49 protein-coding genes and 1 tRNA gene (2 of these 50 running past the window's edge) are annotated in these 57,671 nt (G+C 57.8%); 31 read left to right on the forward strand and 19 right to left on the reverse strand.

The window, feature by feature from the left end:
* Window positions 1-481 carry the 3' portion of a pyridoxine 5'-phosphate synthase gene (pdxJ, locus tag OGL93_RS02330; protein WP_263260754.1) on the forward strand. Its footprint begins 272 nt before the window's first position, so the window shows 481 of its 753 coding nt (coding positions 273-753); its start codon lies off the left edge, out of view; it ends in the stop codon at window positions 479-481.
* Between the two features lie 28 nt (window positions 482-509).
* Here pdxJ and nadE read toward each other — a convergent pair whose 3' ends face one another.
* The 6 genes from nadE to OGL93_RS02360 all read right to left on the reverse strand — a co-directional run bounded on the left by nadE (window position 510) and on the right by OGL93_RS02360 (window position 8,862).
* Entirely contained in the window at window positions 510-1,349 is an 840-nt protein-coding gene (gene nadE / locus OGL93_RS02335) for an ammonia-dependent NAD(+) synthetase (protein ID WP_263260755.1), read from the reverse strand.
* A 121-nt stretch (window positions 1,350-1,470) separates the two neighbouring features.
* Window positions 1,471-2,427 carry a tRNA 5-methoxyuridine(34)/uridine 5-oxyacetic acid(34) synthase CmoB gene (gene cmoB / locus OGL93_RS02340; RefSeq protein WP_263260756.1) on the reverse strand — a complete coding sequence of 319 codons (957 nt, stop codon included), beginning with the start codon at window positions 2,425-2,427 and terminating at the stop codon, window positions 1,471-1,473.
* Window positions 2,424-3,167, reverse strand: coding sequence for a carboxy-S-adenosyl-L-methionine synthase CmoA (cmoA, locus tag OGL93_RS02345; RefSeq protein WP_263260757.1), 744 nt, complete (start codon window positions 3,165-3,167; stop codon window positions 2,424-2,426). The genes cmoB and cmoA overlap by 4 nt, the downstream gene beginning before the upstream one ends.
* Before the next feature lie 124 nt (window positions 3,168-3,291).
* On the reverse strand, window positions 3,292-3,693 hold the full coding sequence (locus OGL93_RS02350) for a protease inhibitor I42 family protein (RefSeq protein WP_263260758.1): 402 nt from the start codon (window positions 3,691-3,693) through the stop codon (window positions 3,292-3,294).
* A gap of 70 nt (window positions 3,694-3,763) precedes the next feature.
* Complete coding sequence (gene lon / locus OGL93_RS02355; protein ID WP_263260759.1) at window positions 3,764-6,205, reverse strand: endopeptidase La; 2,442 nt, start codon at window positions 6,203-6,205, stop codon at window positions 3,764-3,766.
* A gap of 260 nt (window positions 6,206-6,465) precedes the next feature.
* Window positions 6,466-8,862: a glucose/quinate/shikimate family membrane-bound PQQ-dependent dehydrogenase gene (locus OGL93_RS02360; protein WP_263260760.1), complete on the reverse strand. Its 2,397-nt coding sequence runs from the start codon at window positions 8,860-8,862 to the stop codon at window positions 6,466-6,468.
* A 503-nt stretch (window positions 8,863-9,365) separates the two neighbouring features.
* Here OGL93_RS02360 and OGL93_RS02365 point away from each other — a divergent pair.
* Complete coding sequence (locus OGL93_RS02365; RefSeq protein ID WP_346659628.1) at window positions 9,366-10,013, forward strand: Pr6Pr family membrane protein; 648 nt, start codon at window positions 9,366-9,368, stop codon at window positions 10,011-10,013.
* Here OGL93_RS02365 and OGL93_RS02370 read toward each other — a convergent pair.
* The 6 genes from OGL93_RS02370 to OGL93_RS02395 form a co-directional block, all read right to left on the reverse strand.
* Window positions 9,961-10,743, reverse strand: coding sequence for a siderophore-interacting protein (locus OGL93_RS02370; RefSeq protein ID WP_263260762.1), 783 nt, complete (start codon window positions 10,741-10,743; stop codon window positions 9,961-9,963). The two genes, OGL93_RS02365 and OGL93_RS02370, sit on opposite strands and share 53 nt — an antisense overlap.
* Window positions 10,744-10,746: 3 nt before the next feature.
* Window positions 10,747-11,283: a PadR family transcriptional regulator gene (locus tag OGL93_RS02375; protein WP_263260763.1), complete on the reverse strand. Its 537-nt coding sequence runs from the start codon at window positions 11,281-11,283 to the stop codon at window positions 10,747-10,749.
* Window positions 11,284-11,338: 55 nt separating this feature from the next.
* Window positions 11,339-14,458 carry a transglycosylase domain-containing protein gene (locus OGL93_RS02380; RefSeq protein ID WP_263260764.1) on the reverse strand — a complete coding sequence of 1,040 codons (3,120 nt, stop codon included), beginning with the start codon at window positions 14,456-14,458 and terminating at the stop codon, window positions 11,339-11,341.
* A gap of 110 nt (window positions 14,459-14,568) precedes the next feature.
* Window positions 14,569-14,790, reverse strand: a complete 222-nt coding sequence (locus tag OGL93_RS02385) for a metallothionein (RefSeq protein ID WP_263260765.1) — start codon at window positions 14,788-14,790, stop codon at window positions 14,569-14,571.
* Window positions 14,791-14,886: 96 nt separating this feature from the next.
* The gene (locus OGL93_RS02390) at window positions 14,887-16,308 is read right to left on the reverse strand and encodes a mechanosensitive ion channel family protein (protein WP_263260766.1); all 1,422 of its coding nucleotides are present in this window, start codon (window positions 16,306-16,308) and stop codon (window positions 14,887-14,889) included.
* Window positions 16,309-16,420: 112 nt separating this feature from the next.
* Entirely contained in the window at window positions 16,421-17,329 is a 909-nt protein-coding gene (locus tag OGL93_RS02395) for a LysR family transcriptional regulator (RefSeq protein ID WP_263260767.1), read from the reverse strand.
* 95 nt (window positions 17,330-17,424) lie between these two features.
* Between OGL93_RS02395 and OGL93_RS02400 the strand changes: the two genes are divergently transcribed.
* Window positions 17,425-18,603: an aspartate aminotransferase family protein gene (locus OGL93_RS02400; protein ID WP_263260768.1), complete on the forward strand. Its 1,179-nt coding sequence runs from the start codon at window positions 17,425-17,427 to the stop codon at window positions 18,601-18,603.
* 11 nt (window positions 18,604-18,614) lie between these two features.
* Here the strand turns inward: OGL93_RS02400 and OGL93_RS02405 are convergent, their stop codons facing one another.
* A complete protein-coding gene (locus tag OGL93_RS02405) occupies window positions 18,615-19,145 on the reverse strand; it encodes a DUF4174 domain-containing protein (RefSeq protein ID WP_263260769.1) in 531 nt (176 codons plus the stop codon).
* Window positions 19,146-19,232: 87 nt separating this feature from the next.
* Entirely contained in the window at window positions 19,233-20,666 is a 1,434-nt protein-coding gene (locus OGL93_RS02410; protein WP_263260770.1) for a M48 family metalloprotease, read from the reverse strand.
* 182 nt (window positions 20,667-20,848) lie between these two features.
* On the opposite strand from OGL93_RS02410, the gene OGL93_RS02415 reads away from it, so the two are divergent.
* Both OGL93_RS02415 and OGL93_RS02420 read left to right on the forward strand, forming a co-directional pair.
* Window positions 20,849-21,088, forward strand: a complete 240-nt coding sequence (locus OGL93_RS02415) for a sulfurtransferase TusA family protein (RefSeq protein WP_263260771.1) — start codon at window positions 20,849-20,851, stop codon at window positions 21,086-21,088.
* Between the two features lie 20 nt (window positions 21,089-21,108).
* The gene (locus tag OGL93_RS02420) at window positions 21,109-22,179 is read left to right on the forward strand and encodes an AI-2E family transporter (RefSeq protein ID WP_263260772.1); all 1,071 of its coding nucleotides are present in this window, start codon (window positions 21,109-21,111) and stop codon (window positions 22,177-22,179) included.
* Window positions 22,180-22,190: 11 nt separating this feature from the next.
* On the opposite strand, the gene OGL93_RS02425 is transcribed toward OGL93_RS02420, so the two are convergent.
* Together OGL93_RS02425 and OGL93_RS02430 are read right to left on the reverse strand one after the other, a co-directional pair.
* Entirely contained in the window at window positions 22,191-22,655 is a 465-nt protein-coding gene (locus OGL93_RS02425) for a peroxiredoxin (protein WP_263260773.1), read from the reverse strand.
* Between the two features lie 10 nt (window positions 22,656-22,665).
* Window positions 22,666-23,226 (reverse strand): glycine cleavage system protein R, encoded by a 561-nt coding sequence (locus OGL93_RS02430; protein WP_263260774.1) that lies wholly within the window; start codon window positions 23,224-23,226, stop codon window positions 22,666-22,668.
* A gap of 247 nt (window positions 23,227-23,473) precedes the next feature.
* On the opposite strand from OGL93_RS02430, the gene dapA reads away from it, so the two are divergent.
* From dapA to OGL93_RS02520, 18 genes are all read left to right on the forward strand, one after another.
* Entirely contained in the window at window positions 23,474-24,352 is an 879-nt protein-coding gene (gene dapA, locus OGL93_RS02435; RefSeq protein WP_263260775.1) for a 4-hydroxy-tetrahydrodipicolinate synthase, read from the forward strand.
* A gap of 17 nt (window positions 24,353-24,369) precedes the next feature.
* On the forward strand, window positions 24,370-25,485 hold the full coding sequence (gene bamC / locus OGL93_RS02440; RefSeq protein ID WP_263260776.1) for an outer membrane protein assembly factor BamC: 1,116 nt from the start codon (window positions 24,370-24,372) through the stop codon (window positions 25,483-25,485).
* A gap of 1 nt (window position 25,486) precedes the next feature.
* The gene (locus OGL93_RS02445; RefSeq protein WP_263260777.1) at window positions 25,487-26,245 is read left to right on the forward strand and encodes an MBL fold metallo-hydrolase; all 759 of its coding nucleotides are present in this window, start codon (window positions 25,487-25,489) and stop codon (window positions 26,243-26,245) included.
* A gap of 57 nt (window positions 26,246-26,302) precedes the next feature.
* Window positions 26,303-27,013: a phosphoribosylaminoimidazolesuccinocarboxamide synthase gene (gene purC / locus OGL93_RS02450; protein ID WP_263260778.1), complete on the forward strand. Its 711-nt coding sequence runs from the start codon at window positions 26,303-26,305 to the stop codon at window positions 27,011-27,013.
* A 93-nt stretch (window positions 27,014-27,106) separates the two neighbouring features.
* Window positions 27,107-27,196 (forward strand) — tRNA-Ser (locus OGL93_RS02455).
* Window positions 27,197-27,998: 802 nt separating this feature from the next.
* Window positions 27,999-29,123, forward strand: a complete 1,125-nt coding sequence (wecB, locus tag OGL93_RS02460; protein WP_263260779.1) for a UDP-N-acetylglucosamine 2-epimerase (non-hydrolyzing) — start codon at window positions 27,999-28,001, stop codon at window positions 29,121-29,123.
* Between the two features lie 14 nt (window positions 29,124-29,137).
* Entirely contained in the window at window positions 29,138-30,406 is a 1,269-nt protein-coding gene (wecC, locus tag OGL93_RS02465; RefSeq protein WP_263260780.1) for a UDP-N-acetyl-D-mannosamine dehydrogenase, read from the forward strand.
* A gap of 64 nt (window positions 30,407-30,470) precedes the next feature.
* Window positions 30,471-32,132, forward strand: a complete 1,662-nt coding sequence (locus OGL93_RS02470) for a heparinase II/III family protein (protein ID WP_263260781.1) — start codon at window positions 30,471-30,473, stop codon at window positions 32,130-32,132.
* A 7-nt stretch (window positions 32,133-32,139) separates the two neighbouring features.
* On the forward strand, window positions 32,140-33,330 hold the full coding sequence (locus OGL93_RS02475) for a glycosyltransferase family 4 protein (protein WP_263260782.1): 1,191 nt from the start codon (window positions 32,140-32,142) through the stop codon (window positions 33,328-33,330).
* Between the two features lie 236 nt (window positions 33,331-33,566).
* On the forward strand, window positions 33,567-35,699 hold the full coding sequence (locus OGL93_RS02480; RefSeq protein WP_263260783.1) for a bi-domain-containing oxidoreductase: 2,133 nt from the start codon (window positions 33,567-33,569) through the stop codon (window positions 35,697-35,699).
* Window positions 35,700-35,741: 42 nt separating this feature from the next.
* Window positions 35,742-37,757, forward strand: coding sequence for an asparagine synthase (glutamine-hydrolyzing) (gene asnB, locus OGL93_RS02485; RefSeq protein WP_263260784.1), 2,016 nt, complete (start codon window positions 35,742-35,744; stop codon window positions 37,755-37,757).
* A 42-nt stretch (window positions 37,758-37,799) separates the two neighbouring features.
* Window positions 37,800-39,881 (forward strand): alginate lyase family protein, encoded by a 2,082-nt coding sequence (locus OGL93_RS02490; RefSeq protein WP_263260785.1) that lies wholly within the window; start codon window positions 37,800-37,802, stop codon window positions 39,879-39,881.
* Window positions 39,868-41,127, forward strand: a complete 1,260-nt coding sequence (locus OGL93_RS02495) for an oligosaccharide flippase family protein (RefSeq protein WP_263260786.1) — start codon at window positions 39,868-39,870, stop codon at window positions 41,125-41,127. Before OGL93_RS02490 ends, OGL93_RS02495 begins: the two co-directional genes overlap by 14 nt.
* Before the next feature lie 25 nt (window positions 41,128-41,152).
* Window positions 41,153-42,847, forward strand: a complete 1,695-nt coding sequence (locus OGL93_RS02500) for a glycosyltransferase (protein ID WP_263260787.1) — start codon at window positions 41,153-41,155, stop codon at window positions 42,845-42,847.
* Between the two features lie 4 nt (window positions 42,848-42,851).
* Entirely contained in the window at window positions 42,852-44,441 is a 1,590-nt protein-coding gene (locus OGL93_RS02505; protein WP_263260788.1) for a hypothetical protein, read from the forward strand.
* Entirely contained in the window at window positions 44,442-46,613 is a 2,172-nt protein-coding gene (locus OGL93_RS02510) for a bi-domain-containing oxidoreductase (protein ID WP_263260789.1), read from the forward strand.
* Between the two features lie 342 nt (window positions 46,614-46,955).
* A complete protein-coding gene (locus tag OGL93_RS02515) occupies window positions 46,956-49,127 on the forward strand; it encodes an outer membrane assembly lipoprotein YfiO (protein WP_263260790.1) in 2,172 nt (723 codons plus the stop codon).
* On the forward strand, window positions 49,127-49,867 hold the full coding sequence (locus OGL93_RS02520) for a DUF3142 domain-containing protein (RefSeq protein WP_263260791.1): 741 nt from the start codon (window positions 49,127-49,129) through the stop codon (window positions 49,865-49,867). Before OGL93_RS02515 ends, OGL93_RS02520 begins: the two co-directional genes overlap by 1 nt.
* A 7-nt stretch (window positions 49,868-49,874) precedes the next feature.
* Here OGL93_RS02520 and OGL93_RS02525 read toward each other — a convergent pair whose 3' ends face one another.
* Window positions 49,875-50,558: a response regulator transcription factor gene (locus OGL93_RS02525; RefSeq protein ID WP_263260792.1), complete on the reverse strand. Its 684-nt coding sequence runs from the start codon at window positions 50,556-50,558 to the stop codon at window positions 49,875-49,877.
* 168 nt (window positions 50,559-50,726) lie between these two features.
* On the opposite strand from OGL93_RS02525, the gene OGL93_RS02530 reads away from it, so the two are divergent.
* From OGL93_RS02530 to OGL93_RS02545, 4 genes are all read left to right on the forward strand, one after another.
* Window positions 50,727-51,464, forward strand: a complete 738-nt coding sequence (locus tag OGL93_RS02530; protein ID WP_263260793.1) for a phosphatase PAP2 family protein — start codon at window positions 50,727-50,729, stop codon at window positions 51,462-51,464.
* A 120-nt stretch (window positions 51,465-51,584) separates the two neighbouring features.
* Window positions 51,585-53,201 carry a phosphoethanolamine--lipid A transferase gene (locus OGL93_RS02535; protein WP_263260794.1) on the forward strand — a complete coding sequence of 539 codons (1,617 nt, stop codon included), beginning with the start codon at window positions 51,585-51,587 and terminating at the stop codon, window positions 53,199-53,201.
* A 214-nt stretch (window positions 53,202-53,415) separates the two neighbouring features.
* The gene (locus OGL93_RS02540; protein ID WP_263260795.1) at window positions 53,416-53,631 is read left to right on the forward strand and encodes a hypothetical protein; all 216 of its coding nucleotides are present in this window, start codon (window positions 53,416-53,418) and stop codon (window positions 53,629-53,631) included.
* Window positions 53,632-53,657: 26 nt separating this feature from the next.
* On the forward strand, window positions 53,658-54,143 hold the full coding sequence (locus OGL93_RS02545; RefSeq protein ID WP_263260796.1) for a GNAT family N-acetyltransferase: 486 nt from the start codon (window positions 53,658-53,660) through the stop codon (window positions 54,141-54,143).
* 61 nt (window positions 54,144-54,204) lie between these two features.
* Here OGL93_RS02545 and OGL93_RS02550 read toward each other — a convergent pair whose 3' ends face one another.
* Both OGL93_RS02550 and OGL93_RS02555 read right to left on the reverse strand, forming a co-directional pair.
* Window positions 54,205-54,576: an FxLYD domain-containing protein gene (locus tag OGL93_RS02550; RefSeq protein WP_263260797.1), complete on the reverse strand. Its 372-nt coding sequence runs from the start codon at window positions 54,574-54,576 to the stop codon at window positions 54,205-54,207.
* A gap of 232 nt (window positions 54,577-54,808) precedes the next feature.
* On the reverse strand, window positions 54,809-55,066 hold the full coding sequence (locus OGL93_RS02555) for a DUF465 domain-containing protein (protein ID WP_263260798.1): 258 nt from the start codon (window positions 55,064-55,066) through the stop codon (window positions 54,809-54,811).
* A 143-nt stretch (window positions 55,067-55,209) separates the two neighbouring features.
* On the opposite strand from OGL93_RS02555, the gene OGL93_RS02560 reads away from it, so the two are divergent.
* The 4 genes from OGL93_RS02560 to OGL93_RS02575 all read left to right on the forward strand — a co-directional run.
* Entirely contained in the window at window positions 55,210-55,575 is a 366-nt protein-coding gene (locus tag OGL93_RS02560; protein WP_263260799.1) for a 5-carboxymethyl-2-hydroxymuconate Delta-isomerase, read from the forward strand.
* Window positions 55,576-55,657: 82 nt separating this feature from the next.
* On the forward strand, window positions 55,658-56,794 hold the full coding sequence (rnd, locus tag OGL93_RS02565; protein WP_263260800.1) for a ribonuclease D: 1,137 nt from the start codon (window positions 55,658-55,660) through the stop codon (window positions 56,792-56,794).
* On the forward strand, window positions 56,791-57,084 hold the full coding sequence (locus OGL93_RS02570) for a YcgL domain-containing protein (protein ID WP_263260801.1): 294 nt from the start codon (window positions 56,791-56,793) through the stop codon (window positions 57,082-57,084). The genes rnd and OGL93_RS02570 overlap by 4 nt, the downstream gene beginning before the upstream one ends.
* A gap of 92 nt (window positions 57,085-57,176) precedes the next feature.
* Window positions 57,177-57,671 carry the 5' portion of a D-2-hydroxyacid dehydrogenase gene (locus OGL93_RS02575; protein WP_263260802.1) on the forward strand. The gene runs 438 nt beyond the window's last position, so only the first 495 of its 933 coding nucleotides appear in the window; it begins with the start codon at window positions 57,177-57,179; the stop codon falls past the right edge of the window.

Below are 57,671 nucleotides of genomic sequence, written 5' to 3' on the forward strand. Positions count from 1 at the left end.
GGCGCACGTTTGCCTGGTACCGGAAACCCGACAGGAACTGACCACTGAGGGCGGGCTGGATGTCGCTGGCCAGGAAGCGCGCATCCGTGCCGCGGTAGAGCGGCTGAGTGCCGTGGGTAGCGAGGTGTCGCTGTTCATCGACGCCGACCCGGCCCAGATCGAAGCCTCGGCGCGAGTCGGCGCGCCGGCTATCGAACTGCATACGGGGCGCTATGCCGACGCTCACACCCCGGAAGAGGCCGCCGCCGAACTGCAACGTATTGCCGATGGCGTCGCTCAGGGCCGTCACCTTGGGTTGATCGTCAATGCGGGCCACGGCTTGCACTACCACAACGTCGAGCCGATCGCCGCGATCTGCGGCATCAACGAGCTGAACATTGGCCATGCACTGGTAGCGCATGCACTGTTCGTTGGCTTTCCGGCCGCGGTGGCGGAGATGAAAGCCCTGATCATCGCCGCCGCGGACCGCGCCCGCGGTTGACGCTCAGGGCTCCCGGAGCCTGGCCGGCTTATTCGGGGGCGTAAGGCTGCCGGCGTTTGTGGGCGGTCTTGTCGTAAGTGCGAACGATGGTGTCGTAGGCTTCCTGGCTGACCGGCTGACCGTGCAGGAAGGCGTCGATTTCCTTGTAGGTGACCCCGTGGGCGTCCTCGTCCGGCTTGCCAGGGGTCAACTCTTCGAGGTCCGCGGTAGGCACTTTCAGGAACAGCTGCTGTTCGGCACCTAAGTACTGGGCAATGGCGCGTACCTGGCCTTTGACCAAGCCTTCGAGGGGGGTAAGGTCACACGCGCCGTCGCCGAACTTGGTGAAGAACCCCATCACCGCTTCGGCGGCGTGGTCGGTGCCTATCACCAGCCCGTCGTTGGCATTGGCAATGGCGTATTGGGCGACCATGCGCATCCGCGCCTTGGTATTTCCCCGCACGAAATCCCGGCGCGCTTGGGTCAGGTGCTTAGTGATGGTCAAGTCATCCATCTGGTTATCAAGCCCCTGGACCGCGCCCGCGATATTGACGGTCACTTCCTCGTCGGCCCTCACGAACTTCATTGCCAAGGCCGCATCGGCTTCGTCGTGTTGGGTCCCATAGGGCAGGCGCACGGCGATAAAGCGATAGCCGGCGTCGGCGGTTTCGCTACGCAGTTCTTCGATAGCCAGCTGCGCCAGGCGGCCAGCGGTGCTCGAGTCCACACCACCGCTGATGCCCAGCACCAGTACCTTGAGCCCGGCGTTGCGCAGCGTCTGCTTGATAAAGGCTTTGCGCCGGTCTACCTCGGCCTTTAAAGCGCTTTCATCGGCAAAGGCGGGGACGACATTCAGGGCGGCGGCGATTTCGGCCTGGCGGTTGCTCATAGGTTGGACCTCCTCTAGGGCCAGCATCGCTGGCGATCAAACAGTACGACACTGCCCAAGCTTACCTTGATCCGCCGGCCTTCGTCGCACAGCGCCCGCCCCCAATCACACCGGCTTTGCGCTACTTGCGCGCCGTGATCACCGCACGCATGGGCGCCGGCAGGCCTTCCACCGTTTTGCTGTGGTCCTCGGGGTCGAGGAAGTGCTCCAACGACTGGTAGCGCATCCACTCGGTGCTGCGCTGCTCATCGGGCGTGGTGTAGCTGACGTCCACGCACTTCACGTCGGTAAAGCCCGCGCGCCGTACCCACAGTTCCAAGGCGGCCACCGAGGGCAGGAACCACACGTTACGCATTTGCGCGTAGCGGTCGTCGGGCACTAGCACCTGCTGCTCGTCGCCTCGTATTACCAAGGTCTCCAGCACCAATTCACCGCCTTTGACGAGACAGTCCTTGAGGGCGAACAGATGGTCGATGGGCGAGCGGCGGTGGTACAGCACGCCCATGGAAAACACCGTGTCGAAACCTTGCAGGTTCGCGGGCAGGTCTTCCAGGGCCAAGGGCAGGTGCCAGGCTGGAAGGTCTGGCAGGTACTGCCGCAGCGCCTGGAACTGGCAGAAGAACAGCCAGTTCGGGTCGATGCCAATCACGCTCTCGGCTCCAGCACCGAGCATCCGCCATTGGTAATAACCGTTGCCGCAGCCCACATCCAGCACCCGCTTGCCGCGCAGGTGGAGATGTGGAGCGACCCGGGCCCATTTCCAGTCTGAACGCCATTCGGTGTTCACGTGCACGCCGAAGAGGTCGAAGGGCCCCTTGCGCCAGGGGCTGAGGCCCATCAACGCTTCATGCAGGCGTTGCCGGCTGCTGTCATCACAGGCACCGCCGAGGGTTACGCTTTCGCTCAGGTCGACGATGCTGGCAGTCAACTCCGGCAACGCCTTGAGGGCCGCTTGCCAGCGCTCGAGATCACCGTGCCCCTTCTCCAGGCGGCTGTTCAGGTCGGCTTGCAGGCCGTTCGCCCACTGCGCCAAGGGTGAGCCGGCGAGGCGGCGAACCAGAGGGGTCAAGTCGATCATGGCAAGGCGATCATCGAGGCGAAGTTCAGGCACTGAAACCACGGCACCACTTTGCTGAAGCCCGCCGCCAACAGGCGGTCACGATGATCCTCGAAGCTATCGGGCTTCATCACGTGCTCGATGGCGCTGCGCTTCTGGGCGATTTCCAGTTCGCTGTAGCCGTTGGCCCGCTTGAAATCCACATGCAGCTCGGTGAGCAGGGTGTGGGCCTGGCCATCCTCGAAGCGCAGCTTCTCGGAAAGCAACAGCGCGCCGCCGGGTACCAGCGCCTGCCGGATACGCGAAAGCAGCGCCAGGCGTTGTTCAGGCGCGATGAATTGCAGGGTGAAGTTCAAGGCCACCACGGAGGCGGGTTGGAAGTCAAAGGCGAGGATATCTGCCTCCAGCACCTGCACCGGCAACAGCTCCTGGAACATCGAATCCTGCCCTTGAAGGTATTCGCGGCAGCGCTGGACCATCGCCGGCGAATTGTCTACAGCCACCACCTGGCAACCCTCACGGCGCACATGGCGGCGCAAGGCTTGGGTTACCGCGCCCAGGGAAGCGCCGAGGTCGTAGAGATAAGTGTTGGGCTGGGCAAAGCGTGCGGCCAGCACGCCGAGGTTCTCGACAATCGCCGGATAGCCGGGGACCGAGCGCTTGATCATGTCCGGGAACACCCGCACCACGTCCTCGTTGAATACAAAATCGGGCACTTGGGCCAGGGGCTGGGCAAACAGACGGTCAGGAAGGTCGGGCACGGAAGTGATCTGCGGGCGTGGCGGGAAAGGGCGGGATTTTACGAGGGGCAAGCGGCCGGCAGCAAGCGGGGCGCATGGTCAGCCACCCGCTTCGCCTTCTGCCTTGGAGTTTACAGCTGGCAATTCACCTGACTGTGATTTTGCAATCGAAGGTTTGCACCGGCTTGACCTCCGGCGCCCAAGGCTGTTGCAGGACCATCAACAGGCGGCCTTCGCCAGGGCCCTGCGCGCGATAACGCCATACCGATTGGCCCGCTGCGCCGACGATGCCGGCGTCTTCGGCATTGGTGTACACCTCAGGGCCCAGGCTGCGCAGCACGCTTTGCGCAGGGTTCTGGATCAACCAGCGGTAACCGGTGGTGGGATTGCTGGGCAAGGTGAGGATTAGCAACTGGCTGTTAGCCATGACGATGGGGCATTGCTGCTGCTTGCTGAGGTTGAACGCAATGGACGCATCCGGCGTGTGGCTGGCGCAAGCGGCCAGCAAAGCGAAGCAGGCGAGGGCGAGGGGGCGAACCAGGGGCATCGGCGGGCATCCAGGCTAAGGCGATGCCCGCCAGCTTAGCGCAGGCGGGCGGCCCAGTCAGCCGGGATGGCTAGAACAGTACCTTGGCGACGTCGGCAAAGCGTTTTGCGAAGTGCACGGTCAGGCCTTCCTTGAGGTAGTCCGGTAGCTCCTGGAAGTTACCGCGGTTGGCCTCGGGCAGGATCAGCTCGGTGAGCTTCTGCCGCCGGGCGGCGATCACTTTCTCGCGCACACCGCCGATGGGCAGTACATGGCCCGTGAGGGTCAGTTCGCCGGTCATGGCAACGCCTTTCTTCGGCGGCTGATTGCGCGCCAGCGACAACAGCGCACTGGCCATGGTGACGCCCGCACTCGGGCCGTCCTTCGGCGTGGCCCCTTCCGGTACGTGCAGGTGCACGAAGGCCTCGTTGAAGAAGGTAGGCTCGCCGCCAAACTGCTTGAGGTTGGAGCTCACGTAGCTGTAGGCGATTTCCGCGGACTCTTTCATCACGTCGCCCAATTGCCCCGTGAGTTTGAAACCCCGGGTCAGGCTATGGATGCGCGTGGCTTCGATCGGCAGCGTCGCGCCGCCCATGCTCGTCCAGGCAAGGCCGGTGATCACGCCTATGCCGCTGAGCAACTGCTCGCTGCGGAATACCGGCATGCCCAGGTAGGCTTCCAACTCCTTGGGCCCGACCTTGATGATGGCCGCCGGGTCGTCCAGCAGCTTGACCACGGACTTGCGCACCACCTTGCCCAGTTGTTTCTCAAGCTGGCGCACCCCGGACTCGCGGGCGTAGCCCTCGATAACCATGCGGAGGGCGCTGTCGCTGATGCTCAGGCTGGCCTTGGACACGCCGGCTTTTTCCAGTTGCTTAGGCCACAGGTGCTTCCGGGCAATGGCTACCTTTTCCTCGGTGATGTAGCCAGAGAGACGAATGACCTCCATGCGGTCCAGCAGCGGCCCGGGTATCGAATCCAAGGTGTTGGCGGTGCAAACGAACAGCACCTTGGACAGGTCCAGGCGCAGGTCCAGGTAGTGGTCGAGGAAATCGACGTTTTGCTCCGGATCGAGGGTTTCGAGCAGCGCCGAGGCGGGGTCGCCTTGGTAGCTCTGGCCCATCTTGTCGATCTCGTCGAGCATGATCACCGGGTTCATCACCTCTACATCCTTGAGCGCCTGCACCAGCTTGCCGGGCTGGGCGCCGATGTACGTGCGGCGATGGCCCTTGATCTCCGCTTCGTCACGCATGCCGCCCACGCTGAAGCGGTAGAACGGCCGGCCGAGGGACTCGGCGATCGACTTGCCGATGCTGGTTTTACCCACGCCGGGCGGGCCCACCAGCAGCACGATCGACCCGCTGATTTCGCCTTTGTAGGCACCGACGGCGAGGAACTCCAGGATGCGGTTCTTGATGTCACCCAGGCCGGCATGGTGGGCATCGAGTACCTTGCGGGCGTGCTTGAGCTCGAGCCGGTCCTTGCCGTAAACGCCCCACGGCAGGGAGGTGGCCCAGTCCAGGTAATTGCGGGTGACGGCATATTCCGGCGAGCCGGTTTCGAGGATCGCCAGTTTGCCCATCTCTTCGTCAATACGCTTGCGCGCGGGAGCTGGAAGGGTCTTGCCTTCCAGGCGCTGCTCGAACTGCTCCAGGTCGGCGCTGCGGTCGTCTTTGGTCAGGCCCAGTTCCTGTTGGATGACCTTGAGTTGTTCCTTGAGGAAAAACTGCCGTTGATGCTCGCCGATCTGGCGGTTGACCTCGGCTGAGATTTCTTTCTGCAGCCGGGCGACCTCCACTTCCTTGCGCAGCATCGGCAGCACGCGCTCCATGCGTCGCAGCATGGGCACGCAGTCCAGCACCTGTTGCAACTCGGCGCCGGTCGCAGAGGTCAGCGCCGCGGCGAAGTCCGTCAACGGCGACGGGTCGTTGGGGCTAAAGCGGTTGAGGTAGTTCTTCAGTTCTTCGCTGTACAGCGGGTTAAGCGGCAGCAGCTCTTTGATGGCGTTGATCAGCGCCATGCCGTAGGCCTTGATTTCGTCCGTCGGTTCGGACGGTTGCAGCGGGTATTCGACTTCCACCAGGTACGGCGGGCGATGGTGCTTGAGCCAGGTACGGATGCGCACCCGCGACAGGCCCTGGGCAACGAACTGCAATTTGCCGTCCTCGCGGCTGGCGTGGTGAATCTTCACCAGAGTGCCGTACAGCGGCAGGGTGGAGGTGTCCAGATGGCGTGGATCTTCAGCAGGCGTTTCCATGTAGAACAACGCCAGCGAGTGATGCGGGGTCTTCGCCACCAGGTCGAGTGTCTCGGCCCAGGGCTCTTCATTGACGATCACCGGCAACACTTGGGCCGGGAAGAACGGCCGGTTGTGGATGGGAATCACGTACACCTTGTCTGGCAGGTGCTGCCCAGGCAGAACCAACTCGGTGCTGGAGGTGGTGGAGTGCTCCACCTGTTCCTGCTGGCTTGGCTCGGCGGAAGGCTCGTTAGAAGCGTTTGGGTGGTCCGAGATGGAATCCTGGTCGCTCATGAGGCACCTGCAAAAATGGCTATGAACGGTTAGATGGGGGGGAGGGCGATGGGTTTCAATGGATAAGGTGCGAAGGATTGCGCGTGACTGGCCTGCGGGCAGCCAGTTGTGTCGATCCGTTGCTCGTTGGCCGGTGGTCGCAGTGCTTGCGCGCATGGATAACTGACGCAGGCCGGGCCCCACGCTTGCGAAGATGCAGGTTTCCCCCCTTCACAAAAACGGCGCCCCATGGGGCGCCGTCATTTTGCAGCTAAACGAGCTTACTTAGGCAGAGCAAACGCCATCACGTAATCCCCTTGCTTGGTCCCCAGCGAGCCATGGCCGCCAGCGACGACCAGTACGTACTGGCGGCCATCCTTGCCGGTGTAGGTCATCGGCGTGGTCTGTGCGCCAGCGGGTAGGCGGGCTTCCCACAGCTGCTTGCCGTTGTTCACGTCATAGGCACGCAGGTATTGGTCCAGCGTGCCGCTGAGGAAGCCGAGGCCGCCGCCGGTCACGAAGGTGCCGCCCAGGCTTGGCACGCCCATGGTCAGGGGCAGCGGAACCGGCGAGCTGTCCCGTACGGTGCCGTTCTTGTGCTTCCAGATCACCTTGTGAGTGGTCAGGTCCACCGCAGCCACGTAACCCCAGGCCGGAGCCTGACAAGGCAAGCCCATGGGCGACAGCAGCGCTTCGAGGATCACGCCATAAGGCGCGCCTTTGTTGGGCTGCACGCCTTCGGTTTCGCTCTTGCGCGCCGGGCCGCCGGCCACGCCAGCGCTGGGGACCAGGCGAGATTTGAACGCCATGTAGTCTGGGTTGACGAACGCAATCTGGCGAACCGGATCCACCGAGATGCCGCCCCAGTCGAACACGCCAAAGTTGCCCGGGTACACGATCGAACCTTGCAGTGAAGGCGGGGTGTAGATGCCGTCATAGCGCAGGGAGCGGAAGTCTGTACGGCAGAGCATCTGGTCGAAGGGCGTAACGCCCCACATGTCCTTCTCTTGCAGAGCCGGCGGCATGAAGTTCAGCTCAGACATTGGCTGCGTTGGCGAGGTGTGATCGCCTTCCACCGCGCCTTGCGGAACTGGAGTTTCGTTCACAGGTACGATCGGCTGGCCATTGCTGCGGTCCAGCACGTAGATGCTGCCCTGCTTGGTCGAGGCCATCACGGCGGGCTTCATGCCGTCGGCGGTCTTGATGTCGATCAGGCTTGGTTGGCCGCCTACGTCCATGTCCCACAGGTCGTGATGGGTGAACTGGAAGGTCCAGCGCACTTGGCCGGTGGCGATGTCCAGCGCGGTAACGCCGGCGCTGAATTTCTCGCTCTCGGGCGTACGGTTGCCGCCCCACTGGTCGGGCATCTGGTTGCCCATGGGCAGGTAGAGCATGCCGAGTTTTTCGTCCACCGACATCAGCGACCACATGTTCGGCGAGTTACGGGTGTAGTGCTCGCCCGGGCCGATCGGGGTGGTCTTGTCGGGGTTGCCGCTGTCCCAGTTCCATACCAGATGGCCGTCATGCACGTCGAACGCGCGAACCACGCCCGAAGGCTCGTCGGTAGACACGTTGTCGGTGACATGGCCGCCGATCACCACGAGATCTTTGGTGACGGCGGGTGGCGAGGTGGAGTAGTAGCCACCGGGGTTGAACGCGCCGATGTTGGCTGTCAGGTCGATGGCGCCCTTGTTGCCGAAATCTTCACAGACCTTGCCGGTGTCGGCGTTCAGTGCGATCAGGCGGGTGTCCGCAGTGGGCACGAAGATGCGCTTGGGGCATGCGGTCGCGGTGGCGGGGCTAGCCTGGGCAACGTCCGCGGCATAGGCCGCGTCGTCGTGGTAAGCCACGCCACGGCAGGTCATGTGCGCCCAGCCGGTGAAGTTCTTGGCACCCTGGGTGCTGATCTTCGGGTCGAAGCGCCAGATTTCCTTGCCGCTGTCGGGGTCGAGGGCAATCACCTGGCTGTGCGGGGTGCACACATACACCATGCCATTGACTTTCAGCGGCGTGTTTTCGGCAGTGGTTTCGCCCGGGTCGTTAGGGCCCGGGATGTCGCCGGTGCGGTAGGTCCAGGCTGGCTCCAGCTTAGACACGTTCTGCACGTTGATCTGGTTCAGTGGCGAATAGCGATCGCCGAAGGCGCTGCGGCCATAGGAGCCCCAGTCGCCATCCGCCATGGCGGGCGCGGCGCTGGCGGTGCCCGCGGTCTCCCGGCCTAGCTCACCCTTGATCTCACCAGGGTTGGTGAACTGGCTGGCCAGTGCTGCCAGGCCGGCGAGCACGACGGCGAAGGCCAGGCCATTGGTGCCCAGCGGATAGCGCAAGCCGCGAGTCAGCGGCAGGCGGAACCACGGCAGCAACAATACGATGCCCAAGGCGAACCACAATGCCAGGCGCGGCACCAGTTGCCACCAGTCCAGGCCCACTTCCCACAGCGCCCACAGCGTGCTGGCGAACAGCACCAAGGCGTAGAGGCTAAGCGCGGCGCGCTTGTGCGCGATCAGCAATACACCGGTCAGGGCGATGCCGATACCGGCGATGAGGTAATACAAGGACCCATGGATGGCGGCCAGCTTGATGCCGCCAGCCACCAAGGCTAGCCCCATCAGCAGGAACAGCAGGCCGAGCAGGGTGGGCAGGATGCGCCGTCTGCTGTTGGCACCGTCAGTGCTCATACTTAGAAATCTCCAGTGTGTTGAAAATGTATCGAGAAATTTCCTACAGGCTTGTAGGCGGAGTTTTCGTCGATTAGTTCGCTAAATTTCGTTAAAACGACGCCAGCACCCTCGGCCCGCCGGGGGCGTGACGCCTCCCTTGAATACGCGGGCCAGGTGACGAGGTATTGAACGTTCGGGCTACGCCAGCCATTACCGGCAACGAACGTCCGTGGCGGGCTGGCGTCGAACGCTGCTCCGCACCGGCATGGGCGACGAGCGCGCAGGCCTGGCTCACCCGGGCCGGCGCTATGCAGAGCAGGGGAGCGCAGTGACCGCAGGCAGTTTTCGTAGGCATTCGAGGCAGGCTTTCTAATGGTTTCTACTGACGGGCTGAACGGGTTCAGCAAAGGGCGCGGGGAGGATATAGAGATCCGCGACTGCGGCAAAGCGCCGCTGCAAAGACACAGTTTTGTGCATACCGTAACAATGGCCGGCACGCCGTGATGGGCAGGCAGGGTGCAGTGCGCGCGTTAGCTGTGGTCGCCTGGGCCGCCTTAGCCTTGCAGCTTTATCTGATGCTGCAAGTTCGCTGGGCGCTGGGCGCCAGCCTGGTGGGAGGGGTAATTGACTTTTTCAGTTACTTCACAGTATTGAGTAATACATTGGCGGCCAGTGTGCTGACGGCTCAGGCGTGGCCCCACGACACCTGGCTCGGGCACCGGTTGCGCTCGCCCTCGGTGGCGGGCTGCGCCTGGGTGAGCATTGTGCTGGTGGGCATCGCCTATAACCTGCTGTTGCGCCAGTACTGGGATCCGCACGGCGCCCAATGGCTGGCCAATGAAGTGCTGCACAATCTCATGCCGCTGGCGTTCTCGGCGTTTTGGTGGGGGTGCGTGCCCAAGGGGCGGTTGCGCCCGGCCAACATTGGCTTGTGGGCGCTGTATCCCTTGGGCTGGTACGCCTTTACGCTGTTGCGCGGCTGGACCGTCGGCGTGTGGCCGTACCCGTTTATTGACGCAAGCGAGCTGGGCTTTGCCCGCGCCCTGCTCAACGCTTTGGGCCTGTTCGCAGCGTTTTGCCTGGGCGCGCTCGCCTTGGTGGCACTCGACCGCCGCCTCAGCCTTCGCCGGGAACATCCTCGTCCCGCCGCCAATAACCCGCGGCCTTGATGTAGTCCTCACTTAACCCGAAGTGGTCGAGCAACACCCGCCGCAGCCGCCGCGACAATGCTGCTTCGGTGGCGACCCACGCATAGAGCTGGCCCTGGGGCAGTGTAAGCCCCGCGACTACCTCCTCCAAGGCTTGCTCATGCCGCTGCACCCAGATCACCTGAACACCGGGGCGTTCCGGCAGTGGCTGGCGTTCGGCGGCATCCTCGATCTCGATCACCGCCAGCACCTGGCGGTTGGCGGGCAGTTCTTCGAGCCGTCGACCAATGGCGGGCAGGGCGGTTTCGTCGCCGATCAGCACGTAACTGTCGAAGACGTCATCGACGACCAGCGAGCCGCGCGGGCCGGCGATGTATAGGCTTTGGCCGGGCTCGGCGCGCTCCGCCCAAGTGGACGCCGGGCCATCGCCATGGATGACGAAGTCGATGTCCAGCTCCCCGGCTTCCAGGTCGATACGCCGCGGCGTGTAGTCGCGCATGGCCGGTTTCGGCCCTTCGCTGTCGCGGCCCAGCACCATCGTTTCCAGTGCGGCTTGTTCCTCGGCATTACGTGGGAACAACAGCTTGATGTGGTCGTCGCTGCCCAGGCTCAGAAAACCTGCGAGCTCTGGGCCGCCCACGGTGATGCGGCGCATGCGGGGGGTAAGCTCGGTTACGCGCAGCACCTGGAGCTTGCGGCGCTTGATCTCATGCATCACACGGCGAATGGCGGCGTCGGGTCCTTTGATCATGGTTCAGTCCTGTTGGGTGGGGCCATCGGCGATGGCGCGGGCAGTGGTGTTAAGCAGGTCGCACACGCGGACGATCTCCGCTTCGCTCCAGCGACCGTGATGAAGTTGCAGCGCATGGCGCAGGTTGTTGACCGCCTCGTGGATAGCCGGGGGCCGGTCGTGGCCTCGTAACGCCCGCTTGCTGACGTCGATACGGGTGCGGATGCCATCCAGTGCGACGGCTTGTTCGGCCAGCAGCGCGCGCCCGGCTTCAGTGGCGCTGTAAAGCTTTTTACTACCTTCGCTGGCGCTGATGATCAGATCGCTCTCTTCAAGGAACGTAAGGGTCGGGTAGATCACACCGGGGCTCGGGCTGTAGGCGTCGTCGAACATCGACTCGATGCGGCGGATCAAGTCATAGCCATGGCAGGGCTGTTCGGCGATCAGCCACAGCAGCAAAAGCTTGAGGTCGCCCGGGGCGAATACGCGCCCACCACGGCCACCGCGTTCACGCCCGCGGCCTCGTTCCAAACCATCGTGGGGGGGAAGGTGATGTCTCATGTTTGTGTGCTCTCTTGGGTGTGAGAGCGAGATTAAGATATATCTTAAGAATCGTCTATAGATGTATCTGGCCGTTGGTCGCCACAACCTCGGTGGGCTTGACCGCGCACGCCTCGCGGTTTTTGGCCTGCTGCAAATAGGCGTTAAGGAAGGGGGCCATGCCCTTGAGCACCTGCACAGGCAGCGCCGAGGTGAAGGTGAAGTTGGCGGACGCGCGGCCAGGCACGAACGCGGTAAGCGTGCCGAAGTGGTGATCGCCCAGGTAGAACACGAAGGTTGCGGTACGGTTGAGCGAGCGCGATCCCAGCAGCCGACCGCCGCTGCCGAAACTCTCTATACGATTGTCCCCCGTACCGGTTTTACCCCCCATGGCCAACGGCGTGCCATCGGCCTGGGTGAAACTACCTGCCACTCTTCGCGCGGTGCCGGCATCCACCACCTGCGCCAGTGCTTCGCGCATGGCGCTGGCGACCTCGCTGGACAGCAGCCGCTCGCCGCCATCGGTACGGGTGATCACTGCGGTTTCGTAAGGGGTGCCCTGCGCGAACAGCAGGTTGTCGATGCGTACGGTCGGCAGGCGCACGCCGTCGTTGAGGATCACTCCCATAAGCTCCGCCAACGCTGCCGGCCGGTCCCCGGAGCTGCCAAGCGCAGTCGCCAGGGAAGGCACCAGGTGATCGAACGGATACCCTAGCCGCTGCCAGCGGCGGTGCACGTCGAGGAAGGCTTCTATCTCGATCATCGTGCGAATGCGGCTGTCACGGGCGCTCTTGTGCTTGCTCTTGAACAGCCAGCCGTACACTTCCTGGCGCTCGAAGCGGCTGGCGTCGACGACCGCGGACCACTCGGCGTCCGGGTGCTGCAGCAGATAGCCCAGCAGCCACAAGTCCAGCGGATGTACCCGGGCAATATAGCCCTGGTCGGGCAGGTCATAGGCGCCCGGGCCGTAGCTTTGGTACATCTCTTCCAGGCGCTTGTCGGTGAGCGGCGTTTTGCTCCAGCGCTGGCGCACGAAACGGGCGAATTCCGCCGGCTCCGCGCTGGGGTACAGGTAGCGGTGCACCGCCGCCAGCCGCACGGGCGTGGCGCGCAGGCTGTCGAGGAAGGTGTCGAGGCGGTCTTGGGTGTTCTTGCCTTCGTATTTGCGCCAGAACCTGCGCAGATACTCGGTCCCTTCGCGGTCGGCGAAGCGGGCAAGGTACGCCTGGCGCTGCGGGTTGCTGTCGTCCTTGAGCAGCTCGGCGCTGTTGTTCGGAGCCTGGTAGGTGCTGTAGCGCACCAGGTCGCGCATCAACCGCACGAAGGGCAGGTTGATCGACTCCCGTAGCGCCTCCTTGAGCGTCGGGCTGCGGCTGTCGTCCTCGTGGCGAAAGTTATGAAAGGTGTGTACGCCGCCGCCGGTGAAGAAGCGCTCGCCCGGGTTGGCCGAATATTTGCGCTCCAGTGCGGCGTCCAGCATCGCCTTGAGGTCGTGATCCGGGGTTTGCAGCAGGTAGTCCAGCGCCCAGCGGGTAAGGTGGTCTTGCGGCTCTACCGGCACCTTGCGCAGGTTGACGGGGCTCTGCCCAGCGTAGCGGTCGTGCAGTTCGTTGATGATCTCCAGGTAGCTGGTCAGCACCCGCAGCTTAGCGGTGGAGCCCAGTTCGAGCTTGCTGCCTTCGTTGATGTCGAAGGGCTGGTCCGTGTTGTCGGTTTGCACACGCACGTGGGCCCCGTCCAGGGTGTTCTCGAACAACGTAAAGCTGTATTTCACCTCCCGGGTGCTGGCCGGCGTAAGCAGGCGCTCGCCAATCACCCCGATGCTTTGAGCGAATGCTGGGTCTGCCAGTTGCTTGAGGTAAGCGGTGGCTTGCTCTTGCAAGCGGGCATGCAGGCTGGTGGTGGCCGCCAGGTCAAGGCGGTCCAGGTCATACAAGGGCACATTGAGCAGCCCGGCCAGGCGGCTGCGGGCCACGCTGACACCTTTGTCGTTGGCGTAGGGTTCCCAGGTGGGCTCGCGGGCCCAGTCTCGCCAGCGTAACCGGCTGGCGAGGGCAGCGCTGGCCTGTGCCTGGGTTACTACGCCCTGGCTGGCCAGTACGCGCACGTGGGCATCGGTGAGGCGGTCGAGTTCGTCGTGGCCGCGGCTGAGAAAATGCGACGGCCGCCGTTGCGCGATCATCAACGACAGCACTTGCCGCAGCGCCAGGCCCTGGTCGGCAAGGGCCCTGGCGGACTGATCGGTGCTGCGCAGGGCCGCATTGACCTGATTGAAGTCCGCGCCGTACCACACCCGCAGCCCCTCGGCGAGCCCATGCACCTCGCCATGCCCAGGCACGGCCGACAGCGGAACGCTGTTGAGGTAATCACGCACGATCCGCTGGCGCGCCGGTAGGGTTTGCGGGCCGTCCTGATAGGCCCGCACGCTGGCGGATAACATCTGCCGCAGCTTTTCGCCCCCAGAGGTGGTAAGGCCGTCTGGGGAGTGGCGGTATTTCTCCAACTGGGTCGCCAAGGTGCTGCCGCCCGCCGATTGCCCGGGCAGCCCTAACGTGCGGGCGATCTGGCTCCAGGCCGCCTTGGCGAAGCGCGGCCAATCCACCGCCGGGTTTTGCGTGGGTTGGTCGGCGTCCAGCAAGTGGCGGTTTTCGATGAACAACAAGCTGTTGACCACCAGCGGCGGGATCTCGTCGAAGCGTTGGTAAAGCTGCTGCGGATAGCGGAAGTGGTACAGCTCGGCAGTGGTGCAGTCGTCGATCAACAAGCCTGCCTGTGGCTTTTCCGCATAGGGGATGAACAGCCCGTAGCCAGCATAGCGCGTGAGCGCCGGGGAAAACCGCACCTGCCGCTGCACCGCGTAGTTGCGCTGCAGCAGGCGGCTGACGAAGGTACCGATGTCGCTGTAGCCCAGGCGTTTATCGAACGGGCCGGCGGAGGGGTAGACGATGGCGTCACTCGGCCCTTCGGCAGCCTCGAAGGTCAGGGTTTTGGCCCAGCGAGACAACCCCTGGGCCTGCAAGCGTGCTTCCTGCATTTCGGTGCGGGCCGCGAGCCCCACGGCGATAGTGATGGCGGCGACCAGCACGGCGGCCAGCTTCCAGCGATAGGGTTGGGTAGCGGTAGGGGGCTGAGCGGGGGCCGGGCTGTCGACGGTCGCCTGGGTCTTGCTGGGGTCGTTGTGCCACAGAGCGCCCATAGTGCTTAGCCTCGTGACGATAATTCTGCCTCACTGCTTTGTAGCGTAGACGCCAGAGGGCTTGCCCGCGCAGCGGCACGCTGTGTTTCGCGGGTGCGCTTGATGGATGGTCAGAGGGATGCGTCGTGGCTGCACTGGGGTGGTGGTAATGCCCCGGCCTTGCGCTCGTCTTCCTCGAGCACGGCGTGTTCACAGTGGCAATCCGAGCGTGGGCAGGGTTGTTTGTCGGGATGGCGCTCGGCGCAGGCGTAGCTACAAAACGCCTGGCCGTCCCGGTTGAACGATGGTTTGGCCAAAGCCTTGCATTGGGGGCAGGCGCAGGTTTGCGGCATGGCGTGTCTCCTGGATCCGCAGGGGCAGGCGTTGCTTGCATTGGCCTGCATTGTCTTGGAAGCACAAACGCTGGCGGGAGTTCACGAGCGCTACGTTCAGTGACGTTGCAGCCAACCCAGGAACCCGCCCTTGCGCACCGGCGCCGGCCGTTGCAGCAGCAAGGACTGGCTGCTTTGCCGGCGCACCGCTTGCAGTTTCTGCAGCGCCTTGCCGACCTCCACCCGCGTAGCGACACACTCACGAGTGAGGGCCTTTTCAAGGCTGTAGAGGGTGCAGGAGGTGAGGGCCGTAAAGCGCGCCTGGGAGGGAGTATCGTCCAGAACGCTCTGCTCACCCATGACTTCGCCCGGGCCCATGCGCCCGGCTTCAAGCAAGCGTTCGCCGTCGGCGATGGCCGCGCTGACCACCCCGGTGCCGATGATGTAAAGGTTAGGCGCGACCTCGCCGATCTCCAGAATGACCTGGCCGGCGGCGACTTCCCGTGGCTGCAGCGCCTCGGCGAGGCGATCCTTTTCGGCCGCGGCCAGGGCCCGGAACACCTTCACTTCATCCAGCAGCGCCCGTTTGCGGGCACCGGCGGGCGGGCCCTCCAGGCCTGTTGCTCCGGCAGCTTCCAGATGCCGGTGAGCGAGGTCGAACAGCTGGTTACGCACGTCACCTTTGCTGGCCAGGCTGGCGATAAAACCACTGGCGGTGTATTCGGTGGTGTCTTCCCCGGCTTCCTTGACCAATGCTTTTGGGGCTGGTTCGGGGAGCAAGGCATGGGTGCCGCGCAACGCCCGCTCCAGCGCTTCCAGCACGCGGCCTGGGCGAACCCGGTTAGGTACGCTGATGGTAATGGACACCCCATGCCGGCCCGCCGGGCGGCTGAAGTTGACGATACGGGCCTTGGCCGCCACTGAATTGGGCACCACGGCAGTGGCGCCGGCGAGGGTGAGCAAGTGAGTGGCACGCCAGTCGATGTCCACCACTCGGCCCTCAGTGCCGTCGATCGACACCCAGTCATCTACCTGGTAGGGCTTGGTGGTGTTGAGCACGATCCCGGAAAACACATCGCTGAGCGTGCTTTGCAAGGCCAGGCCGACAATGATGGCCACGGCGCCGGAGGTCGCGAGCAGGCCCTTCACCGGCAGTTGCAGCACATAGCCCGCGGCCGCCACCACCGCGATCAAGAACACTACCGCCCCCAGCACATCCCGTAGCAGGCGGCCGCTGTGGCCGATGCGGCGGGTGAGGATCACCCCGAGCACTTCGCTCAAGGTGCGCGCGCCATATAGCCACCAGATGATCGCGAGGCCGGTGGCGGCCAGGTTCCAGATATTTTGCTCCGGCCATGCCGGTGCCTGCAGGGGGCTGATCCCTGCGCTCATGATGACTGCGCTGAAGCCCAGGAACAGCGCCAGGCGCACGCCAACCCGGGCTGCTTGATGGGCGAAGGGCGCCCATTGCCACAGCAGCAGGTCGGCGATCAGCAAGGCCAGGCTCAACAGCAAGGGCTGGGCGGAGAGGTCTAGCATGGCGGGGTTTTCCATGGAGGTCGGCGTTGGGAAGCTTATCACGCCGCCTGGCTGGCTTCCGGCTAGCCTGCCGGGGGCACAGCGCATGCAACGCATGGTGCCTAAACAGATCCTAGCGGCGCGCCCAATTGGCCAGGGCGAACTCCACAAAACTGCGAATTTTCGGCAGCCGATAACGATCGCCAGCGTACAGCAGGTTCATCGGCCGCCGGGGCAAGTTGTAGCCTTGCAGCAGTGCGACCAGCTTGCCGTTGCCAAGGTCCTCCTCCACTAGGGCGTCGGGCATCATCACTACCCCCATGCCTGCCCTTGCCGCCTGGTGCAGCCCCGAGGAGCTGTTTATCGTCAGCGAGCCGCTGACTGGCACTATCACCTCACCTTCCGGCCCCTGGAGCCGCCATTCTTTCTCGACCGAGCGCCAGTCGTCCCCGGCGGGGTAGGCGAACGCCAGGCAATCGTGCCGCTGCAGGTCCAGCGGGGACAGCGGCACGCCGCGCCGACACAGGTAGCCGGGCGCCGCGCAGATAGTCATGGTGTAGTCCTCTAGCGGCCGGGCGATCACGCCATTGGCCGGATCTGGGTTGCCCAGGCGAATGGCAAGGTCGAAGCCGTGATCGAGGATATCCAGGCGCTGGTTGTTGAGCACCACATCCAGCATCACCTTTGGGTAGAGCCTGCTGTATTCGGCCAGGGCCGGCGCCAGCCGCTCCGCGCCAAAGGTCAGCGGGGCGGTGAGCCGAAGCCTGCCGGCAGGTTCGGCCTGGGCCACCTCGGCGAGGCGCTCGGCATCGCTGACCAGGCCCAGTACCTCCACGCAGCGCTGGTAGTACTGGGCGCCGAACTCGGTCAAGCGTTGCCGCCGGGTGGTGCGCTGCAGAAGGCTTACGCCCAGCCTGCGCTCAAGGGCGCGCAGGTGGTTGCCCACCATGGTGGTGGACATCCCGCAGGATTGGGCGGCCGCGGTCATGCTGCCGTCTTCCACCACCCGCACATACACCGACATCGCTAGCAGCACGTCCATTTTCAAGCCCTGCTTCTTAATGATTAAAGGAAACAAGCGTTTATCCAGTTGAGCTGGCTAACGATACTGGAATCCCACTGCAAAGGAGCGCAACCATGACCGCCGTTGACTTGATGAATACCTATAACCCCCTGCCGTTAAGCTTCGTTCGCGGTGAAGGCGCCAGCCTCTGGGATGCCGACGGTAAACACTACCTCGATGCCCTGGGGGGCGTGGCCGTCACCAGCGTGGGCCATTGCCACCCCAGCGTGGTGGAGGCGATTCGCGATCAGGCCGGGAAGCTGTTGCATACCTCGAACCACTTCGCCATCGAATGGCAGCACCGCCTGGCCGCGAAGCTCACTACCCTCAGCGGCCTCGATGCGGTGTTCTTCAACAATTCCGGTGCGGAAGCCAACGAAACGGCGTTGAAGCTGGCACGGCTCACGGCTTGGTATCGGGGTATCGAACGGCCGCGCATCGTGGTGATGGAGGGGGCGTTTCATGGCCGCACCTTGGCCACGCTGGCGGCCAGTGACGGCCCCGGTATGCGGCTGGGGTTTAGCGCTTATGACGAAGATTTTATTCGGGTTCCTTTCGGCGACCTCGGCGCCCTTCAGGCGGTTGCCAAGCGTCACGGCGCGGACGTGGTGGCGGTGCTGCTCGAGCCGGTGCAGGGGGAAGGCGGGGTGCGCCCGGCACCGGCTGGGTACCTGCGAGCGGTGCGGGCGCTGTGTGACCGGCAGGGCTGGCTGATGATGCTCGACGAGGTGCAAACCGGATTGGGCCGTACCGGCCACTGGTTCGCATTCGCCGAGGAAGGCGCGGTGCCAGATGTGCTCACCTTGGCCAAGGGCCTGGGCAATGGCATCCCGATTGGTGCCTGCCTGGCCAGGGGGCGCACCGCTCGCTTGCTGACGCCAGGCAGCCACGGCAGCACCTTCGGCGGCAACCCGCTCGCCTGCAGGGTGGCCTGTGCCGTGCTGGAGGTCATCGAAACCCAGCAACTGCTTGCCAACGCGCAGCGCCAGGGGGCCTGGATGCTCACTACGCTACAGGCCCGGCTGGCCGGGTATAGCGGGGTGCGCGAAGTGCGCGGTAAGGGGTTGATGATCGGTATCGAGCTGACCCGCGCGGCGGGAAACCTCACCCGGGCCGCCGCCGAGCGCGGCCTATTGCTTAACGTAACCCGGGGTACAGTGATACGTTTGCTGCCCGCGCTTACCTTGAGCGATGCGCAAGCCGCCCGGATCGTCGAGCATCTGTTGGAGATATTGCAATCCCTTCACGCATGACTGGGCCTGGATCAATCTTCCAGGTCCGTCGGGGGTTTGGCCGCGGCGGCCTTGGTAGCCTTGCCCTTGTTGGCCTTGGGGTTATCCGCCGGCGCCTCGGCAGCAGGCGCTGCGGCTGCCGCAGCCTGCTTCTCCGCCATGGGCATTTGGTCGATGGTGGAGAAAATCTGTTCCACCTTGAGCGGGTCGGTGCTCTCGAGTTTTTTCTCGCCATCCTTGCCCACCAGCACCACCTTGGCGCGGGTGCCGGCGCCCAGGTTCAGCTCGCGGATCAGCGCCATGGTCGCCTGGGTTTCCAGCGGCTTGCCGTTGCGTTCTCCCGAGAGCCCAACCACTTTGTAGATGACTACATCTCGTTGCTTGAGGCCTGGGTCCTGAACCGCCTTGTCTTCGTCCACCAGGGCTTGTTCGCCGCCACTTTTGGAATAGATCAGCAAGGGCCTGGCCTTGCCGCGGTCCTGAGCCAGCGGCGAGTCGCTATCGGCCGCATAGAGCGGGCTGGCAGCGAACAGGGCGATGAGCGCGAGGGTGCGGATTGGCATTAGGTACCTCCTTAGATCTAGATCCCCTAATCATTGCTCAAGCTGGGCAAAGGACCAGTCAAAAATGGAAAAAAAGCGCTGGGCTTATCAACGCATCATCTCTTTCACGGCGCGCTCCTGCTCCATCAGTTCTTTCTGCCGTGCGTCCAGGCGCGAGGCTAGCGGGAAGTTGTCGCCAGCGCGGCGCTTGGCGAAGTCCAGTTGCTGAATGGCTTGCTGGAAGTCCCCGGTGAGCGCGAAGTACTCGGCGCGCGCCTGATGCAGGCCAATGATATTGCCGTTCTGGCCCCGGGTTTCGGCGACCATGTACCAGACGTCCGGGTCCGTGGGGCGAGACTTGAGCAAGGCATCCAGGCCTTTTTCAGCGTCCGCGGTTCGGCCTTGCTTGAGCAGCACGTCGATGCGTGCCTGGTTCACCGGATAGCTGGCAGGATACAGCGTGAGCAGGTGGTCCACCCGTTGCTGAGCGTCTGGCAGGCGATTGTTGGTGATGTCCAGGTCGACCTCGGCGAGGTTATAGGTCATGTCGTTCGGCGCCTTGGCCAGCAACGGCTTGAGGTTCTCGCGGGCTTCGTTGAGCTGGCCGGCCTTGATCTGGGCAATCGCCAGGCCATAGCGAGCGGTGTCGTTGTTGGGGTTTTCGTCCAGCTGGGCGCGGAAACGCTTGGCCGCCACCCCGGGAGTTTCTTCATAGATCAGTTGCACCCGCGCGCGCATCAGCTGGTACAGGGGGCTGTCTTCCTTGCCCCCTTTGGGCGCCTGCTCGGCGCGGTTGCGGGTGTCAGCGATACGCGATTCGGTCACCGGGTGGGTCAGCAAAAACTCTGGCGGCTTGGCGGCAAACTGGTACTGCCTGGCCAGGCGCTCGAACATGTTGGGCATGTTGCGTGGGTCATAGCCTGCTTTTTGCAGGTTCAGGATACCGATGCGGTCTGCCTCGGCTTCGTTCTGCCGAGAGAACCCCAGCTGGCTCTGAATGGCCGCCGCCTGGCTGCCAAAGATCGTCGCCATGCCAGCTTCGCCAGCCCCGGCCGCGGCCATCACTACGCCCGCCAGCAGCGCGGCCATCATCGGCAGTTGCATGCGCTGTTGTTCTTCCAAGCCCCGCGCGAAGTGGCGCTGGGATAAGTGGCCGAGTTCGTGGGCAAGCACGCCGGCGTACTCGCCTTCGGTTTCGGCGCCGAGGAACAGGCCGCCGTTCACCCCGACGATACCGCCAGGCGCGGCGAAGGCGTTCAGCTCCTTGCTGTCGATGATGATGAATTCCAGGCGACGGTCCTGCACCTGGCTGGTTTCGGCCAGCCGGTAAACGCTGGTTTCGACGAAGTCCTTGAGCTGTGTATCTGGCAGCAGCTTGACCTGCGAGCGCAGCATGGTCAGCCAGGCGCGGCCAAGGTCGTGCTCTTGTTCGGGCGAGACGATGGCCGAACTGGCGTCACCGAGGGAGGGGAGGTCGTCGGCGTGGACGGGGAGGGTCAGCAGGCAGGCCAGGGCCAACAGCGTAGGGCGCAGAAAGGTCATGCACGAAACTCTGGGCGGCAAAAGGGTACTGTATCCATGGCAAGGGGTGAGCCACAAGGGTGCGGGGTCAAGGGACTGGATGAAACTGTTGCCTGAAGATTTCATGGCACTTCTGTACCCTTGAGTGCTCTGCCATGCGTTAAAACGAAAATGTGAAGGCAAACCACACTGAGAGGGGTTCGATGGTCGATGAAATAAAGTGTGACGCCGAGGTCGACGCCAGCGGTCTGAATTGTCCGCTCCCCTTGCTTAAGGCCAAGCTCGCCCTCAACGCGATGATGGCTGGCACGGTACTGAAGGTCGTTGCCACAGATGCCGGTTCGCAGCGGGATTTCCGCACCTTCGCCAAGTTGTCGGGCCACCTTTTGCTGAGCGAGTCGGCGGACGCGGGGACCTACACTTACTGGCTACGGAAAAACTGACCTTCCGCCAAGGATCTTGCATGTACAAGTTGTTCAGGGACTGGACCCAGCGTTACTTCTCCGACGAAGAAGCAGTTGTGCTGGTGTTGCTGCTGGTGCTTGCCTTTACCGTGGTGCTCACGGTTGGGGGCATGCTTGCGCCGGTGCTGGCGGCCATGGTGCTGTCGTTCCTGATGCACGGCTTGGTCGCCCACCTGGAGCGCTGGAAAATGCCTCCGGCCATGGCAGTTGGGCTGGTGTTCACGCTGTTCATGGCCTTGTTGGCGGTAATAGCCCTGGTGCTGGTGCCACTGCTATGGCACCAGTTGATCACTCTGTTCAACGAGTTGCCCGGCATGCTGGGCAAGTGGCAGTCGCTGTTGCTGCTGTTGCCCGAGCGCTATCCGCACTTGGTCACCGATGAGCAGGTGTTGGCGGCGATCGAGGCGGCCCGGGGCGAGATCGGTAAGTTCGGCCAGTGGGCTTTAACCCTTTCGCTGTCCAGCCTGCCGTTTTTGGTCAACCTGATGATCTACTGCGTGCTGGTGCCGATCCTGGTGTTCTTCTTCCTCAAGGATCGCGAGTTGATCCGCCACTGGATCAGCGGCTACCTGCCACGCGAGCGGGTACTGCTGACCCGCGTGGCACAAGAGATGAACCGGCAGATCGCCAACTACATCCGCGGCAAGGTGGTGGAGATCGTGATCTGCGGGATTGCCACCTACATCGCCTTCGTGGCCTTGGGCCTGAACTACTCGGCGCTGCTGGCGTTGCTGGTGGGCATTTCGGTGGTCGTGCCCTACGTCGGCGCGGTGGTGGTGACCGTGCCCGTGGCGCTCATCGCGTTGTTCCAATGGGGCTGGGGCGATCAGTTCATCTACTTGATGGTGGTGTACGGGATCATCCAGGCCTTGGACGGCAATGTGCTGGTGCCGCTGTTGTTCTCGGAGGCAGTCAATCTGCACCCGGTGGCGATCATCTGCGCGGTGCTGCTGTTTGGCGGCCTGTGGGGGTTCTGGGGGATTTTCTTCGCCATTCCCCTGGCCACGCTGGTCAAGGCCGTGCTGGAGGCCTGGCCACGCAACCAGGCCCCGGTCGCCCCGTTGTTATAGGCGGGGGTTATCTACAACCCCCGTGCGGCTTCCAACACCTCGGCCACGTGCCCGGGCACTTTGACCCCGCGCCATTGCCGGCGCAGCACGCCCTGTTCGTCGATCAGAAAGGTGCTGCGGTCCACGCCCAGGTATTCCTTGCCGTAGAGCTTCTTGAGCTTGATCACATCGAACAGCTGGCAGAGGGTTTCGTCCTTGTCGCTGATTAACTCGAAGGTAAAGCCCTGCTTGGCCTTGAAATTCTCATGGGACTTGAGCCCGTCCCGCGATACGCCGAACACCACGGCGCCCGCGGCCTCGAACTGTTCATGCAGGTCCCGGAAGCCTTGGCCTTGGGTCGTGCATCCAGGCGTGCTGTCCTTGGGATAGAAATAAAGCACCAGCTTGCGACCCCGTAGTTCCGCCAGGGAGATCGTGCGGCCAGAAGTGGCCTGGGCGGTGAAATCCGGCACCAGCTGGTCGAGGGCAACGGCCATGGGCCACTCCTTACATCGGGTTCTGTGGGCGCCACGGTTCGATGAGCGCGTCCAGGTTGAGGGCGTCGGCGAAGTCCAGGAACTGGTCCCGCAACCAGCTGATTTGTACGCCAGCCGGCAAAGTCACGGTAAAGGTGGCGTTGAGCATCATGCCGCCGGTTTGCGGCGCCTGGTAAGTGTCGCAGGTGAGGTTCTCCAGCTCGACGTTGTTGTCGATGAAGAACTGGCACAGCTCGTTGATGATGTCCGAGCGGTACACGGAGCTCACGTAGGCCACGTAGGGCAGCGACAACGGCCGGCTGTCCAGGGTCGAACTACGGACCACATTGACGTGCAGGTCGTGACGCTTGGCCAGGCCTGGCAGCAGGCCCTCCAGGCGGGCGAGGGCGTCCCAGTTGCCGGAAACCTGCAGCACCAACGCACTGAATTCGCCGTGGCGGGTCAGCCGGGACGTCACTACCGAGCAGCGGCTGTCGTGGCTGGCACGGCAGAGCACATTGGTCAGCTCCATGGGGTTGCGACCCATGGCGCTAAGGACGAGAAATTGTTCGCGAACGGGTGGGGTGGACATGCAGCCTTCCTAAAGCGATGAGCGGTCAACACAGGCGGGCGCCGCGGGAGGTCACCGTACCACGGCCGGCCACGGGGCGAGCCATGTTACGAAGCGACCGCGGCGGTGGCGCTCGCCCATGTCGATCAAAGGATCAAGGGTAGCGAAAAGCGCCGTCCGTGGGAATGCTCGAAACCGTGGCGTCGCTTGTGCAAGGCCGGTGGCGCCAGTACCATTACCGCTCTCTTTTTCCGGCAGGAGCGGTTGCATGTTCTCGGGCAGCATGGTGGCGCTGGTCACCCCGATGGATGCCAAGGGCAGTCTCGACTGGGACGCTCTCAGCAAGCTGGTGGATTTCCACCTGGATAATGGCACCAATGCCATCGTAGCCGTCGGTACCACCGGTGAATCGGCCACCCTGGACGTACAGGAACACATCGAGGTTATCCGCCGGGTCGTCGATCAGGTAGGCAAACGCATTCCGGTCATCGCCGGCACTGGCGCCAACTCCACGCGTGAAGCGGTGGAACTGACCACCAACGCCAAGAACGCTGGCGCCGACGCTTGCCTGCTGGTAACCCCTTACTACAACAAGCCGACCCAGGAAGGCTTGTATCAGCATTTCCGCCACATCGCCGAAGCCGTGGCCATTCCGCAGATCCTTTACAACGTGCCGGGCCGTACCGCCTGCGACATGCAGGCCGACACCGTGGCGCGGCTGTCGAAGGTGGGTAACATCATCGGCATCAAGGAAGCCACCGGCGACCTGCACCGGGCCAAGGACATCCTTGACCGCGTCAGCGCGGACTTCCTGTTGCTGTCCGGCGATGATCCTACCGCGGTCGAGCTGATCCTCATGGGCGGCAAGGGCAATATCTCGGTGACCGCCAACGTCGCTCCTCGGCAAATGGCCGACCTCTGCGCCGCGGCGCTCAAAGGCGAGGCGGCCGCTGCTCGTGATTTGAACGAGAAGCTGATGCCCCTGCACAAGAATCTTTTCCTCGAGGCCAACCCGATCCCGGTGAAGTTCGCGCTACATGAAATGGGCCTGATGGCCGAAGGCATCCGCCTGCCGCTCACCTGGTTGAGTGAACCCTGTCAAGAGCCGCTGCGGCAGGCCCTGCGCCAGTCCGGCGTTCTGGTTTGAGTGAGGAAGTACAACGCATGAAGCGCTTGGCTGGTCTTTCCGCCCTTGCTGTCATTATTTCGAGTACCAGTGGCTGCGGTTGGCTCTGGGGTGAGCACGGCTATTTCCGTGATCGTGGCAACGACTACCTGGACGCCCGGCGCACTGCGCCGATGAACCTCCCGGACGGCGTCGCCACCACCAAGCGCCTCGACCCACTGCTGCCTATCCCACGCAACGTCGCCGACGACACCGCGTTGACCGATTACGAAGTGCCGCGCCCACAACCCCTCTCGGTGGTCGCGGACAGCAGCGACTTCACCTTGCAGAAGAGCGCCGCCAGCCGCTGGATTCTGGCTCAGCGCCCGCCTGCCGAAGCCTGGCCGGTAGCCCGCCAGTTCTTCGAGGACAACGGCTTCCGCATCGAGCACGAAAGCGTTCAAACCGGCGAATTCACCACGGCCTGGCAGCCCTTCGATAGCCTGTCCAGTGACCTCGGCCAGCGCCTGCGTGGAAGTTCGGACGTCAACGGCGACATCCGTTTGCAAGTGCGGGTAGAACCAGGCGTGCAGCGCAACACCAGTGAAATCTACGTGGTCAGTGCGCAGCGCCCCGCCGGCAGCACCGCGAACGTTGATTTCCCTGCTCGTACCACCAGCGGCGTGGACGCGACCCTGGTCGACGAAATGCTCTCCAGCCTGACTCGCGGCGCCGAGAAGGGTGGATCGGTTTCCCTGCTGGCCGCGCGTGACTTCGACGCGCCAGGCCAAGTGGCAATGAGCGAAGACGGCAGCGGCAACCCGGTGCTTACCGTGGGCAGCGACCTGGATCGCGCGTGGTCCAGCGTGGGCCGCGCGCTTGAACAGGGTGGTAAATGGCGCGTCGAGGACATCAACCGCAGCCTGGGCCTGTACTACATCAACCTCGCTGAAAAAGGCGGCCGGCCAGAAGACAACAAGCCGGGCTTCTTCAGCGGCCTGTTCAGCCATGAGCCGACCAAGGAAGAAATCGAAGCTCGCGCCGAGCGCTACCAGGTTCGCCTGAGCAAGGTAGGCGACGCGGTGCAGGTGACTGTAGAGAAGAACATCAACACCGTGGCCCCGGCGGACGTCGCCCATCGTGTGTTGAGCGTCATCCAGGACAACCTGGGCTAACGTGCGCTTCGCCGTTCTCGGAAGCGGAAGCCAAGGGAATGGCACGCTCGTCTCCAGCGGTAGCACGCTGGTGCTGGTGGACTGCGGCTTCTCGCTGCGGGAGACCGAACGGCGCATGGCGTTGCTGGGCGTACACCCGGCTCAGTTGAAGGCGGTATTGATCACCCATGAGCATGCCGACCATGTGCACGGCGTGGAACTGCTGTCACGGCGCTACAATGTGCCGGTATACCTGAGCGAAGGTACCCGCAGCGGTTTGCGCAAGCCGGTGTTGCCGGCCCGCCTGGTGCATTGCGGCGATGCGTTCGACCTGGGTGAACTGCACGTGCGCGTGGTTGGTGTGGCCCATGATGCGCGCGAGCCTACCCACTATGTGTTCAGCGACGGCAAGCGGCGTTTTGGGCTGCTCACCGACCTGGGCTCTTGGTGCCCGAAGGTGATGAAGCACTACAGCGGCCTGGATGCCTTGATGATCGAGGCCAACCATTGCCGAGATCTGCTCGCCAGCGGTCCGTACCCGTACTACCTCAAGCAGCGGGTGGGCGGTGACCGGGGGCATTTGAACAACCATCAGGCCGCGGGCCTGGTGGCCGAACTGGGATGGCAGGGCTTGCAGCATCTGGTGCTCGCCCACCTCAGCCAGAAGAACAACCTGCCGGAACGTGCCAGGCAGTGCTTCGTCGACACCCTCGGGTGCGACCCTGCCTGGCTACAACTGGCGGATCAGGCCTCAGGGCTCGATTGGCGGCATATCGCCTAGGGTGCGTGCACCGTCCAGTGCAGCCCCAGCCCCTTTATTCAGTTACCGGAGCCCATCATGGAAAAACGCGAAGAACTCTACCGCGGCAAGGCCAAGTCGGTTTACAAGACCGATGACGCCGACCGCCTGGTCCTGCTGTTTCGCAACGACACCTCGGCGTTCGATGGTAAGCGTATCGAGCAGCTCGATCGCAAGGGCATGGTGAACAACAAGTTCAACGCCTTCATCATGCAAAAGCTCGAGCAGGCCGGGGTGCCGACCCAGTTTGACCGCTTGCTGGGCGACAATGAGTGCCTGGTGAAGAAGCTCGACATGATCCCGGTAGAGTGCGTAGTGCGTAACTATGCCGCCGGCAGCCTGGTCAAGCGCCTGGGCGTGGAGGAGGGCAAGAAGCTGGAGCCGTCCACCTTCGAACTGTTCCTTAAAAACGATGCTATGGGTGACCCCTTCATCAACGAATCCCACGTGGTGGCGTTCGGCTGGGGCACCGCCGAGCAGTTGGCGACCATGAAGCAGCTGTCGTTGAAGGTCAACGAGGTGCTGAGCAAGCTGTTCGACGACGCCGGCCTGCTGTTGGTGGACTTCAAGCTGGAATTCGGCGTGTTCCATGGCCAGATCGTATTGGGCGATGAATTCAGCCCCGACGGCTGCCGCCTGTGGGACAAGGAAACCCGCAAGAAGATGGACAAGGACCGCTTCCGCCAGGGGCTGGGTGGTGTGATCGAAGCCTACGAAGAGGTCGCGCAGCGCCTGGGCGTTCCGCTGTAAGCGCAGCCGTCACGCAAACGCCTGATAGCACGCGGTTTTTTTTCACCAGGGGGGTTCGCCTCCAATGAAACTGCTGCTATCATGCGCGCCACTGGAGAGATGCCGGAGTGGCCGAACGGGACGGATTCGAAATCCGTTGTACCCTCGCGGGTACCTAGGGTTCAAATCCCTATCTCTCCGCCATACATGAAAAACCCCCGCAAGTCTTCGATTTGTGGGGTTTTTTTTTGGGGGCTTGAAAGCGGGAGCTGTTTTTTAAGTTATTTCTCTCAGGCTAGTTCTAGAAATCCCCAGCGGATGTAGGTCGATCAGCTAGACCAATGCCTCGATTGCATGGTCTGAGTATCCCTGATCCGAGAAAAGCCGTACGAATCCAGCGGCGGCCTTGAGCTGAAGCAAACGTCTATTACATTATGCTTCGGTAGATGTAAGTGGGGCGTTAGGATTACAGGATGCATTCTTCTCTTAGACGATGGTGCCTTGGTGAGCTGGGCGGCGAGGTATATCTAGAGCTTTGTCGCACCGCGAACTCGTCGGATTCATTATCTTGCCACTGATGCTCAGACGTGGCGCCCTCGGCCGGCCCATCGCTTGACCAGCGAAGATGCGAAGTATCAGGCTGGGCTTGGTCATATCATCAAAGTTGATTTGATTTAGGCACAATATGTACCCTTGTCTCGCCTGCGTTTGCTCCGACCCGCAGCTGTTGCAATAGAGATGTTGCTGCCAAAGTCCATGATTGAGTACTTAGTTATATCTGGTGTACATTAGCAGTCTGTGCCTGTTGCAATCCATGATCTGGATTCTAGTCTGTGGGTGAATTCGTCTGCTGGCCTGATTTCTGAGGATGCCGTGGTAGCGATTCGTCAGGAATCGTGGTAAGGGTTGCTGCATTGCTCGACGTACATGATCCCGGCAGGTAGTCAGGAGTGCGAAGGATGACGTACATCGGTACTGGTTGTCTTAAAATCGAAAAGGACTGTGGATGGCGATGAAAACATTATGTGTCTTTGGTACTCGTCCAGAGGCTATTAAAATGGCGCCGCTTGCGATTGCATTACGTGACGATCCTCGCTTTGATGCGAAAGTGTGCGTGACTGGGCAGCATAGGCACATGCTTGATCAGGTGCTGAGCCTATTCGAAATTAATCCAGATTATGATCTCGATATCATGCAGGCCGGTCAGGACCTGACAGATGTTACTACTGCTATCTTGACCGGGATGAAGGGGGTGTTAGCTACTTACCGGCCCGATATAGTTTTGGTTCATGGCGACACCGCTACTACTTTCGCAGTAACTTTGGCCAGCTATTATCATCGCATTCCTGTTGCACATGTTGAAGCAGGGTTGCGCACAGGTAACTTGCTTTCTCCTTGGCCAGAAGAAGGAAATCGAAAACTTACCGCAGCACTTTCCGCCAAACACTTGGCTCCAACAGATGCCGCCCGGGAAAATCTTATACGCGAAGGTGTGTCCGCGGAGAGCATATGGGTGACCGGAAACACAGTTATCGACGCGCTGCTTTCAGTTATTGAAAAAATAGACAAGGATACTGAACTTTCAAAAAGCTTGAGCGAGCAGTTTTCCTTTCTTTCGCCCGTCCGTCGAACTCTGCTCGTTACCGGGCACCGCCGTGAAAACTTCGGCAATGGTTTCCTCGACATCTGTTCAGCGCTTAAAGATATCGCCTCAAGTTTTCCGGAGGTCGATATTGTTTATCCGGTTCATTTGAATCCGAATGTTCAGGGCCCGGTTAGGCAGCTTTTGGCAAATATCCCCAATATATTTTTGATCGAGCCACTTGAATATCTTCCTTTTGTTTACCTTATGTCGCGCAGCTACCTAATCCTTACGGATTCGGGGGGGATTCAGGAGGAGGCGCCATCTCTGGGCAAGCCTGTATTGGTGATGCGGAGCACGACGGAACGACCTGAAGCGGTGAGTGCTGGTACTGTTAAATTAACAGGAACTGACCGCCAGCTTATCTTTGATAGCGTCCAAGAACTGTTGGTCGATGCCCATAAATACCAAAAGATGAGTATTGCTCATAATCCCTATGGGGATGGGCAGGCATGCCAGCGGATCATTCAAGCATTGTTGGAAATTTGACGGGGTAGGGTGCGATGTTATTCGATAAAGTTGCTGTAGTCGGGTTGGGGTATATAGGGCTACCTACAGCTGCCGTATTTGCAGCGCGGAAGAAAAAAGTTATCGGTATCGATGTAAATGTTTCCGCGGTTAATACTATCAATAGCGGTAATGTGCATATAGTCGAGCCAGAGCTGGATATTGTTGTGCGAGCCGCTGTTGAGCAGGGGTATCTGCGAGCCAGTACGGTTCCGGAAACCGCTGATGCATTTTTGATAGCTGTCCCAACACCTTTCAAAGAAGATTATCATCCGGATTTATCCTACATAGAAGCGGCCAGTAAGGCGATAGCACCGTACTTGCGACCGGGGAACCTAGTAATATTGGAGTCTACGTCTCCCGTCGGCGCCACAGAGCAAATGGCGATGTGGCTGGCTCAGGCACGCCCTGATCTCACCTTTCCATCCAGTCACGGTCAGAATTCAGATATCCGGATCGCTCATTGTCCGGAACGTGTGCTTCCCGGGCATGTATTGCGAGAGCTTATTTCCAATGACAGGATCATCGGTGGCTTGACCCCAAGCTGCTCTGAAGCGGCCGTGCAACTTTATAAGACGTTTACTGAAGGTCAATGCATCGTAACTGATGCTAGAACTGCAGAAATGTGCAAACTTACCGAAAATAGCTTCCGGGACGTGAATATCGCATTTGCTAACGAACTTTCACTTATTTGTGATTCGCTTGGTATTAATGTTTGGGAGTTGATTCGTCTTGCCAATCATCACCCAAGGGTAAATATTCTGCAACCCGGGCCGGGAGTAGGAGGACATTGCATAGCAGTAGATCCTTGGTTCATTGTGAGTAGCGTTCCAGAGCATGCAAAATTAATCCGTACCGCCAGGGAAGTTAATGATCATAAACCTGAGTGGGTGTTGCAAAAAATAGATGCCGCTGTAGGCGCTTTCCTTCAAAAGAATCCTGATAAAACTGCCGCTACAACTAGCATTGCCTGCCTAGGTTTGGCTTTCAAGCCAGATATCGATGATCTCCGGGAAAGTCCGGCAATGCACATCGCGACGTCCTTGGCAACTAATTATCCTGGAAAGCTCTACTTTGTTGAACCTTATATAGAGAAACTTCCAGCTAGCTTGGGTGCGGCTGCAAAGCTTTGTGATTTTGATATGGCATTGGATCAAGCAGATATTATAGTTCTTCTGGTTGATCACACTGCATTTAAAAATGTTTCCGAAAGCCGGCTGAAAGGGCGGCAAATTATTGATACACGTGGCGTATGGACTAGCTAATTACTACTTCCAGGATCAAAAATAAGAGATCGGCGATAAGCAGGGTGCGAAAAGGATGCGATGCATGAGCCGGCCAAAAGGGCTAATAAAAAAAACCTTTAGATTTTATCACACTGTCAAGCATCTTACTCTAAAACAGGTTGCTTATCGCTTTTATTACCGTGTTCGTCCCTTGCCAGTGGCGCCCAAGTGTCCTAATGTGACGATAAGGTCAATAAAACTTTTAGCCACTCCTCGTTGGGCTGACGGCCAGTTTAACGAAAGCGGCAATTTTACGTTCATGGGGCTTACCGCATCCTTGAACTGGCACAGCTTTGCAGAGCCTAAAATCTGGCTATATAACCTGCATTATCTTAATGATCTAAGTTTCGCTAAACAGCCACTTCCTCAAGTATTTGACGGTCTTGTGAAGACTTGGATTACTCAAAACCCTTATGGAAAGGGGATAGGTTGGGAACCCTACCCGCTGTCATTGCGCATTGTGAATTTGATTCGCTATTTCGGCGAAAAAGGGGCGGTGCCCAACGATTGGTTACAGAGCCTATACCAGCAGGCATTTGCACTTTCTCGCCAAGTAGAATTTCATATTCTAGCGAACCATCTATTTGCTAATGCTAAAGCCCTTATCTTTGCAGGCTGCTATTTTCGAGGCACAGAGCCAAACCGCTGGTTCGAACTGGGCTTGAAATTAATAAAAAAAGAATTGACTGAGCAATTTCTTGAGGACGGCGGTCACTTTGAGCGTTCGCCAATGTATCACTCGGCGTTAATTTGGGATGTCTGCGACCTTCTGAATCTGGCGCGGGGAAATAATAGGCTGGCGGAGCTACAGAATTCATTGTTGGGTATCCTTCAGCGAGGTCTGAGCTGGGCCCGTGCTATGGGGCATCCCGATGGCGAAATAAGTTTTTTTAACGATGCGTGTTTCGGCATTGCACCTCCGCTTCGTGCTCTTGAAAAATATGCCTTGATATTAGGTTTAAAATTAGGCGCTGCTCCCGACAGTCAAGCATTGCATGAAGAGCACAAGCGCCCTCATTTGATTTGGCTCGATCAAACAGGTTTTGCCAGTATCTGTTGGGACAAAAAATCGAAAGTTCTTCTAAATCTGGCTGACAAGCTCCCAAATTATCAACCAGGTCATGCACACGCTGATACTTTGAGTTTTGAACTCAGTATATTTGGACGGCGGGTTGTCGTGAATTCAGGTATCTCCGAATACGGCCAGGGAAGTCTTCGCCAATTCCAGCGCAGCACTGCATCGCATAGCACTGTCGAAGTAAATGGCGAAAATTCTTCACAAATATGGGCTGGTTTCAGAGTTGGCCGTCGAGCGCGCATCGTTAGTAAAAAATTTATCCGAACAGCCAGCGGGATTGAAGTAATAGCCGCACATGATGGTTACCACCATAACCTGGGAGGGTTGCATACCCGTCGTTGGGTGGCATCGGCTCGTAGCCTAGCAATTGTTGATACCGTCGGGGGATGCTGGAGTTCAGCCTTCGCTAGGTACTACCTTGCTCCTGATGTGCAAGCTCGGATTGAGAATAGTACTGTCTGTCTCGTAACGGCGGAAGGCTGCAATGTAACTATGGAGTTCTTGGGTGCTCAAACGCTTAGTTTGGAAGTTTCCTCATGGTACCCTACCTTTGGCAAGTCTGTACAAAATACATGCATTATCGCCACGCTGGGTCATAACAACCTTGAAGTGACTTTAAAGTGGTGACAGGATTATGAGAATTTTAGTGTTAAGTTTCTACTATGCTCCTGATCTCTCTGCAGGTTCATTCCGTACGACCGCATTGGTTGAAGCACTCCAGCGTATGCTGCCAGCGAAAGCTAGCATAGATGTCATTACTACAGCACCGAACCGATACAGAGAATTTAATCAGTCGGCTGAGACTATGGAAATTAATGGTATTGTCCGCATTACCCGTATCTCACTCCCGGCCCATAGCAGTGGCATGCTCGATCAAAGTAGAGCTTTTATGGTATTTGCCCAAGCTGCATATCAACATGCTATAAAAGGTAAATACGATGTCGTGTATGCCACGTCCTCTCGGTTAATGACAGCGGTCCTAGGTGCATGTGTGGCAAAGCGGCTTAAAATACCGCTTTATCTCGATGTTCGAGATATTTTCGTCGACACCATGGAAGATATTTTTTCCAGTAGTCTAGTTCGTGGAATAATTCCTATCTTATCCCGGCTAGAGCGCTTTTGTATACGCACGGCTTCTATAGTGAATGTTGTATCGCCTGGCTTTCTCTCCTATTTTCAGGAAAAATACCCTGGCATTCATTTGTCATGCTATACCAATGGCATAGATGAGATATTTATAGATACCGTGCCGACCCAGCGTCAGAAAAAAACACCCTCCGTTTATAATGTAACCTATGCCGGCAATATCGGGGAAGGGCAGGGTTTGCATCTCATCGTACCCGCTTTGGCAAAAAAGCTTGGAAATCGCATACGCTTCCGCATTGTGGGAGCTGGCGGGAGACTAGAGCAGCTGCATCAAGCAATCAAGCACGAGGGATGTTCTAATGTTGAAATAGAAGCCCCCGTCGAGAGAGCGAGACTTCTGGAATTATATCAAGAAGCCGATGTGCTTTTTCTTCATTTAAATGATTATAAAGCATTCGAGAAAGTGCTTCCCTCTAAAGTATTTGAATACGCGGCCACCGGGAAGCCGGTATGGGCGGGGGTGTCAGGTTACGCTGCTATGTTTATAGAAGAAAATTTAGAAAACACCGCGGTGTTTTCACCTTGCGATACGATTGGTGCTTTGAAAGCTTTTGAGCGCCTAGATTTCGTCGATACATCTCGAGAGTCTTTCGTTAAGTGTTATAAAAGAGATGCGATTATGGCAAAGTTGGCCGGCGATCTTATTTCGTTAGGACATGCAGGCACCCAAAAGACGTAATAGGTACTTGTCGACCTGTGTCCATGTAGTTTTGCTGTTTCTCTGATCCGAAGAATTGATTTGAAGTTATAAATTAGTGTTGGCTCGGCAGAGGTCGCTGTGACGTACCAATCATTTGCCAGCATGGGTAGGCTGCCAGCACGGTCTGGGCGGTTGCTACGATACAAGGTTCGAGCAGAAACACCTTTTATTCAATTAGTAGGTGCCTGTATGGGCCAAGAGCCTGGAGGTTTAAGGTGAAGCAAGTGTTAATCAAGGCTGGCGCGGTGGTCGTGGAGGAGGTTCCCGCCCCATTGGTCAGCGGCAAGAACGTCCTTGTGCGAGTGATGCATTCCTGCATTAGCGTGGGCACTGAGTTATCGGGCGTTAAGATGTCAGGATTACCCCTCTATCAACGCGCTTTGAAACAGCCCGACAACGTCAGGCGCGTGCTGGATATGATGCGTGATCAAGGCGTGAAGCGAACCATGGATCGTGTTTTCGGGAAGCTGTCCGCAGGGTCCGCAACCGGTTACTCGGTTGCGGGCGTGGTAGTCGAAGTCGGTCAGGATGTCGAAGGGTTCAGCGTAGGGGATCGTGTAGCCTGTGCTGGTGCGGGTATAGCCAACCATGCTGAATTCGTTGATGTGCCTGTTAATCTCGCGGTGCGCATCCCTGATGAACTCGATACTGGGGCTGCGGCCACTGTCACATTGGGCGCAATTGCTCTACAGGGCGTTAGACGCTGCCAGCCGACTTTGGGTGAAACCATAGTAGTGGTAGGGCTTGGAATTTTAGGGCAATTGACTGCCCAGATGTTGAAGGCTAATGGTTGTAAGGTCATCGGTGTCGATCTGGATACTCAGCGTGTCAACATGGCACTTGAGAATGGAATGGATGTCGGCTTCAGCCCAGCCTCGGAAGATTATGTAGAGCGTGTCTCTAAACATACCGGGGGGATCGGCGCTGATGCGGTTATCATCACCGCAGCGACGCCAAGCCATGAGGTCATAAGTCATGCCATGCATTGCTGCCGAAAGAAAGGCAGAGTCGTGCTGGTGGGCGACGTCGGGCTTAACCTTAACCGTGCGGACTTCTATCAGAAAGAGCTTGATTTCTTGATTTCCAGCTCTTACGGGCCGGGAAGGTACGACCCGTATTATGAGGAAGGTGGCCAGGATTATCCTATTGGCTATGTCCGTTGGACCGAAAACCGTAATATGCAAGCATATCTTGAGTTGTTGGTAAGCGGCCGCGTCCGCCTGGATAAGCTCGCCCCAATGCCGTATCCGATTGATAAAGCCGGCGAGGCTTACCAATACCTGCAGGGCGACGGCGAAAAAAGTTTGCTGGTCTTGCTTGAGTATGCCGAGCGCCCAACTGCTCGTAACACGCATGTTGGGCTGCGCCCACTGGAAAAAGTTTCTGGCAAGGTGCGTGTGGGATTAGTCGGCGCGTCTAGTTTCGCGCAGGGTATGCACTTGCCGAACATGGTCAAGCTACGTGACCGCTATGCCTTGCATGCAGTTCAAAGTCGAACCGGGGCCAACGCCAAGGCTGTGGCTATCCAATATGCTGCGCAATATTGTACGTCGTCTTATGACGACGTTTTAAAGGATCCCGATATAGACTTGCTTATGATCACAACCCGCCACCATTTACACGCCAGCATGACGCTTGCGGGGCTGCAAGCGGGCAAGCATGTCTTCGTAGAAAAACCATTGGCCCTTACTGTCGATGAGTTGACAGATTTCCAAGATTTTTATGTGAAAAATCCTCGCGGGCCCCTCCTTATGGTGGGATTCAACCGCCGCTTTTCTCCTGCGATCAAAGCCGTGTCCAAGGCCTTGGAGGGGCGAACTACGCCTCTTATAATTAATTACCGTATGAATGCTGGCTATATTCCAAAGGATCACTGGGTACATGGACCTGAGGGAGGAGGGCGAAACCTTGGAGAGGCCTGTCATATTTATGACTTGTTTTGTCATTTGACCGGAACCTCCCAAACTGTATCGATTCACGCGGCGGGTATATCTCCACCTGGCCCGATGTGGCGAAGCAATGAAAATTTCGTTGCGGTCATCAAGTTCAGTGATGGATCGGTATGTACGCTTACATATACATCCATGGGAGATAAGTCATATCCTAAAGAGCGTATGGAAATATTTTCCGATGGAAAAGTCGTTGTCATGGATGATTACAAATCGGTTGTGATTCAAGGCGGAAAGCACAAGAGCTGGACTGCCCAAGCCCCACAAAAAGGGCAATATGAGGAGCTCGTGGCCTTAGCTGAAACTTTGCAGGGTACTGGCCCGTGGCCTATTACGCTAGACGAGCAGGTTCAAGCGACTCGCATTGCGCTGGATGTTGAACGCCAGCTTTATGACTAATTTTGGTAGCAACGGTCGACTGTTCATACGGAAAAAATAATCATGTGCGGAATTACAGGAATCTATAACTATCGTGCGGGGGATCTTGTTGATCGCAAGATACTCGACGCCATGCGCGATACCATGTTGCATCGCGGGCCGGATGGAGGTCAAACCTGGATGAGCCCCAGCGGACAGGTAGGGTTAGCCCATCGTCGATTGTCAATTATCGACTTGGCAACCGCTGCCACCCAGCCGATGGCAAACGAAGATGAGCAAGTTTGGATCACCTTTAACGGGGAGATTTACAATCACACTGAACTTCGTCGTCAACTAATTACAGCGGGTCATGAATTTAAGACAGATCATTCTGATACTGAAGTATTAATACACGGCTATGAGCAGTGGGGACTTAGTGGTCTGCTGGAGAGAATCAGCGGTGACTATGCCTTTGCAATTTGGGACAATAAAGCCAACAAGCTATCCCTCGCTCGAGACCGTGTCGGGGTAAAGCCGCTTTACTTTTATGTCGACGATGATAAATTTATTTTTGCTTCTGAAATAAAAGCAATACTTCGTCATCCGGACGTGCACCGTGATGTTGAACCTATCGCGATGTACCATTACCTCAGTTTTCTAACAACGCCCGCTCCATTGACTATGTTCAAGGGGATTTTCAAGGTGCCGGCTGGGCACTCGGTGGTTATTGATTGTAATAAGAAAATTACGGCAAGTCGGTATTGGGATGCGGTACCAGGCAAAGGTATTGATTCTAAATTCATTGCTGGGCTTTCCGAGCGAGCACAGGAGGATTTTTACGTAAGTGGTATACGTTCCCGGCTCGAAGCCTCAGTAGCCAGCCGAATGATGTCTGATGTCCCGTTTGGCGTTTTTTTATCAGGCGGAGTCGATTCATCGACTAACGTTGCATTAATGAGCCGACTGATGGATCGCCCTGTCGACACCTTTACTGTCGGCTTCAAGGACTTTCATCATTTGAACGAGCTGGAGTATGCGGACCAGATTGCTGCCCAGCATAAAACTAATCACCATCAAGTTCTGATCGACGAAAAAGACATGACAGGCTACCTTTCTAGCCTGATTCACCATCAAGACGAGCCGCTTGCTGATTGGGTGTGCATACCGCTTTATTTCGTATCAAAGCTTGCGCGCGACAACGGTGTTACTGTAATCCAGGTCGGAGAAGGTTCAGACGAGCAATTCTGCGGATATGCGAGTTATATGGGGTACCTTGAGCTTTATGAAAAATATTGGGCTCCGTTCCGTAAATATTTGCCCAAGCCCCTGCAGAAAGCAGTCGCTTATGCTGCCGCAAAAGGAGCCGAGGTCAAGCCCGGTCTACAGATGTATGCCGATATAATTGACCGCGCCGCGCGGGGTCGAGAGCACTTTTGGAGCGGGGCAACTGTATTTTGGGATACGATGAAGCGGCAGTTGGTCAATAGCCATGCGAATTGGTCCTCGGATATACCTGAAGCCGTCCGATCGAGCGGTCTGTTGCCCGAGAGTTATCTTCAGCCTGACACCTTTAACATTATCCAGTCTTTCCTAGGCCCTTTCGACGCCAAGTATCCTGGATCGGACGTGCTCACTCGGATGATCTATAACGAATTCAAGCTTCGTCTACCAGAGCTGTTGCTTATGCGGGTGGACAAGATAACTATGTCTGAATCCTTGGAGGCTCGGGTTCCTTTTCTGGATCATGAGCTCATAGATTTCACAATGGATATCCCGCAAGCGTGGAAAACCCGCAATGGCGAAGCAAAATATCTCCTAAAAAAAGCAGTCGAAGGCCTTATTCCGAATAATGTGATATATCGTAAAAAGATGGGGTTTGGCGCTCCCATGGCCGACTGGCTGCGAGGCGAGTTTGGACAACAGGCGGAAAACGCTATTCTTAGCAGTGCGCTATTGAAACGAGGGCATTTTAATATTGAGCACATCCGGACTTTATTTAAAGAACACCGGAGCAATCGCCGTGACGCGAGTCTATACATTTGGACCCTGTTCAACCTTACTTCGTGGTATGACTATTGGGTAGATTCAAAGGCTGGCTGATGTAGATAATCCTTCGTGAGTCACAAGATAAGAGACGTATTTATGCGTGATTGGATTGGTACGATTAAAAGGGGATTGCGCAAGCCACCTCGAGTGATATTTGCTCGCTTGGCCACTGAGTTAAATTCAGAGCTTCAGCGGGTGTTTGTACAGCGGCGCCGCAGAATGTCTTTGCACAAATTGCTCAAAGAGCTCAATGCCCCAGATCTTGTCACGCTTTGGGCTCGGCTTGCGTCGGCCCCTTTTCCGGCAAGATCCGTCTCGATAGACCGCGATCTTTACGAACGTACATTCCCTGGTGCAAGCACGCGAATTTTCGAGCAAGCGGAGCTCGCTTGCGCCCATAGGGTGGATCTCTTGGGTTCCGGTATCGTGGGTTTGGGCGAGCACATTAATTGGTCTCGTGACTTCAAGACGGGGCATAGCTGGGATCGCAAATACTTTCGAGACATTGACTATAATAATCCGGAACGTCCCAGTGACGTGAAAACGGTATGGGAGCTTTCACGCCTTCAGTGGTTAATCCCGGTGGCGCAGGCTTATCTACTTTGCGGTGATGAGCGCTACGCTAGCACCGTCAAAACGGTGCTATCTTGCTGGATCGAGGAAAATCCTTATGCTGGCTCGGTTAATTGGGCATGTACTATGGAAGTTGCTTTAAGGATCTTCACTTGGTCCTGGTTCTTTCATGTGTTTCACAATTCGCCGAGCTGGGAAGATTCGGTTTTTAGAGAGAATTTCCTACGGACGCTATTTCTGCATGTACAGTTTACTGAGCTACATATAGAGCGCTCCGATATCAATGGTAACCACTACACAGCTGACGCGGCAGGTCTTGTGTTTGGTGGCTTGTTCCTCGGCGAAGGGGGAAAACCACGGCATTGGGCGGACGAAGGCTGGCGCATACTCAATGAGGAGATCACCAAACAGGTATTCAGCGACGGGGTAGACTTCGAGGCATCCATTCCCTACCATCGTCTCGTTGCAGAACTCTTTTTATTGCCCGCGTTGTATCGGAAAACTTGTGGCCTAACTACCGAAGAACTTTACACACAGCGGCTTCAAGCTATGGCTGAGTTTACTCTTGCCTACACTAAGCCCGATGGTCAGGTCCCATTGTGGGGAGATGCGGATGACGCCCGGTCTCTCCCGTTTGGAGGTCAGCCATTAAACGATCATAGGTATCTGGCTGATCTTATCAGCGAGATGGCCGGACACCCTGGATTATCGGGTTCTGCATGTAAGCTTGGCGAAGAAACCTTTTGGTGGGGGGGGGCGCCCCAAACCCAAAAAAATATCACTGGAAATTCCCTGAGTGCAGCATTTCCTCAGGGCGGGTTCTATGTAATGCGCCAAGGGGGGGATCACGTGTTCGTCGATTGCGGCCCCATCGGGCTGGCCGGTAGAGGCGGGCACGGTCATAACGACTGCTTGTCGTTTGAAGCAGTTCTTGATGGGGTAAACCTTATAACTGACTGCGGTGCGAATGTGTATACCGCGTCCTACCGGGAACGCAATCTATTTCGCTCCACCGCTTATCATAATACCCCGCAGATAGACGGCGAAGAAATCAATCGTTTTATACGGCCAGATTATTTGTGGAATATGCATTATGATGCGGTGCCTGAGGTAATCGAATGGAAAATAAGCGATGAAATTGCTCTGTTCCAAGGACGTCATCTTGGATATACACGTCTAGAGTTTCCCGTTATACCAACGCGCACTCTGCTAGTGGATTTCACTCATCATGGTCTTTATATAGAGGACGACTTAGTCGGCGCGGGCAAGCACGCAGTAAGTATCCCGCTCCATCTTTCGCCTCAAGTAGAGGTATTGGAAACTTCGGGGCTCCACGCAATATTACGTGCCGAAGGCAGCTTGTTCGAGGTGTCTTGGCAAGCAAGTCCAGAGTATGTCCTTGAAGTCAGCGAAGCCCGCGTTTCACCTTCTTACGGCGTTGTACAGCCTGCAATTAAACTTCGTTGGTACCGTGAAAAATCCACGTTGACGCCTTTAAAGGTATGCATTTCGCCACAAGCTTCACATGGTGCTTTTCTGTCGGTGCTTCCAACTCATCTGGCAAGCTTTCAAAAAAACGAGTCATGGCCAAATGGCAAGAGGTAAGTTTTTGAAAAGCCTGCAGGCCGCGAGCATGATCCGCCAAGTTATTGGTACGTTGGGTGTCAGGGGTCTGCTGATCGCTGCTGGATTTATATCCAGTGTGGTTACCGCTCGGCTTCTCGGACCAGAAGGGCGAGGTGTTTTCTTTTATTGGGCAACTGTCGCTTCATTGATTGTTCAATTCGGTAACTTCGGGCTCCAATCCAGCAACACTTATTTTCTAGCGAAAGGCCGGGCTAGGTTAGTTAACCTTTCCACGAATGCATTGCTAGTTTCCATATTCGGGGGTTTGACATTAGGCTGTTCTGTATTTGTGGTCAGGTATTTGATCAGCGGGCAAACCGTTGATGGTTGGGAGTATGCAGTCGCTACAGTGGCCCTAGCTTGCTCAGGCTTGTATTTCATGTTTGGTAGTAACTTGCTCATCGCATTGGGTCGTATTTCGGCCTATAACAAATTCGAGTTAGCCAATCGCTACTTGGTTTTGGTTGCCATTGTGGCAGTGGCATGGGTGTTACCCAGTGCACCTATACTATTGCTTACATCGGCTGCGATATCAATGCTCGTGTGTCTGCCGCTCTATTACTATCTAAGGCGACTCGATCCTGGTTGGTCGCCGAGCCTTTCATTGATTGGACAGGGGATTGGATACGCTGCCAGGGCCTATATAATTACTGCACTGGGCTTTATGGTTCTTCGGCTCAATACTTTTCTACTACAATACTTCATTGATGATTCTAGCCTAGGTGTCTGGTCAATAGCAGCACAACTGATTGATGTGATTAACGTCATACCATCTACGGTGGCTCTAATACTTTTGCCAAAAATAATGCGCGACAGAGACCCTTATACACTGATGAGGCGATCTCTTTGGTTTGTTGGTGGTATCCTGCTAGGGGTTTGCATCTTGATGATTATTCTTGGGCATTATTTCATTGTTCAAGCCTACGGTGAACGCTTCGCCGAGGCATACACGATATTGCTCTGGGGACTACCAGGGGTTTTTTGCTTAGGGTTGATCTCAATCTACTCCCAATATTTGGCGTCGGCAGGTATGCCGCTTGCTCAAGCTTGGGTATGGGGCTCTGGGCTGGTGATCGAGATGCTATTATCGTTTTGGTTGATACCTATTAAAGGATTGTCAGGAGGCATGATTTCGATGTCTTGCGCTTATCTCTGTGTATTGCTGTTAATCGCTTTTGTCGCGCGGCTTGTTTATTTTAACCACCCGCAGGATAGCCGGGTTTAACGCTAAAGATTACGATGGTCAAACTATGAAAGAAAAGTATTTGCTGCTATCTGTTTATCCTCTCTCACGGGGTTATCTTGACCGTTTGGAAGCCGCCCTTGGGGAGCCTTTCGGGCAGAAGACGCTAGCGGAGCTGCGTGCTACAGGGGGAGTGCGACTGCCTCGGGAGCTGTTAAGGCTTCGCCCGAGCTATCTCCTATTACCTATGGAAGATGAAAATAGTGCAGCGCTACTGCCGATACTTAAATTACTAGCCTGTTTTACCGGTGCTGCTTCTATCTGCCTGGCGGCGCCGGATGGTAAGCTGACACCGGTGCCACGCGTTGGGTTAGTGTCTGACATCGCTCATTTCTTTTTTGCTAGTCTGGGATGCCTATGGACTGCGGCTAAAGCCGCCCTTGCCCTTTCTCGATTGAAGCGTCAGCCTAGGGGAACGTTCAGGCTGCCCAATGGAAAAAGCGGGGTTTTATATCTCAAGACCAATCTGTGGTTTGGAATAAAAGCAGGTGGCTCTATAGGCCACATTGCGGGGGTCGTAAATTCACTTCAGACCCAAGGGCACCCGGTACACTTTGCTTCCGCTGAACGGCCGGTAATGGTCCACCCCGCTGTCACGTTTGTTCCGGTTTCAACACCACGCGTATATGGCTTACCATATGAACTTAATAACTACAGGTTCCAGGATAAGTTTGTAAAGGCTTTGATCGGTCATCCTGCAGCGGCTAACGCCGAATTCATTTACCAGCGCTTATCTGCAGCTAATTACTTAGGGGTTACTATTTCGAGAAGGTATCAAATTCCCTTGGTAGTCGAGTACAATGGTTCCGAAGCTTGGATTGCGAAAAATTGGGGCAAGGCGATGAAGTTTCATCGCCTTGCGGTCGGAGCTGAGGATGTAATGCTGCAGCACGCGCACGTTGTCGTTACTATTTCTGATGTGCTTCGGCGAGAGTTGATAGCTCGCGGCGTGCCCGACGAGCGAATTGTTTCTTATCCAAATTGTATTGACCCTGAAGTGTTTGATCCAACTCGTTTTTCTCCCGCTGATTCGCTTGACCTCAGGAAGCGCTACGGCCTTAGTAGCGACGATGTGATCATTACTTTTGTAGGCACCTTTGGTCAGTGGCATGGCGCGGAGGTGCTTGCTGGGGCTATCGCCCGGCTCCATCAAGAACGTTCTGGTTGGTTGGCAAGTTACAGAATTAAATTCTTGCTTATTGGCGACGGCCTTAAAATGCCCGCTGTGAAAGCGATCATAAATAGCGCCGGGGCGCAGGAGCATGTTATTTTCGCGGGTCTGGTGCCGCAGGCGGAAGCACCTGCATATTTAGCCGCATCTGATGTTCTGGTTTCACCTCACGTGGCCAACGCTGATGGCACACCCTTTTTTGGTTCGCCCACTAAGCTTTTTGAATACATGGCTATGGGTAAAGGTATTCTCGCGTCTGACCTCGAGCAGATCGGAGAAGTGCTGCAGCCTGCTCTGAGGGCTGATACCTTGCCTTTGGAAGAGCCAGGGGCAAATGACTCGGCCTTAGCAGTACTTGCCTCGCCAGGAGACGTTGATCAACTTATCGTAGGGCTGAAATTTCTCGTCGAACAGAAAAAATGGCGCGACCACTTAGGAACTAATGCTCGCCGTTGCGCACTAGCCAACTTTACCTGGGACCATCATGTTTCATCTATTTTGGATGGACTGACACGCGTTTGTCGAGGCTGATAATATGGATGTTAATAGAACCGCCGTGCCTATCCGCTATGCTCCTTTAATTCTACATTTGTCGTTTTACGCGACCACTTGCTTCATTGGTGCGTTGCTCTTTTATTTCGGGTATGGTCCCTTTTTGCTTTTGGTGGATTATTTCTCGGGTATAGCGATACCTGTCCCTTATCCTAAGGAGCATGCACGCGATCTATTGTTATTATTGTTCGTTGCTCCTTTGATGTTGTCCATTGGTTATGCTATTGCCATTCGATATCGGCTTAAAGCTCTAGAAAAATTCATCGGCGTGTTGGAAGGAAAATCGGACCATACTATCCCAAAGTGGTTTCCGTTGATAATTTTCGCTGTTTTAGCGGTCCTTGGAAGTGTCGCGGTAGCGAGGGGGGGAGGTTTTGATCACCTAGGAGCCTGGAATAACTACGGAGTCTGGGTTCAGGCGCGTTGGGCTCTATTTGCCACGCTTGGTTTTTTCAGCTTTGTAAATCTGTACACGCTGTTAGCCGTAGCTACGGCCTGGGTGTATCTGGCCTGTCCAATGAAAGGCATGGGTGGGTGGATGCTAAGGGCATTATGCCTGGCATTGCTATTGCTGCTCGCTTTCTTTCTGTTTCAGAAACGTGTCTTGGTTACATCGCTTTTGTTCATAATTTTTGTAGTTGTTCTTCATCGAGTATTGGAGTTTGGCTGGGAGAGGAACGTCAAACGATTGCTATTGTTCTCGATTGTCGCCGTGACTTGTCTTTATTTTTTGCTAGTTGTCGCTCCGGTTTATTCGACTTCTAGCCAAACTGCGGACCAGGTTATTCAACAAGCCGCAGATAAAATTGATTCTGAAATTTCTGAATCATCAGAGGAAAAATTACCAGCGCTAAACGGGAAGGGGAGTGATACCCCTGTCTCCTCGGACCCGCTGTCTATTCATACGCCGGCACAGTCAAAGGCCCAGGCCCAGGCCCAGGCTCAGACGAAAGCTAAGTTGCATGAAGAGGCCAAAGCAAAAGCAAAGGCCGATGAGCAGATCCGGAATGAACAGCGCGAGAAGGGTATTCACGGATTGCTGGGCAGCCAACGGAGCCTCCACGTTTTCTTCTATTCATTACTAGCACCTATGACCCGTACATCTGCACCAGCTATGTTCTATCCTATAATATTTCCATCCAACCATGCTTTCTATGGATTTGATTTCGGCCAAGATATATTGGGTATCGGGGCCATGCCCGATGACAACAAAATTGTTTGGCAACATATGTATCCGGATACGCCCGGCGGCAGTATCGCAGCGCCGTTTCAGTTCGTTCTTTATAGCCAAGTTGGCATCCTTGGAACCATACTACTTTGCTTCATTTTTGGATGCGTCATAGGAGGCTTGTGGCGTGTTGTAATTGAAGGCAGAGGCGACCGTGTCTGGCGAAGCCTGATGGGGGGGATATTGCTTATGTTCAGCGGGTATATGGCTCTAGATTCAGTGCGGGGCAGTCTGCTAGCCAGCTACGGCGTAATTTGGGGTTGGATATTTATAATCCTGGCTTTCCAGATAGGGCGAAAGTTTGGGCGCTCTGCACCTCAGCCCGTAGTTTCTAAAGGTGAGTAAATGAAGCAGATTTTACAAAGTCTAAAAACGGGTATTGTAGAATTGACGACCGTACCTTGCCCCGAACCCAGCATAGGGCATCTGTTAATCAGGACGCATAAAACTTTGATTTCCGCGGGCACCGAACGGATGCTTGTGGAATTCGGACAAGCTAACCTTATTCAAAAGGCTCGCCAACAGCCTGATAAAGTAAAGATGGTACTCAACAAAATTAGCACTGATGGACTCGGCCCCACCCTGACCGCTGTGCGCAACAAGCTTGACCAGCCCATTGCATTGGGTTATTGCAATGTAGGGGTGGTGGTCGCAGTTGGCGAGGGTGTTTCTGGGTTTGTAGTAGGTGACAGAGTCGCTTCAAACGGCAGACATGCTGAGTTTGTGAATGTGCCAGCCTTGTTATGTGCGAAGGTGCCGGATGAAGTCGAAGACGAGGACGCGGCATTTACTGTATTGGGTGCTATCGCTTTGCAAGGAATTCGCCTGATCCAACCTACCCTAGGGGAGGTGGTGGCCGTTGTTGGTCTGGGGCTGGTCGGGTTAATGACTATACAGCTGCTTCGTGCCCAAGGCTGCCAGGTAATCGGCATTGAAATAGACCCAGCCCGGCGAGCACTTGCAGAGCAATTAGGTGTACGTACCCTAAATCCGATGGGCGATTGTGACGTGGTTCAAGCCGCCCAAGCCTTATCGCGCGATCGGGGTGTAGATGCCGTAATCATTACTGCATCGACTCGCAGTAGCGACCCGGTCAGGCAAGCCGCTCAAATGTGTCGCAAACGCGGTCGCATCGTCCTTGTAGGCGTGACCGGATTAGAGCTATCACGGGCGGATTTTTACGAAAAGGAACTTACGTTTCAAGTTTCCTGTTCCTATGGTCCGGGACGATACGATCCGAGTTACGAGGACAAGGGTAATGATTATCCTCTCGGGTTCGTGCGATGGACGGAGCAGCGAAACTTTGAGGCAGTACTTGATATGTTGGCTTCTAAAAGGCTCGACGTACAGTCTCTAATCTCTCATCGCTTCAAACTTGACGCATGTAACGATGCATATGCCGCAATCGGCGCAGGCGATTCACTCGGCGTGTTGCTCGATTACTTTGAGCCTGATCAACCGCTCACCGTTCAACCGCTACGACAAGTGCGTCTGGTAGACAAGTCGGACAATCCGGATGCGCTCGCTATCGGCATGATAGGGGCAGGAAATTACGCAGGGCAGGTATTGATCCCCTGTTTAAAGCGTGCGGGTGCGCGACTACGAACCATTGTTTCAGCCGGTGGCGTAAGCGGAGTTCATTTTGGCCGTAAGTATGGCTTTGAACAGGCCAGTACAGATTTTATTAGTGTGTTAGAAGATACCAATGTTGACGGTGTGGTGATAGCCACCAGACATCACCAGCATGCCGAGCAGGTTATCAGTGCTCTAAATGCTAATAAGCATGTATTTGTCGAGAAGCCGCTTGCAATTTCTCGTCGGCAATTGGTAGAAATCGAGCAGGCGTATAAAAACATGCTTGGGCGGAATCCGCGGGTGCTGATGGTAGGATTTAATCGGCGTTTCGCACCGCATATTCTCAAGATGAAGCAGTTGCTATCACCGATTAAGGAGACGAAAGTCCTCATTGCTACAGTTAATTCGGGCGCTATTCCAATGGACTCCTGGATTCAGGACCCAAGCGTGGGTGGCGGGCGTATTATTGGGGAGGCCTGCCATTTCATAGATTTAATGCGCTATCTTGTTGGGCATCCTATTGTTAGCGTGCAAGCAACGGTCCTTGGATTAGGTGACCGAGCTAGCCTTAACAGTGACAAGGTCAGTTTCACGCTGGGGTTCGCTGATGGATCGATCGGCACAGTGCATTACCTTGCAAACGGCCATAAAGGATATCCTAAAGAAAGGCTGGAAGTCTTCTGTGGCGGGCGAATCCTTCAGCTGAATAACTTTAGAAAACTGCGCGGCTGGGGTTGGGCTTCATTTACAAAGATGAACTTATGGAGCCAGGATAAGGGCAACGCGGCATGTGCGGCGGCGTTTGTCGCCGCGGCGCAGGACGCAACTGACTCTCCGATATCTTTCGAAGAATTAATTGAAGTGACGCGCGTAAGCATTGAAGTGATGGAAAAAACCTTAGGGAGTGAGCGTTTGAGCGGCGGTGATCATTTGGAGCAGTAATCCAGCTCAATTCTTGACCGAGTTGGATCACGAGAAGCAGGCCTTGACTTCGGTCAACCTGCTTTTTCTCCAAATAAAAGAAACAACAGCCTTCGATCCTAATTTTTTGAACATTTAGTTCAGGCATTGTGTGCTTGGCATCTAAGGCAGATAAAAAGAGGTTCTAGGATCGACGCTTAAAAATGAGCGTCATATTGTTATGCTTGCGCAGGCTTGCGGCTTTTTTGGCATTAACGTAATCGACCTTGCTTCGCTTGCCTAGGCCGATAATCGTCCGGATTTTCAATACTGTATCATCCCGCCTCGCATCACCCCCCGCGTAGCGACATCAAAGGACTGTTCATGCGTATTCCCTCCCTGCCTCTTCTTGCAATAGCCATAAGCGCAACGGTTTGCCAGCCCGCCCACGCCAGCAGCGATGGCTCTTGCTACCCCACCTGGTCACTGACGAGAAGCTCGCTCGACGCCTGCAGCAATGTCCCCTTTCTGAGCCCTGGCAACGACAGCCGGGTCAACCTGCGGCTGTTGCTGGCTGACCGTAAGGTGCTGGAACTAGCGCCTAATGCGCTGGGAGAGGATGAAATTTCGGAGGGTTACGGCCCTGTACCGTTCGACATTGCGCGCCTCGCCGGAACCACCATCGAGGAGGAGCAGGCCACCGATGCCTCGACCGTGCAACTCAATGCCTTGCTACAGAAGCTCGGCATCGAGCGCGATCATATGGAAACCGCAGGCGACGCCTTCCTGGAGGGGGAGGGCAGCCGCTGTCGCAGCAACAGCGACGACAGTGCGGCGGCTTTTGTGGGGCAGGTGGTGGATACCCCGCAGCTATCGGCGAGCGAGCGCCAAGCCCTTGCCCGGGCCCGCATGCAGTTGCTCGACGCGTGCACATGGGACCCTCAGCAGCTGGCGAGCCTGCTGCCTGGAGCGGGAGATTTGCCGTCCCCGCAAGGCAAGGCATTCGTCGCTTACCTCCAGGCGTCGGCGGCCTTCTACAGCGGCCGCTACAGCGAGGCGCTGGCGGGCTTTACCGAACTGGCCAGCGACCCTCAGCCATGGCTGAAAGAAGTGTCCCTGTACATGCTCGCCAGGGTTCGCCTCAATGACGCGCAACAAGACGCGTTCGATGAGTACGGCTCGCTGAAGGGCAACATCGATCCGGGGCCTTATACCAAGGTGGAGCAAGCCTTGGATGATTACCTGAAGGCCTATCCCAATGGCCGATATGCGGCGTCGGCAAAGGGGCTGATGCGGCGGGCGCATTGGTTGGCGGGAAACAAGAACAAGCTGGCGGATGACTATGCCTGGCAACTGACTGACGCGCGGGAGGAGCAGCGCAGCGTGCCGGTGAATGCGCTGGTCCAGGAGATCGACAATAAGCTGCTCGCCTCGGCGGGTGACAGCCTGGCCATTCCGTTGCTCACCGCGGTCCATGATCTGATGGTCATGCGCCCGGAAGGTGAAGTGAAGCTCACCCCAGAGCGGTTGCTGGCGCAGAAGAGCCTGCTGGCGCAACAGCCGGGCCTTTTCGAATATTTGCAAGCGGCGCTGGCGTTCTACGTCGATAAGAGCCCTGCGCAGGCCTTGACGCTACTGCCCAAGGAGGTACCGGCGGCCCTCGATTACCTGGCCTTCAGCGAGCAGACCCTTCGCGGCCTGGCGCTTGAGGCCAGCAACGACCTACCTGCCGCGCAAGCCTTGTGGCTTGAGCTACTGCCCTTGGCCCGCCAGCCGCTGCAGCGTGAGCAGGTCGAGCTAGCGCTGGCGTTGAATTACGAGCGCAGCGGCCAGGTCGCTAAGGTGTTCGCGGCCGATTCGCCGATCAAATCCGCCCAACTACGGTTGATTCTGTTGGGCAAGGTGGCCGATGCGCCTCTGCTGCGCCAGCAAGCGGAGCAGGGCATCGATGGCAAGGAAAAGGCCACCGCACGGTTCGTGCTGCTATACAAAGACCTGCTCTACGGCCAATACGCCGAGTTCGCGGACGATCTTAAGGCGCTGCCCGAGCAGCCGGCGGATGAGCGGCTGACCAGCAGCCTGGGATACGCCTATGGGGATGGCCAAACGCTCCGGTTGTTCCGCTGGAACGGCGACAAGGCAGAGTCTGGCTACACCTGCCCGAGCATCGTGGAAACCGCGTCTACGCTGCAGGCACGCCGCCAAGACCCTAAAGGCCTGAACTGCCTGGGCGAATTCATCCTGCGCAATGGCCTGGACGGCATGCCCCTGGACCAGCGGCCCAACGCCGATCAGTTGGGCGCAAGCGAGCCAGCCTTCCAAGGGGCTGCGTATTCCCGGCTCGAGGGTTATCAGGCGGTGATTGCCGATGGCAAGGCCGAGCGTGACGACAAGGCCTACGCGCTGTACCGGGCAATCAATTGTTACGCACCGTCGGGCTATAACGGATGCGGCGGCAAGGATGTGGCGTCGGCGGTGCGCAAAGCCTGGTTCAAACAGCTCAAGACCACCTATGGCGCTACCCGATGGGGCAAGGCGTTGCAGTACTACTGGTAATGCCCAGCAAGCTTTGGCCCTGGCTCGTTTGCCTGATGTGCAGCGGCCCCGCTGTGGCTGCGGTAGATGCGCGCCAGCATGATGCGTTTTGGTTATGGAGCGGGGTCAATGCCCAGCCGGTGCTGGATCACGCCAAAACGCTGTATCTGTTGCAAGGCCAGATCAGCATGCCGCGTGATGATCGACAGCGGGTGGCGTTCATCGCGCAAGGCATGAGCGTTACCCGGTTGCCGCAGCCGGAAATCTGGATCGTCTACCGCGCGCACACCCTGCGCTGGCCGGAGACGGTCTATAAAAAGCTGTTCGGCCAAGTACAACGTTGGAGGGCCGAAGGGAACACCATCGTTGGCATCCAGATCGACTTCGATGCCCGCACCCGCTATCTGCAGGAGTACGTCACCTTCCTTCAGGACCTGCGCCAGCGCCTGCCTGCCCAATACCAGCTGAGCATCACCGGCCTGATGGACTGGGCCAGCAACGCCGACCCTCAAGCCATCGGCAAGCTCAAAGGGGTGGTCGACGAGGTGGTGGTGCAAACTTATCAAGGGCGCCGAAGTATTCCAGATTATGCCGCCTACCTACCCCGTATCAGCCGGTTGGGCCTGCCGTTCAAGATCGGGGTAATCCAGGGCGGAGAATGGCAAGCTCCGGGCGCCTTGCGGCAGAGCCCCTGGTACCGGGGGGAGGTGGTTTTTTTGCACAATGGCCCTACGCTGCCTGTTTCCACCGATGGTCTATAAGCCGCGATCAATCCATGTCCCTGCCTGCCGTGAGCCGATACCCGACGCCGCGGACCGTATGCAAGAGCGCCCTGGCGTAAGGTTTGTCGATCGCCTGGCGCAGCTGATGCACATGGCTGCGCAAGCTATCGCTGTCAGGAGAGTCTTCGCCCCAAAGCGCCTCTTCCAGTACCTCACGACGCAGTACGTGCGGGCTTTTTTTCATCAGGATCGCCAGTAGCTTCAAGCCCACCGGATTCAGCTTAAGCAGCTGACCGGCACGGGTAACTTCGAGGGTATCCAGGTCATATTTCAGGTCCGCCACCTGCAAGGTGCGCCTGAAACCGCCCTGGGCACGGCTGGTGATCGCATCGATCCGCGCGCTTAGTTCTGACAGGGCAAAGGGCTTGATCAGGTAGTCGTCGGCACCCTGGCGAAAGCCTTGTAGACGGTCCTCGAGCTGGTCGCGGGCCGTCAACATAACGATCGGCGTGTCACGCCTGGCGTCTTCACGCAGCCGCTTGCACAGGGTAAAGCCATCTATGCCCGGCAGCATCACATCCAATACGATCAGGTCATAGTGCTCCGTGGCGGCGAGGTGCAAGCCGGTCAAGCCATCCTGGGCACAGTCGACGGTATAACCTTTCAAGCCGAGATAGTCTGCTAAGTTGGCGAGAATATCCCGATTGTCTTCCACCACAAGAATGCGCATGGAGAGCCCCTTAATACGTTGAATCGCCGCAGCTTACGCATTGTTTTGCAGCCGGGCTAGGGCAAATCGCAATCGCAAATTTTTCACAATCGCTTGACGTTCGCTCCACGGTGCGGTGGCTAAACTAGTCACGAATACTCTATCTTTTCTATTTTCTCAGGTTGCCACATGCCTATCCGTTACAGTCGGCCCTTGCATTTGCCTATGGCCTTGGGGCTGCCCGCACTTATAGTAATTGGCCTGCTACTGCTTGAGTTCACAAACTTCGATATGTGGCTGGCGAGGCTGAGCTACGACCGCCATGTCGGCCGTTTTCTAGGGCACCATAGTTATTTTCTAGAGAACGTGCTGCACGACGGTGCAAAGCAAATCGTCATAGGCATTGCATTACTGTCTTTGCTTGCATTCGGTTTGTCTTTTTTTAATCGTCGGCTTTCAGGTTGGCGCAGGGAGTTAGGTTGCATCGCGCTGTCCATGGCGCTTTCAACAAGTTTCGTGACCCCGCTCAAAGCCGTAACGGCAGTACAGTGCCCGTGGAGTTTGACGCAGTTTGGGGGCAGCGAGACTTACAGCAAGGTTTTCGACAGCCGCCCGGACACCAGCCATCCAGGCCGGTGCTGGCCTGGTGGCCATGCGGCTACGGGCTTCACCCTATTTGCGCTGTATTTCGCGCTAAGGGACCGGCGCCCGCGCCTGGCGCGTTACGCCTTCGGCCTGGCGCTGGGTTTAGGATTATTGTTTTCCGTGGGCAGAATGCTTCAGGGCGCACACTTTTTCTCACACAACGTATGGACGGCGGTGTTCTGCTGGTGGATATGTTTGGGTACTTACTACCTAGTGTTGCGTAACCGCTCGGCTTATAAGCTTGAAGACTGCCCGGCGCCACGAAAAGAAATATTGCGATAGAGGGTTGTTTGGGCGGTTTGGTATTGTGTTGCTGTGTCGAATTTTTCACAAATTATTGATTTAAGAATCAATAAAGTTATTTCGCTCGATAGGCGAGCGAAATTGCTCTAAGTGAAAAATATGTCGATGATAAAACCCGTCCGGCCTGAACTGCTGACTTTAGTATCTAGTGTTTGCCTCATGGCTGTATTCAACTTGCCGCTATGGCGGCATCTCATGGAAATCACCTCGGAAGATAACCGCGTACTAGCCTTCGCTTTTGTCAGCATGCTGGTATGCGCATTCAACGCTATATTGGCTTTGTTAGTGGGGCGGCGGACGTTAAAGCCAATACTGATGTTCATTTTTCCAGTCAGTGCCGGTGCGGCTTGGTTTATGAGCAAGTACGGAATTGTTATCGATAATGGAATGTTTAGGAACTTGGCAGAAACCGATCTCAAAGAGGTGCGGGATCTGCTGTCTTTGAAATTCTTCTGGTATATGTTGCTGTGTGGCGTGGTGCCGGCAGTGGTGATCTGGAAATTGCCTATCCGTTATCGGGCGGGCCTCATGGGTTTCACGGTCTCATTGCTCGTTGCGCTGGCTAGCGGGCTGCTCATGGTGGTAGTGGCCCTTTCTAATTATCAAGGGCTGGCCTCGCTTCTGCGCAATCACCATGAGCTTCGGCTGCTGGTAGTACCCAGCAATGTCATCGGGGCTGGGCTGTCCTACCTTAACGAGCAATCCGTGTCGTCCAGGCAACCCTTCATGCAGATAGCTGTTGATGCCCACAAGGTCGCCGCGTGGCGTGACCATGCGCTGCCATCTCTGACCGTGCTGGTGATAGGGGAGAGCGCTCGCGCAGACAACTTCGGGGTATTGGGCTACAGCCGTGATACAACGCCGAACCTGGCCCAGGAAGAGGGGGTACTGGCCTTCGGCAACGTACATTCTTGTGGAACCGAAACGGCTGTTTCGGTGCCCTGCATGTTTTCTGATCTTGGCCGCAGAGGCTACTCCGCTTCCCGCGCGCAAAATGAGGAAGGCTTGCTGGACGTATTGCAGCGAGCGGGCTTTCGCGTACTTTGGCTGGATAACCAGTCTGGCTGCAAGGGCACTTGCGCTCGGGTCGGCTACCGCAACCTGAGCCAGAGCACGGACCCGGACAACTGCGACAGCGAATGCCACGATGGCATCCTGCTGCGTGATTTACCCGATCTGCTTGACCACCTCACGGAACACACTGTGCTGGTGCTGCACCAAATGGGTAGCCATGGGCCCGACTATTACAAGCGCTACCCGGAAGGCTTTGAGCATTTCAAGCCTGTATGTTCAAGCAATGCCCTGGATGAATGTTCCAGAGAAAGCATCATTAACGGCTACGACAACACCATCCGCTACACCGATCACCTGTTGGCGAGCCTTATCGATACCTTGCGCAGCCGCCAGCGGCAGGTCGACAGCGCTATGATTTACTTGTCAGACCACGGGGAATCCTTGGGCGAATACAACCTGTATTTGCACGGCGCACCTTATATGCTCGCGCCAGATCAGCAGAAACACGTGCCGCTGATCGTCTGGTTCTCCGAGGGGTATAAACAGGCCTCTCATCTGGACTCGGCTTGCCTGCGGCTGCGTCAAGGCAACGCCTATACCCAAGACAACCTGTTTCACTCGATGCTCGGCTTACTGGACATCAGCACTTCGGCGTATAACCCAGCGCTTGATCTGTTTGCAGGCTGCCGCGGGCCCGCTTGAGGGTTATTGGTGATGAGCAAGCCCTGTTGCCTGATCGGGCTGCCAGGGCGCCCAAGGTGCCGGCCGGGATTCCAATTTTTCGAACCAGCCACGGCCGAATGAGGCATGGGCGGCGCAGATCTTGCCCCATTCATCGGGCTTATAAGCCCTGGACGGCACAACAAGCTGGCTAAGTGATATCGTTCGCACAGCCAATCATTAGGGTGCTATTTCCATGAATACCTACGACGCCAAGCACCTGCAGCTTCTCGACCTTATCGAGGCCAGCCGTTGGCAAGAAATCTCCGAAGAGGACCTGCACGAACTCAAGGTGCTGGTGGTGTGCAAGTACGTAGCCTTCACCAAAGGCCGTGATGACCAGCTCATGGTCGCGCTGAATCCCGAAGGCAAGCACTACCATCAACGGCTGTCGGAACTGGTAAGCCGATAGACGAGGGCTTGGAGGAGCGGGCGCCTTTGGAAACCCTGCTGGTCCCTCATAGCGCGCTCACCCGGCTGCAGGTCGAGCAGCTGCGCTTGTTGGAGGTCGAGCCTGAGCAGCTAAGTGCCTGCGGCGATATAGCGTCCGCCCTGTATACGCTCGCCACTACCTCGGCGGACGCGATAACCGGTTGGGCACTGTTGGTAGACCAACACCCCCGGGCATTCCTGCTGTTGATGCGGGCGCCTTGCGTCCCTGCCTGGGCCGACCCCCTTGCAGCCGTGGTGCTTGCGCTTCAGGTCGACCGCCAGCATCAAGGGCGGGGCTTGGGCAAGGCCTGCCTGCAAGCCTTGCCTGATGCCGTGCGCCGTACCTGGCCGGAAATCAACCAGCTGACCCTCTCGGTAGACCCACGCAATACCGCGGCGCTGCAGCTTTATCGGTCCCAAGGGTGGGTCGATCGGGGCGAGGCTTATCGGGCGAAGGTCGGCTTTGAGCGCAAGTTCGTGTTTGAGCTGTAGATGTACGATTCCCGCGCTGTTCTGCACTGGGCCGCCCCGACCGAGCGGCCCGGGATGGCCCTTATTGAGCGACCAGCGTGCCTGGGTAAGGCACGACCGCCGCAGTGATGCTGATGTGCGGATCCCGCGCGCGAACGGCGGCCGTCGCGACCTCGCCGCTATGCTGCACGGGTTGCCAGATACGCCAGGCCTGGCCAACGTCCATGTCGGGGACCTCCACGGTCTCGCGCGCGACCACCCGGTTGTTCCTGCTGACCTCTACGTCCAGGTAGCCGCCCTTGACCATATGGTCTGAAGCGTTGACCACGGTGCCGACGATGCTGGTGGTGTGGCCAGTATCCACCAGGCGAACGTTGCGTAACTTCAAGTCCGCGGCCAGTGCCGGCACCGCCAGAACACTGGCGAGTATCATTACGATCAGTTGATTTTTCACGCCTTTCCCTCCTTGGGAAAACCCTAATGGGGCGATGATACGTACGGCGAAGGCGTCTGGAATGGGTTTTTTGACGGTTAAGGAAATTTTATTACAATCCGCCAAAATAACGTCAAAAAACCCGAAATAGGGGTAGACGGAACGGCGGCGCCGCTTCGGTTGCCGCGCGGGCTGGGAGGGGGAGAACGGGTTAACCCGCGCCGGGCTCAAGGCACGGCGCAGGCAAGAAGGCTTAGAAGTTTTTCGCGGCGCCCTGGGTACCGGGGTACTCGATTTCCTGGACGATTTTGTTCTTGGTGTCCAAGCGTCTCTTCTTCAAATCATTGACCACGTCATCGTTGGCGGACGCGTTTTCGGCATCCACGACCTGCCGATCGATCTCATCATATTTAGCGATCAGGCTTTGCAGGCGGCTGTTCGTCTGTTGCAGTTTGGCGACTTCTTCCTTGGATCTACCAAGGTCGGCATACAGATTATGCGGGACTGGCATTGCTTCACCTCTCGGCTGGTGGGTTAAACGGAGCATAGCCGTTGATTCATGGGTTGGACCCAGCCCAGCCCGCCTTTCGTTCCCCAGCGGTGGGCTATGCTGTGACCACTGGTCAGCACTCTCTGCCCTGAATGAGGACACCCATGCCCCACCTGCACCTCGAATACACCCGCAATCTCAGCGGGCTGGAGCCCGAAAAGCTGATGCTCAAGCTCAACCATGCTCTGATGGCCAGCGGGCAATTCGCCAATGAGGCGGACATCAAGGCGCGTGCGTTACAGCTCGATCACTTCCGCGTGGGCATCGGCCTGGGCGAGCGAGGCTTTGTGTTCGTGCGCCTGGCCATGCTCAGCGGCCGCTCGGTCGAGGTGAAGCGAAAGCTCTCGGCGGACCTGCTCGCCGCGCTGCACGAAGGGGTGATCCTGCCGCCGGGCACGGACGTGCAGTTCGGGGTCGATATCGTCGAGCTCGACCGTGACACGTATGGCAGCTGGCGCGGGCACGCGTGACCAATACGGCCACGGGCATGACAGGTTGTAACGATCCATGAGCAGGGCGATATATACTGCGCCATTGTTCAAGGAGAGGCCCGTGGCCATAGCGATAGAGTGGATCCGTGACGACCAGGCGCTGGCGGCGCATTGTGCTGTTTGGCAGGCACTGCCTTTCATTGCGCTGGATACCGAATTCGTAAGAGTGGATACCTTCTTCCCCCGAGTGGGGCTGTTGCAGGTAAGTGACGGTCACGTCGCCTTTCTGATCGACCCGCTATGCATTACCGCCTGGGAACCGTTGGCCGCCCTGCTGGCCGCCCCAGGCGTGGTCAAGGTATTGCACGCCTGTAGCGAAGACCTGGAGGTGCTCGCCCGCCTGACCGGGCAACTGCCCGCGCCGCTGTTCGATACCCAGCTTGCTGCCGCTTACCTGGGGCTGGGCTTTTCCATGGGCTATTCGCGGCTGGTACAAGAGGTTCTGGGGCTGGAGTTACCCAAGGGGGAAACGCGTTCCGACTGGCTGCAACGGCCGCTCTCGGAGCAGCAGGTCAGCTATGCGGCCGAGGACGCCTTGCACCTTGCCGAGCTGTACCAGGCCTTGCGCCCGCGCTTGAGCGAGGAGCGCTTTGCGTGGGTTGTGGAAGACGGTCATGAGCTTACCTCCCAGTGGGATCGCGAAGTGGACCCGCATGAGCTGTACCGCGAAGCGCGGCTGGGCTGGAAGCTTTCTCCTACGCAGTTGGCGGTGCTGCGCGAGCTGTACGCCTGGCGCGAAACGCAAGCGCGCCTGCGTGACGTACCCCGCAACCGGGTGATCAAGGAGCAGACCCTTTGGCCACTGGCACGCTTCCAGCCCAATAACCTGACGGCCCTGGCGAAGGTCGATGAAATGCATCCGCGGACCATCCGCCAGGATGGAGAAACCTTGCTGGAGCTGATCCAGCAGGCAGCGCGAACGCCGCCAGCGGACCTGCCCGCGCCACTGCCCGAGCCGCTGCCAATGGAGGCCTCCGGGCTGCTCAAGCAGCTGCGTGCCGTAGGCCAGGCCGAGGCCGAGCGCCTGGGTATCGCGCCCGAACTGGCACTGCGCAAGAAGACCCTCGAAGCCCTGTTGCGCAGCGGCTACCCCAGCGGCCCTTACAGCCTTCCTGATTCCCTGCGTGGCTGGCGCCGCGAGCGGCTGGGCCAGGCGTTGCTCGATAGCCTGGCGGCAGCCGGAGACCAACATCCATGAAACGCATCTGCTCCATCTACCGTAGCCCGAAGAAAAACGAGATGTACCTGTACGTGCTCAAAAGCGATGCGCTGGCCCGGGTTCCAGAAGCCTTGCTCGCGGCCTTCGGCGCACCGCGCCATGCCTTCGACCTGGTGCTCAGCCCCGAGCGCCAGCTCGCCCGGGAGGACATCCACAAGGTGTTGGAAAATCTCGACGGCCAGGGTTACCACCTGCAGATGCCGCCGCCGGAACCGGAGTACATCGAGCATCTTCCCGAGGAGTTGTTGCGGCGCAACGACCCGGTCTAACGTCGGGCGCCTGGCGCCGATTTCACTGAACGGCCGGCCAGCCTCTAGTAGGCTGCCGCCCTTCGCCCCGTTGCTGCTTTCAAGGTTCGACCATGCGTGTGCTTATCGCGGAGCAGGCCTTTGCCGCCTACGCCGCCCTGCTTGAAGACAAGGCGCCTGCCTTGCAGGTTTTTACCAGTGATGATTCCGCCGAGCTGTCCCGTCAGGCCGCCGATTGCCCAGTGTGGCTTGGCCAGCCCGACCTGCTGGCGAGTTTGCTGCGCCAAGGGCATCGGCCGCGTTGGGTGCAATCCACCTGGGCGGGGATTACGCCCCTGCTCGGCTTGGGCCTGCCGCGGGATTACCAGCTCACCCGCGCCGTTGGCATCTTCGGCCAGGTAATGGCTGAGTATGTGCTGACTTACCTGCTTGGCCATGAACGCAAGGTCATGGCCCGGGTAGTCAGCCAGGTGGAGCGGCAGTGGGACAGCCGCCCGGCGGGCAGCATTGCCGGGCGCCGGGTGCTGATCGTGGGGGCGGGCGACATCGGCCAATGCGTGGCGCAATACCTGTCGGCGTTCGGTGTGGAGTTGTACGGTATCGCCAGT

Origin of the sequence: Pseudomonas sp. RIT-PI-S, from assembly GCF_025642975.1 — a bacterium.
Classification (GTDB): Bacteria; Pseudomonadota; Gammaproteobacteria; order Pseudomonadales; family Pseudomonadaceae; genus Aquipseudomonas.

Bases quoted from the DNA above. Each gene is read 5' to 3' on its own strand.
- OGL93_RS02370 (WP_263260762.1), bottom strand. From the start codon at position 10,743: ATGATCAAAGGACCCGACGCCGCCATTCGCCGTGTGATGCATGAGATC.
- OGL93_RS02515 (WP_263260790.1), top strand. From the start codon at position 46,956: ATGCGTATTCCCTCCCTGCCTCTTCTTGCAATAGCCATAAGCGCAACG.
- OGL93_RS02495 (WP_263260786.1), top strand. From the start codon at position 39,868: ATGGCAAGAGGTAAGTTTTTGAAAAGCCTGCAGGCCGCGAGCATGATC.
- OGL93_RS02490 (WP_263260785.1), top strand. From the start codon at position 37,800: ATGCGTGATTGGATTGGTACGATTAAAAGGGGATTGCGCAAGCCACCT.
- wecC (WP_263260780.1), top strand. From the start codon at position 29,138: ATGTTATTCGATAAAGTTGCTGTAGTCGGGTTGGGGTATATAGGGCTA.
- OGL93_RS02470 (WP_263260781.1), top strand. From the start codon at position 30,471: ATGAGCCGGCCAAAAGGGCTAATAAAAAAAACCTTTAGATTTTATCAC.
- OGL93_RS02405 (WP_263260769.1), bottom strand. From the start codon at position 19,145: ATGCCAATCCGCACCCTCGCGCTCATCGCCCTGTTCGCTGCCAGCCCG.
- OGL93_RS02525 (WP_263260792.1), bottom strand. From the start codon at position 50,558: ATGCGCATTCTTGTGGTGGAAGACAATCGGGATATTCTCGCCAACTTA.
- OGL93_RS02560 (WP_263260799.1), top strand. From the start codon at position 55,210: ATGCCCCACCTGCACCTCGAATACACCCGCAATCTCAGCGGGCTGGAG.
- OGL93_RS02380 (WP_263260764.1), bottom strand. From the start codon at position 14,458: ATGGGCGCTCTGTGGCACAACGACCCCAGCAAGACCCAGGCGACCGTC.
- OGL93_RS02350 (WP_263260758.1), bottom strand. From the start codon at position 3,693: ATGCCCCTGGTTCGCCCCCTCGCCCTCGCCTGCTTCGCTTTGCTGGCC.
- OGL93_RS02430 (WP_263260774.1), bottom strand. From the start codon at position 23,226: ATGTCCACCCCACCCGTTCGCGAACAATTTCTCGTCCTTAGCGCCATG.
- asnB (WP_263260784.1), top strand. From the start codon at position 35,742: ATGTGCGGAATTACAGGAATCTATAACTATCGTGCGGGGGATCTTGTT.
- OGL93_RS02570 (WP_263260801.1), top strand. From the start codon at position 56,791: ATGAAACGCATCTGCTCCATCTACCGTAGCCCGAAGAAAAACGAGATG.
- OGL93_RS02375 (WP_263260763.1), bottom strand. From the start codon at position 11,283: ATGAGACATCACCTTCCCCCCCACGATGGTTTGGAACGAGGCCGCGGG.
- OGL93_RS02400 (WP_263260768.1), top strand. From the start codon at position 17,425: ATGACCGCCGTTGACTTGATGAATACCTATAACCCCCTGCCGTTAAGC.
- OGL93_RS02505 (WP_263260788.1), top strand. From the start codon at position 42,852: ATGGATGTTAATAGAACCGCCGTGCCTATCCGCTATGCTCCTTTAATT.
- OGL93_RS02410 (WP_263260770.1), bottom strand. From the start codon at position 20,666: ATGACCTTTCTGCGCCCTACGCTGTTGGCCCTGGCCTGCCTGCTGACC.
- OGL93_RS02500 (WP_263260787.1), top strand. From the start codon at position 41,153: ATGAAAGAAAAGTATTTGCTGCTATCTGTTTATCCTCTCTCACGGGGT.
- OGL93_RS02540 (WP_263260795.1), top strand. From the start codon at position 53,416: ATGAATACCTACGACGCCAAGCACCTGCAGCTTCTCGACCTTATCGAG.
- OGL93_RS02385 (WP_263260765.1), bottom strand. From the start codon at position 14,790: ATGCCGCAAACCTGCGCCTGCCCCCAATGCAAGGCTTTGGCCAAACCA.
- cmoB (WP_263260756.1), bottom strand. From the start codon at position 2,427: ATGATCGACTTGACCCCTCTGGTTCGCCGCCTCGCCGGCTCACCCTTG.
- OGL93_RS02510 (WP_263260789.1), top strand. From the start codon at position 44,442: ATGAAGCAGATTTTACAAAGTCTAAAAACGGGTATTGTAGAATTGACG.
- OGL93_RS02425 (WP_263260773.1), bottom strand. From the start codon at position 22,655: ATGGCCGTTGCCCTCGACCAGCTGGTGCCGGATTTCACCGCCCAGGCC.
- OGL93_RS02520 (WP_263260791.1), top strand. From the start codon at position 49,127: ATGCCCAGCAAGCTTTGGCCCTGGCTCGTTTGCCTGATGTGCAGCGGC.
- OGL93_RS02390 (WP_263260766.1), bottom strand. From the start codon at position 16,308: ATGCTAGACCTCTCCGCCCAGCCCTTGCTGTTGAGCCTGGCCTTGCTG.
- OGL93_RS02555 (WP_263260798.1), bottom strand. From the start codon at position 55,066: ATGCCAGTCCCGCATAATCTGTATGCCGACCTTGGTAGATCCAAGGAA.
- OGL93_RS02395 (WP_263260767.1), bottom strand. From the start codon at position 17,329: ATGGACGTGCTGCTAGCGATGTCGGTGTATGTGCGGGTGGTGGAAGAC.
- lon (WP_263260759.1), bottom strand. From the start codon at position 6,205: ATGAGCGACCAGGATTCCATCTCGGACCACCCAAACGCTTCTAACGAG.
- bamC (WP_263260776.1), top strand. From the start codon at position 24,370: ATGAAGCGCTTGGCTGGTCTTTCCGCCCTTGCTGTCATTATTTCGAGT.
- nadE (WP_263260755.1), bottom strand. From the start codon at position 1,349: ATGAGCAACCGCCAGGCCGAAATCGCCGCCGCCCTGAATGTCGTCCCC.
- OGL93_RS02475 (WP_263260782.1), top strand. From the start codon at position 32,140: ATGAGAATTTTAGTGTTAAGTTTCTACTATGCTCCTGATCTCTCTGCA.
- dapA (WP_263260775.1), top strand. From the start codon at position 23,474: ATGTTCTCGGGCAGCATGGTGGCGCTGGTCACCCCGATGGATGCCAAG.
- OGL93_RS02535 (WP_263260794.1), top strand. From the start codon at position 51,585: ATGTCGATGATAAAACCCGTCCGGCCTGAACTGCTGACTTTAGTATCT.
- OGL93_RS02415 (WP_263260771.1), top strand. From the start codon at position 20,849: ATGGTCGATGAAATAAAGTGTGACGCCGAGGTCGACGCCAGCGGTCTG.
- wecB (WP_263260779.1), top strand. From the start codon at position 27,999: ATGGCGATGAAAACATTATGTGTCTTTGGTACTCGTCCAGAGGCTATT.
- purC (WP_263260778.1), top strand. From the start codon at position 26,303: ATGGAAAAACGCGAAGAACTCTACCGCGGCAAGGCCAAGTCGGTTTAC.
- OGL93_RS02530 (WP_263260793.1), top strand. From the start codon at position 50,727: ATGCCTATCCGTTACAGTCGGCCCTTGCATTTGCCTATGGCCTTGGGG.
- OGL93_RS02360 (WP_263260760.1), bottom strand. From the start codon at position 8,862: ATGAGCACTGACGGTGCCAACAGCAGACGGCGCATCCTGCCCACCCTG.
- OGL93_RS02420 (WP_263260772.1), top strand. From the start codon at position 21,109: ATGTACAAGTTGTTCAGGGACTGGACCCAGCGTTACTTCTCCGACGAA.